This window comes from Alitiscatomonas sp. (assembly GCF_037242085.1).
Lineage (GTDB): Bacteria > Bacillota > Clostridia > Lachnospirales > Lachnospiraceae > Alitiscatomonas > Alitiscatomonas aceti.
Map to the genome: position 1 here is coordinate 1 of NZ_JAXXBR010000096.1, position 55403 is coordinate 55403.

Sequence of the window (55403 nt, forward strand, 5' to 3'; positions counted from 1 at the left end):
GTAAAAGAATACGGCGCTGTCGGTCAGGGGAAAATCATAGTCATTTCTGATATAGCCGGAAAGCTTTCCCTCGAACAGCCTCAGATCTCCTTCGATCCTTCCGGGAAACGTCCGTTCTCCCCTGGATTCCAGCTTAAAATACCGGGGATCGAAGGCCCTGGACCGGCTGGCTGAAAGGACTGCCGCATCCTCCTCCCGGGCGATCCTCACATCTGCCGCCTGTTTTCCGTCAAAGGCCTGGACCGGCTGCTCCTCATACTGGCTGGATCTGGTCAGGGGAGTGATGGAATACTCCGCAGGCACCCGCAGGGAAAAGGGACGGCTGTCCGGCGTCCGCACATCTAAAAAGGTGGTCTCCTCCACCGTGTCCCCGGAGGTATCCAGCACCGTAGCCAGGGTATAAAATTCCGACGTGAACCGGGTCCCCGTTCCCAGCAGATAGATGACCGCTGAGGCCGCCGCCGAAGCTATGACCACAGAAATTCCGTAGTACCGGCTCAGGTCCTTCTTTTTCAGATACAGGTAAAGCCCCGGCCCTGCCGCCAGGATATAGACGGCTGTCACTGCCATATAAAGCGGGATCCTGGGCAGCCGGTCCACACTGCCGGTGCTCACCAGGCTCTGGGCGCTCCAGTAGTCGTCGTTCCTTCCATAGGAGCTGTAATAGTAAAGCTGGGAGACAGCCTCCTGGCCCAGGGTCTTTGTCAGGATCTCCGCCACATAGCCGGGGGTCTTTTCTGCAAACCCGCGGATCTCCCCCAGATCATAGGAAAAAAATCCCATTTTTCCCTTCCCGCGCCGGATCACCGTTAAAAGAGGGATATCGTCTCCTTCCATGACCACTCTTCCGCCGGGCACAGAAAGCTCAGCGCACATCAGCTCCACCTGGGCATCCTCCGGGGAATCCTGGGCGTATTCCACCCCCAGGCCCACTTTCTTTTTTTCATATCCCCGGATCCGGACTCCGCCCAGATCTTCGGAAAATCCCCCCAGGACCTTCTCTGCTTCCTGGCCTGTGCCCAGCAGGAGGGTCCCGCCCCGTTCCACCCACTGAAGGATGGCTGTCCTCTGGTCCTCGGTGAGACTTTCCGTAGAAAAGCCGTTGATCAGAAGGATATCCAGAAGCTCCAGTCCCCTGGCGTCGGAGGGCAGGGCCTTCTGGTCCAGGAGGACCAGCCGGGAATCCACCATGCCGTATTCCAGGTGGACGCCGTCAAAGTATGAGAGCTCCTCTTCCTCTCCTGCCAGGCCTCCGATCAGCAGCCTACCCATGTCCCGGGACACATCAAAGGAAAGAGAACAGGAATCCACCTCTTTTCCCCCCTGGTCGCAGAGGGCCACATGGATCCCGCTGCTCTTCTGCCCCAGGGGGATATAGATCTCCTTTTTTTCCGTCTCCGCCAGCTTCACAGAAACCGGGAAGCTGTACTGATAGACCTCATCGCTGTTATCCGGCGTGCTCTCCAGGGTCTTTACGTTCACTGTACCGTTAAAGGGCGTCTCCGACTGGCCGTAAAAAGTAATAACAAGGGGGATATGGCTCCCAAACTTTCCCATATCCCCATAGACTGTGGAAACCTCCATGGATACCGGCGCTCCGTCTCCCGCCCATGCCGGGCTTCCTGGAAGCAGGAGCGCAAAAACCAGTGCAAGGAACACTCTGACGCTTCTTTTTCCCATATGATTCATCCTATCGCTCTGAAATTTTCTCTGTTCACATCAAAATCGATCTTCAGCTTTACCTGGAACACCGTACCGTTTAAGTCGCTGGTGACGGAAATGGTCCCTCCATGCATATCCACAATATTTTTTACAATGGCCAGCCCCAAGCCCGTTCCTCCCGTGGCTGTGGATCGTGACTGCTCCACCCGGTAAAATTTATTGAAGATCAGATGCAGCTCTCCCTCCGGGATCACATAGCCGAAGTTTACCACAGAAACGGATACCACTTCTTCCTCTGCCTCGATCTTTACCAGTACCTTCTTTCCCTCGGCCCCGTATTTGATGGCATTGTTGATCAGGTTGTCAAACAGCCGGGCCAGGAGATTTCCATCGGCGGTGATCTCCAGGGACGGCACATTGCTGGTCAGTTCATAGGTAAGCCCCTTATCGGCAAAGCTGGGATAAAACTCCTCCAGAAGCTGTCCCAGGAGCTTTACGATGTCCACCCGGCCCACGTGCATGGCAATCTTGCCGCAGTTCATCTTCGTAAAGCCGAATAAGTCCTCGATGAGCTTTTCCAGGCGCTTGGCCTTTGTATAGGCGATGTCGATGTATTTCTGCCGCATCTCCTCCTCCATGGGCATGCCCCTGGAAAGCAGCTCCAGGTAGCCGATGATGGAGGTCAGCGGCGTCCGGAGGTCATGGGCCACGTTGGTGATCAGCTCATTTTTCGTCCGCTCCGATTCCCGTTCCTTATCCATCAGCTCCCGGATATCGGCCTCCATCCGGTTTAAGCTGGCCGCCATCATGGCAAACTCATCGTCTCCCTCCACCTCCACCTGGATATTCAGATCTCCCTCGGAGATGTTCTGGATGGCTGCTGCGATCTTTCCTATGTACCGGATGGACTTTCTCTGCAAAAGCAGGAAGGTCAGGGAAAAGATCCCGATGCCGGCGATCACATAAAGGATCGTGGTGGCAGTCCCCATCCGGAAGATCTTAAGGGCAGGGGAAAGGCTTCCCCGGGTCTTTTCCAGATAATTGACGATCATATCCACGTTGGCGATCAGAAAGATCTCCACCAGACATGCCACCAGGGTGCTGTACAGGATATTGACCAGGACCTGTCCGTAAAACCGTCTGCTGAAATCACTTTTCAATTTTATAACCCACCCCCCAGACTGTGGTGATGATCTTATTCTGTCTGGTATCCTCCTTCATTTTTCCGCGGAGACGGCGGATATGTACCATGACCGTATTATTGGCCTCGTATACCTTCTCATTCCATACCTTTTCAAAGATCTCGTCGGTGCTGAACACCCGGCCTGGATTGGAGGCCAGGAGATAAAGGATATCGAACTCGATGGGCGTCAGCTTGATCTCCTCTCCGTATACCACCACCTTGTGGTTGTCCTTATTGATGGAGAGCCCCTTGATATTGATCTCGTTTTTGGCAGCCTGGCCGGTATTCCGGTTGGGATTTAGCTGGGTATACCGTCTCAGCTGGGATTTTACCCTGGCTGTCAGCTCCAGCGGGTTAAAGGGCTTCACCACATAGTCGTCCGCCCCGGTCCCCAGGCCCAGGATCTTATCCAGATCCGTGGACTTGGCACTCAGCATGATGATCGGGATATTGTTGGTCTCCCGGATCTTCCGGCACATCTCCAGTCCGTCCATCCCCGGCATCATGATATCCAGGAGCACCAGGTGGATCTCCTCCTTTTCCAGGATCTCCAGTCCGTCCAGGGCATTGTTGGCCTTAAATACTTTATATCCGTCGCTGACCAGGTAGATCTCCACCAGGTCCGCGATCTCTTTTTCATCATCCACAACGAGAATATTGATCTGATCCATGAAACATCCTCCTCTGTCCGTAATATATGTACCATCATACCATACTTTGCCCACTTTTGCCTTACTTTTTTATGGAAAAAAACGGGAAGGGGCCTATGGCTCCTTCCCATCTCCATGACGGATCTCCTCAATCTCCCTGGCCAGCTCCTTTACGCTGTTTATCAGGGAATCGAAGGCCCCGTATTCATAAAATTTAATAAAGATCAGTCCCACCGGAACGGCCAGGATCATACCGGCCAGTCCCCGGAGCCTGTATCCCAGGAACAGGAAAAACAGGGTGGTCAGAGGCGGAAGCCCCATACTGTCCCCCACGATCTTGGGCTGGATGATCTGCCGGACCGCCTGGGACAGGACGTAAAGCAGTCCCAGGCCGGCCGCATAGGCAAAATCCCCGGTAAACAGCTTCACCGCAGCCCAGGGGATCAGCACCGTTCCTGTGCCGAACATGGGCAGGAAATCCAGAATGGCAATGGCCACCGCCAGGACCGCCCAGTAATGGACGCCCAGGAGCATAAGACCTCCCATGAGCACCAGGGCCACCACGAACATGATCTTGAACTGGGCCATGAAGTAGCCGCCGATGACCTTCCTGACGTCCTTCTTTATAAGTCCCGCATACCGCTTCACCGCCCCCGGCATCACTTCCTTTATCCTCTGGACGATCACATCATGCTCCGCCAGGAACAGATAGGAGGACAGAAGGACCACAATGGTATGGACCAGCACATCCGGCAGGGTCCTGGCCACAGCTCCTCCGGCAGAGGCCGCCAGGTCCTGGAGAAAGCCGCCGATGTACGCTCCCAGCTGCTCGATGACCTGGCCGAAGGAGTCCTTCACCTCCGGAGGCAGGAACGTAAGGACCTGCTCCAGCTCCGCATAGGCTTCGGCCACATCCTCCTGGACCTCCGCATAAAGCCCCGGAAGGGCCCGCACGAACAGCACCATCTCCTTAAGCCCCCGGCTTCCCAGGAAATACAGGCCAAAGATCACCAGAGCCAGAACCCCCACGATCAGGACCATGGAGCTGTGCCGCCTGACGATCCGTATCTTTTTTTCCAGGAACCGCACCAGGGGATTGGCGATCATGGCCACCACCCAGCCGATCACAAACGGTATGAAGAAACCAAGAAGCCGCGGTCCCCAGACACAGATCAGGTAGATGGTCATAAGGGGAACCGCAATGTTTAAAAAGATCCTCGCATATTTTCTGATATCCATTTCCTCCTCCATGAGGACCTGCGTCTGCCCTCTACTTTAACAGACCATATTCCCTGGCGATCTCCCGGAACGCCGGAAGGGAGCGCTCGATCTGCTCATGGGATACGCAGTAAGCGATCCGCACATAGCCCGGGCAGGCAAAGGAGCTGCCGGGGACCATCAGGACGTGATGCTTCTTTGCGGTCTCACAGAATTCCTTTTCATCCGCTACCGGAGACTTGACAAACAGGTAAAACGCGCCGTCGGGCTTTGCACAGGTAAAGCCGTCCTCCTTTAACGCATGGTACAAAAGATCCCGGTTCTTCTCGTAGGCCTCCACGTTGACGGTCACCTTGTGCCGGATACAGTACTGGATCACCTTCTGGATCAGGGACGGGGCGTTGACGCAGCCCAGGACCCGGTTGGCGATGGAGGCGGCAGTGATCAGCTCCCCGCTCTCATCCACCTCATCGGGGATCACCAGGTAGCCGATGCGCTCGCCGGGGATGGAAAGGGATTTGCTGTAAGAATACCCCACCACCGTATTATGGTAATACTTTGTCACATAGGGGACCTCCACCCCGTAGGCCAGCTCCCGGTAGGGCTCGTCGGAGATCAGAAGGATGGAGATGCCAAACTCCTTTTCCTTCTTCTCCAGGATAGCCGCCAGGGCCTTTATGGTATCCTCGCCATACACAACTCCTGTGGGATTATTGGGGTTATTGATGATGACGGCCTTGGTCCTTTTTGTGATCTTCTCCTCAAACTCATCCAGCTTTGGCATAAAGGTCTCTGTATCCGGGGAGATCCGCACCACTTCTCCGTCATAATTCCTCACATAGCCGTCGTACTCCACAAAGTACGGGGCGAATACGATCACCTGGTCTCCAGGGTTTAAGATGCTCTTTAAGATCACATTGAGGCCGCTTGCAGCTCCCACGGTCATGATCAGGTTTTTCTCAGAAAAACTGGTGCCGAACCGCTCATTGATGGACTGGGCGATGGTCTGGCGCACATCCTCAAAGCCGGCGTTGCTCATATAGCCGTGAAGGGCATTGAACGCCTCCTCTTTCACGATCTCCAGGATGGCCTCATTGACCTCCGGAACCGGCACATTGGGATTTCCCAGACTGAAATCGTATACGTTTTCCGCCCCATAGACGGCGGCCATTTTCTTTCCTTCCTCAAACATGGCGCGGATCGCGGAATTGTTCGCCATGAACGGCTTCATTTTTTCTGATACCATTTTCATTTCCTCCATCGTTTTCTTATTGTCCCCCAGATAAAACAGCCTTCCCCTTTTATGTCCTTTCCCCGGCTCCTGCCAGCCGCTTTATGAGCTCCACCCAGACCATCGCCGCTCCCGTGGCTGCAAAATAAAACCAGGTGGCCGGATTGGAATACCAGGTGGTAAAAAATGACAGCATGAAATAAAGCGCCGCCTGGGAATAAAAAAGCTGCCAGAACGGATTCTCTGCCCTCTCTGCCCGGTCCATGAGCCATGCGGCAAAAAGCCCCAGGACCGCCGAGAAAAGGAACACGCCTACAACGCCAAAATCGTAATAGGCATCATAAAACAGCGTCACCGTCGTCAGCTCCTCCTTGGTGGTGTAGATGGGAAAATCCACCAGCTCGGGCTTTATGAACTTAAGCCCCGTTAAGGCCCATAAGGGAAACAGGCTCTTAAGCCCCATGGAATGGGCCGGGAGCTCTGTCACCAGACAGTTGAAATTATCATAATTATTGGCAATGTACATATACGGCTGGGTGATAAAAATAGGCGTCGCCGGGTCCTTCATCTCAAAAATACCGTTGAGATACGCCACATCGTGGCTCCTGGCAACAGTCAGGATCACATAGAGCGGCAGCAGCGCCGCAGCCGCTCCGAACAGATACCGCAGCCGCTTCTTTCCCGAGACCTGCATAAAAGTCAGCACCGCCAGGATCACCGAAAAAATCAGCTGGAACCGGGACACGCAGAGCACAGGGACCAGAAGGGATGCTGCCGCAGCCAGAAGCACCAGGACCGCCTGCCAGCGCTTCTTTACGCCTCCGCGCAGAAACCAGATCACTGCCATGGACGGTACCAGCACGCAGGAAACGGTGAAATAGTGGACGCCGGATATGTGGAAATGGGAGTAGGCATGGGGCACTCCCCGCAGGAAGAACGGCACATAGCCCAGGACCGCTGCCTCCAGAAGAAAAGCGGCCCAGGACACAGCCGTCAGAAGAAGGATGGCCGTGAGCATACCAAAGCTCCCGGCAGCCTCTGTTCCTTCAGATACGGCTTCCACGCCCTTCCTCCTGGCCTTTTCCTCTCTTTTATCCTTGCCCTCTTCCCGTTTTTTCCGGATCCGGGCCTCTGCCATTCCAAACACACTCCAGAAAGCGGCCAGGGCTATGAAAAAACTGGCCCAGGTCACCGGGTCCCAGTCGGTCTGGAGCCGGCTCAGCTTAAAGCAGGAGATCCCTTCCCCTCCTACCCAGAACAGGGAAAACAGGGCCCGGAGATGGAGCGGGTTCCCGCTCCGCCTGTAATCATAAAAATACAGATACAGGGCTGCCAGGATCAGACTCATTCCCGACATATAGTAATGGGCGCTGGATGCAAAAAGCACACCGGCGCCATAAAGGATCAGATAAACTACCATATCCAGTTATTCTCCCAGGCCGCTTTCCACCAGGGCGACCATGTCCGCCAGGGCCTTTTCCTCATCCGGCCCCTCGCAGATAAACGTAATCTCATCCCCGCTTTTCACGCAGGCCCCAAGAACACTTAAAACGCTCTTGGCATTGGCTGTGCTGGTACCAAACTGAAATTTCACCGAGGACTGGTACCGCAGGGCTTCCTTGCACAGAATCCCCGCCGGCCTGAGGTGAAGGCCGGTGGGATTTTTGATCGTAACTCTTTGCTTTACCATATTGTAACTATACTCCATTTTTCATAAGATGCCGTGTCTTTACCGGTTTTCCTGCGCAGAAGAGGATTCCTCCGCCGGATGGACCTCTGCGCGGCGGCTCTCCTCCGTCTCATGGGAGGCGGCTGTTCCGGATACCTCCGTTCCATCCTGGGCTCCGGAAGCGTCGTTTGTCTCACCGGCTCCCGTACTGGTCTCCGCCGCAGTCTCTTCCGCCGTGCCGGATGAAGGTGCGCTTTCCGTTGCCTCGGGGACCTTCATCACCTGGATGCTGCAGGAGGAGATATCCAGGACCCTGTATACCCGGTCCAGATCCAGCTTCAGCACCACCTTCGCCTCATGGATCCCCTCGCCCATGGAGGAAACATCCACCTGGATGTCCGCGGAATCCAGAGTAAGGCTGTCCAGCTCCTCAGCCAGGGCCTCGATACGGATATTCACCGTATCCGGCTCCGCCCGGTAGATATAATCATCGTTTTCCCCTGTAAAGGAGGCATCGTTGACCTCCACCGTATAAACACGTTCCTTTAACTGCTCCACAGTCAGGGTCACATTGATCTCGTGGCGGCCCGTACCGGCCAGGGAAACTCCCACCGGCAGATACTCGTTGATATCGATGGTCCGCACCATATTTGTCCTGGCTCCGTCCAGGTTCAGGCTTTCACCAGGGATCGTAATGGTATTTAAGGAAGCCAGCACCGATTTCAGGCCGATGACAGGAACGCTCTTCACATCACATTCCACGCCCGTGAACCGGTATCCGTCGGCCACCTGTCCGGAAACCTCGAAATCCAGCAGCAGGCTCTTTACCTTGAGGACCGGCATGGAGTAGGATACCGATTCACAGTCCACCTCCACCCGCTGGTCCAGAACGATCTTATTGCCATTGGCGTCGTAGAACTGGGGCGATGCCGTCCCCTCTGCGTCCATGGTCAGGCCATCCAGGGAGATCTCGATCCCCACGCTGCTGATCTGGCCGATGGTGGATTCCGGCCCCTCCACATATAAATGATCCGGAGACAGCACCACATCTCCCGCTTCGTATCCTTCCTCCAGGTCTCCCGCGTAGGAAACGTTGATATCGAACCGCTTCTTCTGTAAGGGCTCCGTCTCGATCTTGATGGTGGATACCCGGCTCACGGGGGCTGACAGCAGGTATTCGCTGTGGTTCAGCACCTCCACCTTTACAGGGATGGAGCCTGTAACAGACCAGAGATCCGTCATATCCGCATAGGCTCTGAAGTCTGCCGGACGGATCCGGTGGGCATTGGTCGTTTTTACCTCATACGACACGGTGGTCGTCTTTTTTCCTATGATCTCATACGTTAAGCCGCTGGCTTCCAGTACTTCTCCGTTGACGATCTCCACCGGAACCTCCACCGTGCTGGTCATCACCGGATCGGCCACATTGACGACGCCCAGCCACACCAGAAAGGCACATAAGACCGACAAAAGCTTCAGTCCCCAGCGCTTATTCTGCTTTTCTTTCATTTTTATGTCTTCCCTTCCATAACCGGAACCGTCCTGCCCCAGTATCCTCTCCCTTTTCCACGGAAATGGCCTGGCGCAGGGTTTCCTGATCGCTGATCCTTGTGAGCTGTCCGTCACGGGCCAGGGACACGCGGCCTGTCTCCTCAGACACCACCACCGTCAGGCTGTCCGAGGTCTCGCTGATCCCCAGGGCCGCACGGTGACGGGTTCCCAGGTCCTTGCTGATGCTCAGATTATCCGACAGCGGCAGATAACAGGTGGCCGCCGTCACCCGGTTTCCCCGGATGATCACCGCACCGTCGTGCAGCGGTGTATTATGTTCAAAGATATTGATCAGAAGCTGGCTGGTGACGATGCCGTCCACCTCGATCCCGGTCCTCTCGATCTCCGAAAGGGGAGTTTCCCTCTCAATAACGATCAGCGCTCCCGTCTTTACCTTTCCCATCTCATAAGCAGCCCGGACGATCTCGTTGACAGTCTTGTCCGTATAGCCCTCCGGTCCTCTCACATCCTCTGAAGAAAACAGCTCTGTGATGATATTTTTGCTTCCCAGCTGCTCCAGGGCCTTCCGGAGCTCCGGCTGGAAGATGATCAGAAGAGCGATCAGGGCTAACTGGCCCATATGGTTGATCATCCAGGTAATGGTATTTAACCTGAGAAGGGACGCCCCCAGGTAAAAGGCCAGGATCATCAGGCCGCCCTTCAACAGCACCCAGGCTCTGGTATTCTGGACCCAGATCAGGATCTCGTATATAAGGAAAGAGATAATCAGAATTTCAAACAGGTTTCCCAGAGTGATCTTTGGTATGAACGCCAGCCAGGAATATATGCGTCCAAGAAATTCTGTCATACTTTCACCTCCATCCCAGTTTTATTTGTTTAATTGGATTTTTCGTGTCTGGAAGATTTTCTCGAAGAGATCCGGTGTACCTTCACATCCGGCTGGGAGACGGTGATCTTCGGCACCGCCTTCACATAATAATAGTAGTCGTCGTCCTGGTACTGTAAATATTCCGTCCTGGTGTAATCCACCGCAAACACGAAAAACTGGTAGACCAGAGCCAGGACCACAGACACCAGGATCCCCAGGATCATGGGACCGATGGCGACCGGCAGGTTAAAATAAAAGTCCCCGATGAAGATCACCACCAGCTGGGTGATCACTCCGGCGATGATGGCAATGGACCAGGAATAATCCACCGACAGATTTCTGATCAGGAACACCACCAGAACACCGGCCGCAAAGGCCGCCACCATGACCCACATCAGCTGGTTCCCAAAAAGGCTCTGGACAATGACGATGAACCGCTCCGCCATTTCTGACATGGTGCTGCCTGCCAGTACGCCGGCGTTCTGCTTCAGATACATCATAATATAATAAATGCATACGCCGCAGCTCACAGGAACAATGGATACCAGGCTGCCGGAAAGGCCCACGAACAGAGGGATCACATAGGGGACCTTTAAGAAAAACATCATGGGCGTCAGAAGCAGGAGATAGCCGTCTCCCGGCCGAAAACCATAATAGAGCATCATGACCACCAGCATAAATACGGCAATGATCAGCGCCGCCTCCAGGGATACCTGGGAAACGTGGGCGATCAGAAAGCAGCCGGCAAAAAATGCTGTGACTCCGCAGGGCACCGCCGCTGCCACCAGTCCCATCACCACCGGCACCAGGGGATTTTTAAGCCTGGCCATGAAGCCCACATTGGAGCTGATCAGAAAGAAGGCCAAAGCCCCCAGCAGGAACTTCACCGCCGGGATCATATACCGGTTGTATTTTCCATATAGCTGCTTTAATTTTTCTTTAAATACCAAAAGGCCCATCATACGCGCCGTTCCTCCTCATTTTCTCCCTGTACAGAGGGAGCTTCATATTTTTTCTCCAGACGGCGCAGCTTGGCCTGATAGATCTTCATGCCTTTGCTGGCACGCTCGTACCGTCGGGAATAGATCCAGTAAGTGACAGCCAGATAGACCAGAAGCCCGCCGGCATAGAATAAGGCCACATGCTTTGCCGACGCCAGGAGCGCGGTCACATCCATGGTGCTCATAATGTCCTCCATCTGATAGAGGACCCAGAGGGCCAGGCACAGCATACTGGAAAACGTGTAAAAAATGAAGGAGCGGATCATACGGCCTCCGACATAATCGCTCTTAAAATACCGGCTGGCAGGAAGGATGTCCCTCCCGGCCTTTTTTTCAAACATGGCGATCCCTGTCATGATCCGGATCTTTTCTTCGTTCAGCATATGGTTCTCCTTATCCTTTCTGCGAAACGGCGCAGGGCTGCGCCGCCTCACAGATAATATATCACAATTTCTTCCTGTTGGCGAGCAGTTCCCATTTTCTTATGGAAATGTTAAGGATTTTGACAAAAATCAGCCGTTCACCGAATCCGTAAAGCGCAGGAACGCGGCTCTTCCCTCTCCGGTCCGCTTATAAACGCCGGCGTCCTCCAGGACCTCTGCGAAAACGCGTCCTACCTCGGTCTTTAAAATATCCATCACATTCTCTTCTGTCACCGTTTTATATTTGGGAAGGAACTCCTCTACCCAGTCGGCGTGCTTCGCAATGGTCTCGCTGCTGCGGATATCCTTTCCTTCCGTCATATAGCCAGCCAGAAGGGCCAGCTCCTCCTTTAACCGGGCCGGGAGCACTGCCAGTCCCATGACCTCGATGAGGCCGATGTTCTCTTTTTTGATGTGATGCAGCCTTTCATGGGGATGGTAAACGCCCAGGGGATGCTCTTTGGTAGTGATATTGTTCCTCAGCACCAGGTCCATCTCAAACCGGCCGTCCCGCATCCGGGCAATGGGAGTGATCGTATTGTGGGGCTCTCCATCTGTCTCTGCAAAGATAAAGGCCGCCTCATCCGTATACCCGCGCCATGCCTTTAGGATCTTATCCGCCAGGTCCACGATCCGCCCGCTGTCCGTCCCGTTTAAGCGGATCACGGACATAGGCCACTTGACGATCCCTGCCTTCACGTCCTCAAAGCCCTTAAACTCCAGTTCCTTCTCCACCGGGGCCTTGGCCATGGCAAACTCATAGCAGCCTCCCTGGAAATGGTCATGGGTCAGGATGGAGCCTCCCACGATGGGAAGGTCGGCATTGGAGCCCAGGAAATAGTGGGGGAACTGCTTTACAAAATCAAACAGCTTCACAAAGGTGCTCCTGTCGATCTTCATGGGCACATGCTTCTGATTGAACACGATGCAGTGCTCATTATAATACACATAGGGAGAATACTGGAAGCCGAACTCCTCTCTGCCCATGGTCAAGGAGATGATCCGGTGGTTGTCCCGGGCCGGATGGTCTGCCCGCCCGGCATAGCCCACGTTCTCCACGCATAAAAGGCATTTGGGATATCCGCTCTGCTTTGCCAGCTTGGCGGCGGCAATGGCCCTGGGATCCTTTTCCGGCTTGGAAAGGTTTACAGTCACGTCCAGGGCTCCATATTCCGTATCTGCCACCCACTTCATATCCTTACATACCCGGTATCTCCGGATATAGTCGGAATCCTGGCTCAGCTTATAAAAATACCTGGTGGCTGCCTCCGGATCTGCCTCATAAAGCCCTCTGAACCGTTTTGATACCTCGCTGGGCCTGGGCATCAGGCAGTTCATCAGCTTCGTATCAAAAAGATCCCGGTAGGTCACACTGTCATGCTCCAGAAGGCCGTTCTCTGCCGCATAGTCCAGAAGCGTCTCCAGGATATCCTCCAGGCTGCGTTTTTTTTCCGGCTCTTCCGGCTCCTCATATTCTGTAAGGCCCAGAAGTCTTAAGATCTGGTTCCTGGCGTAATATCTGTCCTCTTCATCTAAAAGTCCTGTATCCAGGCCGTACTGCACCAGATCCCGGACTGCTTCACTGATCATTTTCATAACTTCCACTCCCCGTAAAAATTCATTTCTTTAATTATAGCTGTTCCCGGCAGACAATACAATCGTTAATTCCGGTTTTTCAAAAATTGTGAGATCCGTTCTGCCAGGATCCCGCCCACTATGCCGATGACGGCTCCGGCCGCGCAGCCGGCGGCCAGGAGCGCCGGCAGATAATAAAAGACGCCTGCTGTACGGACGATAAAAGCCGCAAAGGAGACCTGTCCCACATTATGGGCAATGCCTCCCAGGATGCTGATGCCTACCGTCGAGAACCACTGCCGCTTTTTCGCTGCCGCCATGACCAGCAGGCTTAAAAAGCTTCCCGAAAGGCCATAGGCCATACTGTACGGATTTCCAAAGGAAAGGCCCGTGAGAACGATGCGGAGCACCGTCACCGCCGCCGTTCCCCGGATCCCCACCAGGTAAAGCCCGGCCACCGTCACCAGGTTGGCAAGTCCCAGGCGGATCCCCGGCACCGGGAACGGAATGGGGATCAGGCTCTCCACGAATCCCAGGACCATGGCCAGGGCAGTGAGAAGCCCGTAAAGGGCCGCCCGCTCCGTTCTTTCTGACGTATTTTTCTTCAATCTCCCCTGCTCCTCCCGTCTTGACTTTGCATGACCCATTTGCTAGAATGAGACCTGTCCAAATCTATAATAGAAAGAATGGTATCTTTTATGAAAAGGTTCCCCCATCTGGTGCCTGTGCTGGGGGCTGCCATCCTTCTGGCGGCCCTCTGCTTTATAAAGCCGCCGGACGGCTCTCCGGCAGACGTTCCCATCCACCGCTCCGATTTTCTCCTGAATACCTTTGTGGATATCGCCATCTACGATTCCAGGGACGAGTCCATCCTGGACGGAGCCATGGCCCTCTGCCGGGAATACGAAAACCGTTTCAGCCGCACTCTGTCCGGAAGCGAGGTGTACCGGCTGAACCACCGGGAGGACGCCACGGGAACGTATCCCCTGTCTGACGACATGACGGATCTCCTGGCCACAGCCCTCTATTACTGTGAACGTTCCGGCGGGGCCTTTGATATCACCACCGAGCCCTTAAGCTCCCTCTGGAATTTCAGCGGGACGTCCCCGTCGGTCCCTCCGGCGGAGGCCATTGAGGAGGCCCGGAAAAAGGTGGACTATAAAAAGCTCCGGCTGGACGAGACCCGGAGCACCCTGACCTTCCTGGATCCCGGCACCTCCATCGATCTGGGCGCCATCGCCAAGGGCTACATTGCCGATCAGCTGAAAGCGTATCTCCTGGACTCCGGCGTGGAAAGCGCCATGATCAACCTGGGAGGGAACGTCCTCTGCGTGGGGAGCCGGCCCGACGGCACGCCGTTTACCGTGGGGCTCCAGAAGCCCTTTGCGGACCGGAACGAGACCTTTGCCCAGGTGGAGGTCTCTGACCTTTCCGTAGTGGCCTCCGGCGTTTACGAGCGCCATTTCGTGGAGGACGGAAAAAATTACCACCATATCCTGGATCCCTCCACCGGCTATCCCTATGACAACGGCCTGATCTCAGTGACGATCCTGTCAGAGCGGTCCGTAGACGGAGACGCCCTCTCCACCACCTGCTTTTCCCTGGGACTCTCCAGAGGCATGGAGCTGGTGGAATCCATGGACGGCGTGTATGCCTGCTTCATTGATGAGGATTATCAGATCCACTATTCCGACGGAATGGAAAAATTTTTACGAAAGGATTAGATCCTATGGACCAGAAAAACAGACAAGCAGGGAAACGGGAGCTTTTCCTGGCCGGAGCCGTACTCCTTACAGCGCTCCTTTTCTTTCTCGTGAACCGGGCCCTCCACTCCGGGCCGGCAGCGTTCCTGGAAATTTCTGTGGACGGGGCCGTGGTGGAGACCCTGGAGCTTCATAAGGACCAGGAATACACGGTAAAAAATGACCAGGGCGGCGTCAATGTCTTTGTGATCCGGGACGGAAAAGCCTGGGTCACCGAAGCCTCCTGCCCCGATAAGATCTGTATGGACCAGGGACAGGTCAGCCAGGAGGGAGAGATGATCGTATGTCTTCCCAACCGGATGACCGCCCGGGTCATGGGAGCCCCTTAGGATCTTATCCCAGGCTGCTCCTCTCTTTTACGCTTCCAGGCCCATGGCTTCCATTTCTGCCTGCACAGACTCCTCACAGGAGCGCATGGCCAGGATCGTCCGCTCCATCAGCTCTGCCAGATCCCAGCCCAGCTGCTCTGCACCCTGGGCGATGATGTCCCGGGAGCAGCCCGCCGCAAACCGCTTATCCTTGAATTTCTTCTTCAGGCTGGAGACCTCCATATCCTGGCAGCTTCTGGACGGACGCATCTTTGCCGCCGCCCCGATGAGGCCCGTCAGCTCGTCGGCCGCATAAAGGACCTTTTCCATTTCATGATCCGGGCTGGCAGTGATCTCCGGATGGTGGCCGTAGCAGTGGCTGCAGACCGCATGGATCACTTCCTCCTCTGCTCCGCCTTCCCTTAAAAGCCTGGGAGCTGCCAGGCAGTGCTCCTCCGGATACTGCTCAAAATCGATGTCGTGGAGGATCCCGCAGATCTCCCAGAAGTCCGCCTCATCCCCATAGCCCAGCTCTCTGGCGTACCATTTTAAAACGCCTCCCACGGTCAGCCCGTGAAGCACATGGAACGGCTCCTTATTGTATTCTCTTAAAAGTCCGATGGCCTTTTCTCTTGTAAGCGCAGTCTTCATGTATTCTGCCTCCTTCATCTGATAAAACTTCATCCATTATAACAGAATAAAAATCCATTTAAAAGGGTTTTCACACAAAATTCCAGATCCCATTTTCCCACCGTTTCTGAGGCTGTCACAGGAAAGCTGGCCACCAGATCTTCCCCCACGTAGTAATCCACCTGGCCCACCGCCATTCCGGCTGCCACCGGGGCCGTAAGCTCCTTTGCCACCTTCTTTTTTATGGTCACCGGCTCGTTCTGGTTCATCAGTATTTTCAGGGAGGCCGGCTCCGGATATCCCACCGTAAGCCCAGTCTGGCTTCCGATCCCGTTTTTTACAGGTATGGGAGGAATCTCCGGCGTTTCCTTTAATAGTTCATAAAAATCATAATTTTCATCCCCAAAGGCCAGAAGCCTTCCCATGTCCTCCCATTTGTATGTTCTGTGAGGCGGCCATCCGCAGCCCAGAAGCGCTGCGATGAACGTTTTCTCTCCCTTTTTTACGGCTCCCACGTAGCAGTAGCCGGCCCCGGCTGTGAAGCCGGTCTTCCCGGAAATGGCCCCCTTCGTGGTGGTCAGCAGGGCATTATGGTTGACGCAGGAAAAGGTCCTGGTCCCGGAGACGTCTGAAAAGGCGTGGGACGGCGCCCGGGTCACCCGTAAAAACTCCTCCCGCTCCGGGGACTGGAACAGACAGTACCGGAGGATCCCCGCCAGCTCCGCTGCCGTGGTGCTGTGGATACGGCCGGTATCCGGATCCTCTGCATCCAGACCGTTGGGCGTGATGAAAAAGGTATCCCGGCAGCCGATGTCCCTGGCCTTCTGGTTCATCATGTCCGCAAAGGCCTCCCTGGTCCCGGCCACATGCTCTGCAATGGCCGCCGCTGTGTCGTTGTGGGATTCCAGCATCAGGGAATACAAAAGATCCTCCAGCCGGTACTGTTCCCCCTCCCGGATATTTAACTGCACATCCGGCATGGATGCTGCATAGGAGGACACCTCCACCACATCGTCCAGGGAAGCGTTTTCCAGAGCCAGGATGCACGTCATGATCTTGGTGGTGCTGGCCATGGGGAGGGTCTGGTCCTGGTTTTTTCCATACAGGATCCTTCCCGTATCCCCATCCATGAGCACTGCCGCCCGGGCCCTCAGCTCCAAAGGCGCAGGAGCCTCCTCCCCCGGAGCCTGGACCGCCTCTGTCTGGATGGGCCACAGCCAGAGCGCCAGGGCCAGGAGCGCCGTCAACGTCCGTATGTATGCTTTTCTGATCCTCATATATCCTTCTGCGGCCTCCCTTTCCGGCCGCATTCTCCGCTGCTCTTTCTGCAACTATATGCCGCCCCCCGGCCTTTCTTTACAGAAACAGCGGTCTGTGGTAAAATCCCTCCTATGGAAAATACATTTACTTACGGGATCACCGGGAATGAAGCCGGCATGACTGTGGCGGAATACCTGAAGTCCAGGGGCTATTCCTCCCGCCTGGTGGTCCGATTAAGAAACACTCCCGGCAGCTTTTTTGTGGACGGGACCGCCGTTTTTTCAACCTGCGTGCTGAAGGACGGAAACCAGCTCCAGGTACGTGTTGCGGAAAAAAGGAGCTCCGCAGCTGTGGAGCCTGTTCCCATGGATCTGGACATCCTATATGAGGATACACATCTCCTGGTGGTAAACAAGCCAGCTGGAATGGCCGTCCACCCCTCCCAGGGAAACCACGGCAATACCCTGGCCAACGGTCTGGCGGACTATTTCAGAAAGAAACAGGAAGCCTTCGTGTTCCGGGCGGTCAATCGTCTGGATAAAGACACGTCCGGCCTTCTCCTGGTGGCAAAAAACGGGCTCAGCTCCTCCCTTCTCTCCGGCCAGGTGGAGCGCCGGGAGATCTGCCGGGAATATCTGGCCGCTGTCTGTGGGAAAACAGATGCCTGCGGAACGGTCTCCGTCCCCATCGGGCGGAAGGAGGGCTCGGCCATCCAGCGGATCCCGGACCCGGACCACGGAGAGGCCGCGGCCACCCGGTATGAACGGCTTCTGTATAATAAAAACACGGATCTGTCGCTCCTGCGTCTCCGTCTTGAGACAGGGCGCACCCACCAGATCCGTGTCCATATGAAATATATCGGCCATCCCCTTCCCGGGGACTTTCTCTACAATCCCGACTTCCGGTACATCCGCCGCCAGGCCCTGCATTCGGTCAGACTTTCCTTTCCCCATCCGTTCACGGGAGAGGTCCTGATCTTTTCTGCCCCGCTGCCGGAGGATATGGCCTGCCTGTTTCCGGGACAGGAGCTTCCTTCTTTTTCCCGTCCTGGGGCAGACCCAGATCTCCCTACGGCCTCCTTAAGCCCTTGGGATAATGATTTTTAAGGACTCCCCGGTCCGCCTTGGCAAATCCCAGGGAAAAGCCGTCCACAGTCATCAGGACCCAGCCCTTTAAATCCCCTCCGGAAACGGCCTCCAGCTCCCCGGCTCCTATGGCCTCGCCCCGGAGATACTTTGCCGCGGTCTCTCCCGTCCCAAGCTCTGCCCACTGGAAGACGTCTTCCTTTTTAAGAAACAGGGCCAGGGCATGGGCCGGTTCCATACGGCCTTTTTTTAAGGTCCCCGCCTGGAGTCCCGGCCGGAGCACCCGGATCTTTGTAAGCTCCGGCGTTTCCTCCGGGACCAGGTATACGTTGTCCCCAAAGGTGAGGAACCGCCTTCCAGCCAGGAGACGGTCCGGCTCCCGCACGTTCTCCTTAAGGAAGCGGGCTGCCTCCATAAGCTCTCCCTGATCCTTTCCGGCTCTCTTGTCCTTCTTTTCTCCTCCCCTTTTCTTCCTTCCGTCCTTCTGTCTGCGGTCCGGCTCCATTCCGCCGGAATCTCCTGCCCCGTCTCCGTTTTTTACAAAAAGCGCCATAAAATGGCCCTCCCCACCGGTCTCATGGGGCCAGATACGGACCGTTTTTCTAAGCTCGTCCCTCTGCCCTTTCAAGCCCACAGACTCCGCCCACTCCGGCCTGCCCTCAGAAAAAAATCCGGCAGCACGGGGCCTCTCCAGGCAGAATTCCGGGTGACGCTCCAGAAACCGGGCCGCTGTCTGTTCGTTTTCCTCCGGGGAAAAGGTACAGGTGGAATAAAGGATCCGTCCGCCGGGCCGCACCATGGCAGCCGCACAGTCCAGGATCTGGTCCTGACGGGCCGCGCACACGGCTACCTGGGCCGGGCTCCATTCCAGCCTTGCATTCTCATCCTTACGGAACATCCCTTCCCCGGAGCAGGGAGCGTCCACGGCGATGCCGTCGAAAAACTCCCGGAACCCAGGGACCAGGCCCGCAGGCTCCATATTGGTGACCACTGCGTTTCCGATCCCCATGCGCTCGATGTTCTGGGACAGGATCTTTGCCCGGGCCGGATGGATCTCATTGGACACCAGAAGCCCCTTCTGTTCCATCTTTCCTGCCAGATGGGTACTCTTTCCGCCTGGAGCCGCACAGAGGTCCAGGATCCGTTCTCCCGGCCTGGGATCCAGGGCCTCGGCGCACGCCTGGGCGCTGGGCTCCTGGATATAATAGGCCCCCGCCTCATGGAGCGGGTGCTTTCCCGGCCGTAGCTCCTCCGGATAATAAAACCCCTCCCGGCTCCAGGGGATCCGCTCCAGGCCCGAAAGGAACTCTGGCAGCCGCTCTCCGGCCTTTAAAGGATTTACCCGCAGGCCAAAGCTCCGCTCCCTTTCGTAGCTCTCAAAAAAATTTCCGGCCCCGTCTCCCAGGAGCCTGCTCATCTTTTCCACAAATGCCTCCGGGAGGCTTATGTTTTCCATTTTTTTCATCGTATCCTTTCCCGCCTTCCGCGCATCCTAACAGGAGGAGGAAGTTTATGGCAGCAATATTTTCCTGGTTTCTCATTCCTGCCGCAGCCGCTCTGGCCGCAGGCAATTCCAACTGGCTCACATCAAACTTTTCCGTCGCAGGAAGCGAGAGCCCCGGTTCATTTTTCCTGATCCTGTGGGCCCTCCTCACCGGAGGCTTTTTCCGCTTTCTCATCCAACGGGCCGTTTCCATGGCTGGAGCCGGCCTGGCTTCGAAGCGGGAAGCAGCTCTGACAGACCTGGCGCTCCTTCTCCTGCTGGTTTCCGTTTTCATTCCTTACAGACCTGGAAAAATGAAGCTCCTGGCCTCTGTCCATGTGGCCCTGGCCTTTTTGGCCACAGTGCTTTTTTATCTGGCCATCACCAGCCTGGATCTGAAGCTGTATTTCCAGTATCCCGGCCATTTTTCCCTGTGTACGGGCCTTCTGGGCTTTGCCATCGCCGCCACCGCCGCCCTCCTGGTCCTTTCCGGCTTCATGATCTCCAGCGCCCTGGAATTTTTTCTTACTGTATTTGCCGGACTGTGGCTCTGGCTTTTCTGCCGGAGGATCCGGATCTTAAAAAGGCACTGGCTTTAAAACCAGTGCCTTCCCATCCGCCGTTTTTACAGCTCGATCTTAAATTCATCGGAGCCCTGGCCGTTTACTGTATAGTAAGCGACACTCTCCTCCGGCTTTACATAAATATCAATGGTCCGGATATCCTCCGCCCTGTTTCCAAGAGCCGTATACGCTTCCTTCACAGCCTCTGTCAGGCTGCTCTCAGAAAATTCCTTTCCTGCAAACTGTACGTAAACGCTGCTCTTTACCTCCACAGGCTTTGCAGCCGGAGCTTTTCTGGCAGCCGTCTTTCTGGCGGGAGCCTTCTTAGCTTCCTTAGCCGGCTCTGCGGACTTGCCTTCGGAAGCCGTCGCCGGAACCTCTTTTACCGTTGTTTCTTTCACAGCCGCAGCCTTTGCGGCCGTTGTTTTTGCAGTTGCCTCTTTCACAGCAGCATTCGTTTTTCTTGCCATGATCCATCCTCCTATAATCATACGCCATCTGACTTATACCAAGCTGTCGTCTTTCTAATTAAATGCTGTCAGCGATCGGCTTATTTCAAGCTCCGATTATAGGCTACTGCCGGAAATTTGTCAATAAACCGGCCGAATTTCCACGTTTTCTACAATTTCCCAAAAATATTTTTCCGTTTATTGGTATTGTTTATTGATACTTTTCCGGATCAAATCCAGGGATCACCTCGCTCCAGTCGGAAATTCCCACAATGGACTTTGCAAACTCTGAATACCGCAGGGATTTCCTTGTATCGATATGTTTAAATACCTGGTAGATATTCTTCGGCATTACGGCGATCACCTTATCCGGCCTGGACATATCCACGGTCCAGAGCCCGAAGGCACAGGAGGTCTCCACCTCCGTGATGGCGTCCACCTGACGGTTTAATATAAAGGCGTCGATATAGGGGTTATTGTCCACCAGATAGTAGGCATAGGCAAAGGCCGCCGCCTGGATATCGTATACCTTTCCCCTGGAAATGCTGTCAGAGGTGAAGCCCTCCTCGGAAAGGATGATATGGCGCACCTGCCCTCCGGCCGTCCGCATATGGGCCTGCTGGAAATAATCCGTCAGAACATGGAGGTTCTTGAAATTGATCACCGGGGACTCGAAGGTCTCGTTTACCATTCCTGTCTGGTCGTCGTCCCAGAATTCCGGCTCCGTCATAGGGTACGGATACGGGTGGTAGGCCAGACCCCATTCGATATTTCCCTCAGCACTGATCCCGGCGTTGAAAAGGTCGATGAAATCCTTGGCTGCATACTGGAGGTTCGTATTCTGCTTTTTCCACTCATAGTCCGTGGAGAAGAACACGCGGGCATTCTTACTGCGGCTCTTGATGGCCGTATATGCCACACGGAAGTTCTTTTCATAAAGCTTCGTGTAGGACGCCAGATCCATGGGCCCCACGTAGTTCCAGTTTTTATTGTTGTTTACCTCATTTCCCACGATCCAGTTGGACACCCGGCCATGCTTATAATCCGCACCGGAATACCGCTCTGCCATAAAGGAGAATAAGGCCCTGGTGGTCTCATAGCCCTCCGGCGTGGACACGTTGAAGCCGTAGTAAAAGGCGCTGCTGCTCTTTGCCAGGCCGGCCTCGTGGAGCTCTGGGTGGGCGTCGTTCCAGCCGTTTAAGAGGATGGCCGTGACGATGATCCCTTTATTGGAGAAGGAGCTGATCATCTTATCGTAGCTGGCGATCAGTTCCTCGTTGAAATAATAGTCCTTTCCGTTATAGTGGTATTTCAGGTTCCCTCCGATGATGTGGTGGTAGGGGATATTGATGGTGGTGTGCTTTACGCCTAACTCCATGGCGTCTCCCAGCATATCCAGCTCGATCAGAAGCCCCTTTTTGCTCATGGCCTCCGGATACTCCTCGGTAAAGGAAGCCACGTCGCCGGGATTGGTCACATAAATGGGAGCGCTGATGGCCTGGTAGGTATCCCCGATCTTAAGGGCCACCACAAACCGGGAATACAGCCTGGGATCTGAATCTCCCCCGGAAAAAGGAAGGCTGAATTTCAGCTTTTCCGTTTTATCGCACCAGGCCGCATAGTCCGTCCGGGATCCGATCCCTGTCTCATAGGGCTGCAGCTCAAACAGATAATAATAGCCGTCGTCGGGAACCTCCGTCTCCGGAGGCACCACGGTCCCGTCCTCTAAGGTCTCTGGGACCGTCTCCTGGGGCACGTCTTTTTCAGCCGTTCCAGTGATCACCACCGTATTCCGGTTCTCCACTGTACACGTCTTTAAGGACGCGCTGTCATATGCAAAGCTGGCAAAGCAGCCCATAGCCGCCGTCAAAAGGAGCGTGAGGAGCCCTGCTGCGCCGCCTTTGATCAGATTTTTCTTTTTCATGTCGCATTTCCTTCCTGTCTTTATGCTGCTGATTATCCCCTCCGGGGGAATGAAGCGCCTGGATCTCTGCGATAAACGCAGAAACCAGATGCGCAATGGTATAATGTCTATGATATTATACCATTGCCTCATTACGTTATGATTATGATATATTTACGTTTCTCTTACGACTTTATGGCAGATTTACGGCTGCCGCCAGAAGTCCCGCCAGATTGGCTGCCATGTGGATCACCACCGGCGCTTTCACCGTCTGGGTCCTTTCCATGCCCCAGGCCAGCGCCAGTCCCATGAAAAATCCATAGATCCCCTGGGTGAGAGTCCCATGGTACAGGCCGAATACCAGGGCAGAAACCACTGCCGCCGCCTTCACAGACATCAGCTCCTTCAGCCGCTGGAATAAGATCCCCCGGAAAAAGATCTCCTCCAGAAACGGAGAAGCCGCCAGGAGCACCGTAAGTTCCAGCCACAGCGGACCCGACAGCAGGTTTTCCTCCACCATGGACATATCCGCCTGGAGACCGGCCCGTGAAAGGACCTGGACTGCCAGGGTCGCCAGAAGAGAAAGGCCGAAGCCCGCTGCCGCCCAAAGGGCAGCCTCCTTCCATCCCCAGCGTTCCTTTCCTCTGAACACCGCGTCCTCCCTGTAAAAATGGATCAGCACCGGAGAAGCCGCCACGGCCCTGAAAAGTGTGTCCCAGAGGATCACATCCTCTCCAAAAATCGTGGTCTGCCCCAGGGGAAGCTCGATCAGGCAGGCCACAGCCAGCAGCCAGAACACCGGCACAAGAAGTCTCCGAATCCGTATCTTCATATATTCTCATCCTTTCTGCCCGCTTATCTTACCACATTTTTCCTTCCGTTTCCACTGGTTTCCCGGCATTTCCCAGCGCTCCCTTTCATATGCTCCTAGAAAGATCTGTATAGGATGGAGATACTTTCATGAATTTCAAAAAAATGATCTCTGTTCTCCTTTTATTCTGCTTCTCCTTTGGAGCCGGATCCCTGGCCGCTTCTGTAAAAGAGCAAAGGAGCGGACCGGCCGCCCCTGCGGCTGCCAGCGCCGACGGGAACTGGGGCCTGAGCTTCCAGACTGAAGGCAAGCCGCCGACAGCCAACGCCACCGCCGACGAGCTTATGCAGTACAACGCCTCCTATGCCCAGATGACCGATGAAAAGGTCCTCTATCTCACCTTTGACGCCGGTTATGAAAACGGCAATACTCCGGCGATCCTGGACGCCCTGAAAAAGCACCAGGTCCCGGCAGCCTTTTTTGTGGTGGGAAACTACCTGGAGACCAGCCCGGACCTGGTGAAGCGCATGATCTCCGAAGGCCACATCGTAGCCAACCACACCTATCACCACCCGGACATGTCAAAGATCGCTTCAAAGGAAGACTTTCAGAAGGAGCTCACCAGCCTGGAGGAAAAATTCCAGGAGATCAGCGGCCAGGCCATGCCAAAATACTACCGGCCGCCCCAGGGAAAATACAGCGTGGAAAACCTTCAGATGGCAAAGGACCTGGGCTACCACACCTTCTTTTGGAGCCTGGCCTACGTGGACTGGTACCAGGATAGGCAGCCTTCAAAAGAAGAGGCATTTAAAAAGCTCCTGGGCCGTATCCACCCAGGAGCCATTGTCCTTCTCCACAGTACCTCCTCCACCAACGCCGCCATCCTTGACGAGCTTCTGACCAGCTGGGAGGAAATGGGCTATACCTTCCGTTCCATCGATGCCCTGGCCGCCCCTTAATCCGGCTCCACGATCCGGTAGCCCACGCCCACCTCCGTGAAAATATACTGGGGCTCCGCAGGATTTTTTTCGATCTTCCGGCGGATATTGGCCATGTTGACCCGAAGGATCCGGTTGTCGTTTTTCATGTTGGGCCCCCAGATCTCCTTGATGATGGAATCATAGGTCATCACCTTCCCGGCATATTTCCCCAGAAGGCTGACGATCTTATACTCGTTCTGGGTCAGTCCCGCATCGGTCCCGTCCACAAATACCCGGTGCTTATCATAGTCGATGGTGAGTCCGCCGGATACAAAGGTGCCCGTGGGCGCGCCGCCCTGGTTTAAAAAGGCCGCCCGGGAATGGCGGATGGCCGTGCGGATGCGGGCCAGAAGCTCCGACGTTCCGAAGGGCTTGGTGATATAATCGTCAGCTCCCAGATCCAGGGCCTCCACCTTGTCCTTCTCATGGGTCCTGGCGGAAACCACGATCACCGGCATGGAGGACCACTCCCGGACGCTCCGCAGGATGTTCATACCGTCCATATCCGGCAGTCCCAGGTCCAGGATCACCAGATCCGGGCACTGGGATGTGATCAGGCTGTACGCCTCCGAGCCGGTGGACGCCATGATCACGTCATAACGGTTGGATTCCAGAACAGTCTTAAAAAAGCTGCTGATCCTCTTGTCGTCTTCTACCACTAAAATCCTGTCTTTTATCTCCACTGATCTGTACCTCTTTCCATGGGAAGCCAGAAGCTCAGCCTGGCTCCTCCCTCTTTCCTGTTTTCTGCCTTCATATCTCCCTGGTGGGCCCGGATGATGCTCATGCACACCGAAAGACCGATGCCCATATTCCGTCTGGAATCGCAGCTCTCCTCATCTCCCTGGCGGAAGGTGCCCTCAAACAGCTTCGGAAGGGCCGATGGACGGATCCCTGCCCCGTCGTCATCCACATAAAAGACCACCCGGTCCTTCTCTTCTTCTGCGGAGACCTCCACTTTTGAGGTATGTTTTCCATGGAGGACAGAATTCTCCATCAGGTTCACCAGCACCTGCTCGATGAGGATGCCATCCATGGGCACCAGCAGGGGATCCTCCGGGAGCCGGACGGCCACCTCCACATCCGGATAACGCTTCCGGAATTTCAGCACCGCGCTGCCCACGATCTCCTCCACCATCTCCTCCTGCTTATCGATGCTGGCGCTGCCGCCGTTATCGCCGATCCGGGTGATGGAAAGGAGGTTTTCCACGATCTGGATGAGCCACTGGGACTCCTCCCGGATGTCCTTTAAAAAGTCCATCCGCTTTTCGTCAGACAGCTCCCCGTAATTTTCCAGGACCACAGACGCGGCCCCCATAATGGAGGTCAGGGGCGTCCGTATGTCGTGGGATACGGCCCTTAAAAGGTTCCCCCGCATCTTTTCCTTTTCTGCCTCCAGGCGGATCTGCTCCTGCTTTTTGATCTGGGTCGTCAGAGCACTGACGCTGCACGCCACAGCCAGCATGGCAATGAATGTCACCGGGTATCCGGTTATGGTAAAATCAATGGCAAAATACGGATAGGTGAACACATAATTGACGCCCACCACCGCGATCATGGACGCCACGATCCCATAAATATATCCGTCTGTGAACCTGGAAATAAAAAGCACCGCCAGGACGAACAGAAGGGGCACATGGGTGTCGGATTCCGCCGCCTCCTGGATCAGAAAGCAGAAGCCGGTGGCCGCCCCCAGGATCCCCGCCGTGATCAGGCTGTTTTTTATAACTGTATGCTGTTTCATGAAACGCTCCATTTCTATTTTTACAAGTATACCATATGCCCTCGTATTTTTATGTTAAGATTCCGTTAAGTTTTTCGGAAAAGAAAAAAGTCCGGCCTTTCGCAGGCCAGACTCTTTTCACAAGGAGTTTTCACATTTATTTTAACGATAGATGGAATAGCCGATTTTTACCTTCCGGTAGATCTTCCACACGATCATCACCGGAATGCAGGCCGTGATCGCCAGGGTCGGGACTCCTCCCACCAGCCCGATTAAGATCATCATAATCACACTGATCGCACTTGCCATATCTCATACCTCTTTTCCTTAAGCTGACAGCATCATAACACAGCTTTTTCCCGGAATCCATAGAGAAGGACGCATCTTAACCGGCACTTAATTTTGAATTTTATTTTTTTAACAAATTTTTTGCACAATTCCTCTTGTATAAAAAAACATACTTTTTCCGTTTTCCTTGAACGCCCTCTGCCCCGATGCTATAATTATAAGCAATACAGCCGGTCTTCGCCGTCCGGCATCTGCCCTGCATAAAGATACAAAGGAGAAGATCCCCATGAACCATCGTCCCTCTGTCCCCGCCTCCAACAGCCGCATCATCAACGGCACTGCCCTGGGCTTTTCCATCCTCTTTCTTCTGGCTTCCCTGGCCGCCGCCTGCTTCGTGGGCGAATGGGGCCACGTCTTCCTGGACTGGCGCAGGATCATGATCTCTCCCTGCCCCCTGGTCACTGACTATCTGGCCATCGGAGGGCTGTCCAGCGCCTTTCTCAATGCCGGAGCCTGCGGCCTGGCCTGTTTTTTCTTTATGGTGCTGTTAAAGGGCGATTCCCACGCCAATACCCTGGCAGGCTACTTTCTTGTGGTGGCCCACTGTTTTTACGGTCTGAACTTTTTAAACATGTGGCCGTGCTTTCTGGCTCCCTTTCTTTATATGAAGCGGAAGGGGCTGGATTTCAAGGAGAACCTCCACATCTGTATGTTCGCCACCTCCTTTGCCCCCTTTATCAGTGAATTCCTGTTCCGCTACACCCTGGGAGACGATTTTGTATACGGACAGGTCCGGCTGACGGTCTCCGGAGTGGTCCTGGCCATCCTGTTTTCCATTCTGCTGGCCTTCGTGCTCCCGGCCATCCTTCCCGGAGCCAGGGCGTGGCACAAGGGCTATAACCTTTACAACGGCGGCCTTGCCTTTGGGATCTTCGGCTTTTTTGTATTTAATTTCATGTACCGGACCATGGGAATCGAGCCTCCCCAGGCTCTGACGGCGGACAACGTCATTTACGACTACTTTAACCGGTCTTACCGGAGCTTTGCCACCCTTTTTTTCCTGGCGGCATTTTCCCTCTGCACCATAGCCGGATATATCCTCAACGGAAGGAGCTTTAAGGGCTTCCGCCATCTGGTGACGGACACGGGCTACTCCAGCAACTTTGCTGAAAAATACGGCATGCCCCTTTGTCTCATCAACATCGGCTGCTATGGCTTCCTGTTCCTTCTTTACATCCACCTGATCACCCACTTTACCGAGGGGGCCGGCTTCACTGGCCCCACCATCGGCGTCACCGTGGCAGCCCTGACCTTTTCTGCCATGGGACAGCATCCCAGGAACGTCTGGCCCATTCTGGCAGGATATCTGCTCCTGTATCTGGTGACCCTGGTGCTCTGCCGCATGGACGGCCGGGAGATCGCCTGGACCATCTCTACCCAGGGCTACATAAACGGCGTGGCCTTTGCCACCGGCCTCTGCCCCATCGTAGGACGCTATGGGATCCGTGCCGGACTGGCCGCCGGCTTCATGTGCGCCTCCATGTGTACGGCCACCAGTGCTCTCCACGGCGGTCTGGTGCTTTATAACGGCGGCTTCACCGCCGGGACCACGGCTCTGATCCTCCTGCCGATCCTGGAACACTACATCCCCTCCGCCAGAGAACGTCTCAAAGACCAGACCATCCGCATGAATGATCTGATCATCGTGGAGCTGCCGGGAAAAGAAAAGAGGAGAAGAAAAAAATAAAAAAAACCGGCCCTCTGACGAAGACCGGCATCTCCCGGGATCCCTCCTAAGACTCAGCGGAGCTCAATATCCGTGACCCGGAGGATCCCATTTTCTACCATGAATTTAATTTCATATCCTGCAAATTCCATGCCGTATACCCGCTCCGGGTCGTCCTGGTAGGACGGCCTGGGATCGTGGGCCAGCACGGCCTTTAGGCTTTCTCTCTTTTTCTCCTGGATCCTTTCAAGCAGCATTTCCGGGATCTCCACAGAAAGACCGTATTTCCGGGTCTGGTCCGTAAAGCCCCCCAGGGCATCCGGGTGGCTGTCTGCAAAGGCCAGATACGGCTTGATATCGTAAATGGGCGTCCCGTCCATAAGGTCTGCGCCGGAAACATGGAGCACCGGCCCCCGGTCCGTGTGAAGCTCCACGGAATCCAGCTGCACGGAGGAAAGCCCCACCGGATTGGGCCGGAAGGGGGACCGGGTGGCAAAAACGCCCATCCGCGTATTTCCTCCCAGCCTGGGGGGCCGCACCGTCGGGGACCATTCCTTCCGGACAGCCCCGGAAAATTCCCAGATGAGCCACAGGTGGGAAAACTCCTCAATGCCCCTCAGGGCATCCGGATTCCTGTACTCCGGCTCAAAAACGATCTCCGCCTTCAGATCCGGGATCAGGCCGCTCTGGCGCGGGATCCCGAACTTGGTGGGAAAATCCGTATGGATCCGCGCGATCACCTGGAAATACCGGCCATCCATCAGCCCTTTCCTCCCTCTGCCAGCTTCCGGGCAATGGCATCGCCCACCTGGGACGTGGAAGCCGTACCGCCCAGATCCGGCGTCAGGATCCTTCCGTCCTCTAAAACTGCCTCCAGCGCCTCCAGGACCCGTGTTCCCCAGTCCTCATGGCCAAAGAAATCCAGCATCTGGGAGGCGGCCCACACAGAGGCCATGGGGTTGGCGATCCCACGGCCCGCAATATCCGGGGCCGAGCCATGGATGGGCTCAAACATAGACGGATACTTCCGTTCCGGATTCAGGTTGGCTCCCGCTGCCAGTCCCATCCCCCCGGCGATGGCTGCCCCCAGGTCTGTCAGGATGTCTCCAAACAAATTGCTGGTGACCACCACCTGGAATCTGGACGGATCCTTTACCATAAACATACTGGCTGCATCCACCAGATAGGAGTGGGTCTCCACATCCGGATACTCCGCGGACAGTTCCTGAAAGATCTGGTCCCAGAATACCATGGAATAGTTTAAGGCATTGGCCTTGCTGATGCTGGTCAGGCTCCGTTTTTCCTTCCTGGCCGTCTCAAAGGCGTAGCGGATGATCCGCTCGCAGCCGGTCCGGGAAAACACGCCGTCCTGGATCACCACCTCATTGGGCTTTCCCTTAAACAGCCAGCTTCCGCTGCCCGCATACTCTCCCTCGCTGTTTTCCCGGATAAAGGTCATATGGATATCCTCCCGGGCCGCATCCTTTAAGGGGCAGGGAGCTCCTCTAAGGAGCTTTACCGGCCGCAGGTTCACATACTGGTCAAAGCTTTTCCGGATCTTCAAAAGAAGATCCCACAGGGAAATATGGTCCGGCACCCGGGGATCGCCCACCGCGCCCAGATAAATGGCGTCAAAGCCCTCCAGGATCCGGATCCCATCCCCGGGCATCATCTGCCCATGCTCCAGATAGTACCCGCAGCCCCAGGGAAACCAGGTATCCTCAAAGGAAAAGGCTCCGGAACACTCCGCTGCCTGCTTCAGCACCTTCATTCCCTCTTTTAAAACCTCCGGCCCTACGCCGTCACCGGGGATCACAGCGATCTTATAGGTCTTCATCTTACCTGTCCTCCTTTATATGCTCCAGGGACCAGACGCGGCTGTTGATGACCTCCACCGCCGATCCACAGTATTCACAAAATTTCGCTCCCAGATTTTTAATGGGCGCGCCGCAGTTGGGGCAGCTTACTCCCACAGCTCCTCCCGCAGCCTGTCCGTACCGCTCCGGATCCTGAATATAGATCCATTCCATATCATACCGGGTCTGGATCCGGTCCGGCATCACTTCCTTTTCTCCGTTCCTGGTCCTTCCATAAACGTACTCCACTGCGGACTGGAAGGTCACCGCACAGCAGCCGGGACGCTTTTCATACCGGGAAATGGCTGTCTGGTGGATCTTCACGTTCCGGAACTGCTCCCGGATCCCCTGGCGGTCCTGGTCATCGATCCGCAGACGCGCCTGGTTCCTCAGGCTTTCAGAGATCCCGGCCAGAGAAGAAAGCTCCTGTGTCTCCAGAGCAGACAGGAACGCGTTCAGGCTGTTTTCTGATTTTTTCCGAAATTCCTCCAGGGAAAATTCCGGAAAATCCTTTGCGATCTGGGGCAGGTATATGCTTGTCATGGAGGATACGGACCTGGGCGTTTCTGCGATCCGCTCCTCCTGCTGTTCCAGTCCCTCCAAAAGGGAATCGGTCCCGAACATGGACCTGGAGACCTGTCTCAGCTTTCTCTGGATGATCCAGACGCTTATGGCTCCCGCTGCTGCTAACGTTCCTAAAAAGATCAGAAGAAAGATCCATGCCTTATCCATTGCTTTTCTCCCCCAGCCATAGCTTTAAAGCTCCCAGAGCCTTTTTCGCGTCCCTCCGGCCCAGCTTATACGCTTCCACGATCTCCTCCCGGTCATGGGACATACGGCCGATCTTTAATGCCTCTGACGGCCGGATCACAAAGACCTCCCCGGCCCGCTCCATTTCCCCGATCTCCCGCACAGTACGGTTATACGTTTCCGGCCTGGACTCCAGGGCCTTCACAAAGGCCGGATATCTCCGGTAGAAGACCCGGGCCAGCCCCCGCCGCTCCGGCTTTTTCACATAGCCCTCCGGCCGGGTCAGGACCACCACATTCCTCCCGTATCCCAGTCTCTGGAAGGCCCGTACCGGGATGCTGTCGGAGCAGCCGCCGTCCAGCAGCTTTTTTCCTCCGGCCTCCACGATCCTGGAGGCGTAGGGCAGCGAAGCCGACGCCCGCATCAGGTCGATCTGCTTTTTCATATCTGTGATCCGCAGGTATTCCGGCTTTCCGGTCTCCACATTGGTGCAGGTCACATAAAAAGCCGTATCTGAAGCGTTGAAGGCCTCATAATCGTAGGGATCCAGCCGCTCCGGCAGGTCATGGTAGCAGAACTTTTCATCTACCACATCCCCGGTGCGGAAAAAATTCTGCCAGCTCATGAACCGCTTGTCCCGGCAGTATTTTTTATAATAGCGGATACTGCGGCCCATCTGGCCGGATACCAGGGAGCAGCCGTGGATCGCTCCTGCGGAAACTCCCATGACCCCGTCAAAGCCGATGCCGTTTTCCATGAACACGTCCAGCACCCCGGCGGTGTAGATCCCCCGCATGCCGCCCCCCTCCAGCACCAGTCCGGTCCGGCCTTCCTGGGCTCTGGGCGCTTTATAAACTGTTTCTTCCATTAAACGGACTCCTTTTTATTCCTGTCTTTCCACCGGGATAAACACCCGGGACGGCGTTTCGCTTCCATTTTTCTTCCTGGCCTCCTCCGCTGCCTTCACAGCCAGGGCGCAGAGAGCCGCCTGGGAGCCCACCGGCGCTTTTCCCCTGCGGTCGGGCTTTTCAAAGGTCCCGTCGGGCTGCAGCACATGGGCCTTTAAATTATCCTCCAGCTCCAACTCCATGTAATTCCGGATCCGGTCCTTCAGGGCTTCGCAGACCACAGGGAACAGGATCTCCACCCGCCGGTCCAGGTTTCTGGGCATCCAGTCGGCGCTTCCCATATAGATCTCTTCCGCACCGTCGTTTTCAAAAATAAAGATCCTGGCGTGCTCCAGGAATTCTCCCACAATGGACCGCACCTCAATGTTCTCTGAAAGTCCCCGGATCCCGGCCTTTAAGCAGCAGATGCCCCGCACCACAAGACGGATCTTTACTCCGGCGCAGGACGCCTCGTAAAGGGCGGCAATGATATCCTTATCGCAGAGGGAGTTCATCTTGGCCGTAATAGAAGCCGGACGGCCCTCTCTGGCATGTCTCGTCTCCCGTCCGATGAGCCGCAGGAACTTATTTCTGAGCCACAGGGGAGCCACCGCCAGCATATTCCAGGTCAGGGGCTCTGAGTAACCGGACAGCATATTGAACACGGCCGTGGCGTCCTCGCCGATCTCCGGGTGGCACGTCATGATCCCGCAGTCCGTATACAGCCTGGCCGTGGAGTCGTTATAGTTTCCTGTACCCAGATGCACGTACCGGCGGATGCCGTCCTCTTCCCGGCGGACCACCAGCGTGATCTTGGAATGGGTCTTTAAGCCCACAAGGCCATAGATCACATGGCAGCCGGCCTTTTCCAGCTTCTTGGCCCAGAGGATGTTATTTTCCTCGTCAAAGCTGGCCTTCAGCTCCACCAGCACGGAAACCTGTTTCCCGTTTTCCGCCGCCGCAGCCAGAGCCGCGATGATGGGGGAATTTCCGCTGACCCGGTAAAGGGTCTGCTTGATGGCCAGCACATCTGGATCCTTTGCCGCCGTCCGGACGAAATCCACCACCGGATCGAAGCTTTCATAGGGATGCATCAGCAGGATATCTCCCTTCCGGATATTGGTGAAGATATCGTCGTCATTCATCAGCGCCGGTACTGGCTGGGGCGTGTATCCCGGCGTCTTTAAATGGTCAAAGCCCTCCATCCCGTACATTTTCATAAGGAAAGTCAGGTCCAGGGCGCCGGGGATCTGGAAAATATCCTCCTCGTTGACCATCAGCTCCTTTTTTAATACCTTAAGGAGCCGTTTATCCGGCTTTTCCTGGATCTCCAGGCGGATCACCTCGCCCCACTGCCTCTTTTTTAACTGCTTTTCGATCTCCTCCAGAAGATCCACCGCTTCCTCCTCGTCCAGGGAGAAGTCGGCGTTCCGCATGATCCGGAAGGGATGGGAGGTGATGATATCATAATTTAAAAAGAGCTGCTTCATGTTCCGCTCGATGACCTCCTCCAGGAGGATCACATGGCGGAGGCGGCTTCCGTCCGGTCTCTCTGTTTCCGGAAGGACGACGATCCTGGGAAGCACCGACGGCACCTGGACCATGGCGAATTCCAGCTCCCTGTCTCCTTCCTTTTTCCGTAAAAGGGCCGCGATATTTAAAGATTTATTGCGGACCAGGGGAAAGGGACGGGAGGAATCCACAGCCATGGGCGTTAAGACCGGATATACCTCTTCCTTAAAATACCGGTCCACAAATTCTCCCTGCTCCTTCGTCAGATCCTCGTGCTGTCCGATCACCTCCAGCCCCGCCTGCTTTAAAGCCGGGAGCAGGGCCCGGTTGTAGGTGCTGTACTGCTGCCCCACCAGCTCATGGGTCCTGGCGCTGATCTTTTCCAGCTGCTCCACCGGCGTCATGCCCGCGATGTCCGGCTTTGTGTAGCCTGCATGGACCATGTCCTTTAAGGACGCCACCCGGACCATGAAAAACTCATCCAGGTTGGAGGCGGTGATGCTTAAAAATTTCAGCCGGTCAAACAGGGGCGTCGTCTTATCCCTGGCCTCTCCCAGGACACGGTGGTCGAACTCCAGCCAGCTCAGTTCTCTATTTACGTAATTGGACGGATCTGTAAAACAGGTCTCTTTTGCTGCCATTTTATACTCTCCTTTTCTGCTTCAGCACCGGGCGGATCCCAAAGATCTCTTCAAAGAAAGCCGCCTTCTGTTCAAAGGAAACCGCCTCCAGGGTAATATCCCCGGAATATTCCGCAGACACCGTAAGTGTCTTATCCTTCACTGTGATCCTGCAGTCCTTAAGCTTCTGCCCGTGGCTCCTGTCCATGGAATTGGCCAGCCGGAGCATGGCCGTGAGCTTCGCGGTCAGGATCGTGGCGTCGCTCTGGTCGGGAAGAGAGCCGGAGGACAGCTCCGGACCAGCCTCCATGCGGACCATGTTATAGTCGAAATCCCGGATGTTGTAGCGGACCACATTGGCAACGATCTCCCGTTCCAGGTGGGAGAGGCCGATGATCTCCGTGGACATGATGATATTATATGCACATTCATTGGCATTCCTGACACTGATGAATTTTCCGCAGGAGTGGATGATCACGGCGATCTGCAGGAGCAGCCGCTCTCTGCTTCCCATTTTATGATAGCGCTTCATGGCGTCGAAGATCTGGAGCACATAGGACTCCACCAGGTCTGAATGGCTGCCCTGGCACCGGTAGCGCCTGGCCATGTCCCGGGATGCGCTTATGATGTCGTTGTCGAAATTATGCTTCAGCTGGATCAGCTTCTTATCCAGGGCATATTCGGCTGCGATCCCGTCGCAGAGCCTGGTCCCCGGGATCCAGATGGCCTCGGCCCCGGTCATTTCCAGGAACTTTTTATAAATGACAGCGCTGGGAAGAAGCAGGGGCGCATACTCTGCGCTGACGCCGAACTGCTCCTCCACCGCTTCTGGATCCATCCCGGACAATCTTTCATAAAGGCGGTCGAACTGCTCCCTGGTGACCCACTGGAGCGGTTTTCCCCCGTCCTCGTACCGGAACAGGTACATGATATTCTCTCCAGTTCCGATGACATGCTTGATCCGGCGCTCCTCCAGGTACATCTTCTGGTAGTTGGAGAGCTCGCTTTCCACCATTTCCCCGATGATCCGCCGGGTCCCCTCTGCAGTGGAGCTTACGTTCTTTAAAAGCTCTCCGATCCTTAGGACACCCAGGGGAAGGTTTTCTGTGGATACCAGGAGCTTTTCGTCAAACAGGGAGATCTGCATGCTTCCAAACCCCACGTCCAGGATGGCCGTTCCCTTGCGGATGTTCCGGTCAAACTCATCGTCTGCCACAGCCAGGGCCTTATAGGTCAGAAGTCTCTGTTCTGAGTTGCTGATGATCTGGACCGTAAGCCCGGTGCGGACCCGGATCTGCTCCAGAACGATCCGGCTGTTCTTCGCCTCCCGCATGGCGCTGGTGGCATAGGCCCGGTATTCAGTGATCCGGTAGCCCTTCATGATCCTGGAAAAGTCCTCCAGAACCCGGCACAGCTCCTCCACCATTTCGTAGCTGATCTTCCTGTCATTATATGTATCGCTTCCCAGGGAGATCACATGACGGACGTGATCCACCTGCCGGATCCTGTTTTTCCCGGAGATCTCATAGATCCCCATCTCCAGCTCAAAGGACCCCACCTCAATGGCTGCAAACATACGGACTGCCATTTTACGCACCCCTCCTAATAATTGCCCAGAATCTTCATGGACGAGGCCTCGGCCTGGATCCCTGCCAGGGCGTTATGCACCGGAGCATGGCTCAGATTCCCTTCGATATCCACAAAAAACCGGTATTCAAAGGGCTTGTCGGGGATGGGCCTGGACTCGATCATACGCATGTTGACTCCGTTGAAGATAAAATTTCCAAGGATCTTATACAGGGAACCGCTGACATGGGGGACTTCAAAGGTGACGGTCACCTTAGACGCCTTTTTCTCATAGACCGGCTCTCTGGAGAGCACCAGGAACCGGGTGGTATTTCCCCTCTCATTGCTGATGGAGGTCTTAAGCTCCGCAAGGCCGTAAAGCTCTCCGGCGGTACGGCTGGCCACGGCTGCCTGGGTCTTATCCCCTTCCTCCATGACCTTTTTTGCGGCAGCCGCCGTATTTAACACGCTTACCTGGTTCCAGTCCCCGTGGCTGTCCAGATACTCTGAGCACTGCATCAGCGCCTGGTTATGGGAATACACCGTCTTCACATCTGAGACTGACGCTCCGGGGACCCCTAAGAGCACATGGTCCACAGGCACATAGATCTCTCCCACGATATAATTGTCATATCTGGATAACAGGTCATAGTTGGTGATAACGAAGCCGGCGGTGGAGTTTTCAATGGGAAGCACTGCATAATCCGCCTGCCCCCTCTCCAGCTCCCTGATCGTGTCCTCGAATTTTTCCACATGGTAGGCGTCTGCATCCTCCCCGAAATACATGCGGACGGCCGCGTGGCTGTACGCGCCCTCCACGCCCTGGAACACCACCCGGACGTCCCTTTTCCGGATCTCCTCCACCTCTGTAAAGCCCAGGGGCGGTGTTTTTTTCCTGGCGCACAGAAGGCTGTACTGGTATCTGCGGCTCATGGTCATGAGCTGTGTGAACAGCTCCTCCACCGCCTCCTTATTCTGGTCTCCCGCTGCCATCTCCCGGACTGCGGCAAGCTTCTGCTTTTCCCGCTCTCCGTCGTAAACGGCCTTTCCTGTCTCGATCTTATACTCTGCCACCTGGCCGCAGACGGCCATGCGTTCCTCAAACAGCCGGACGATCTCCCGGTCGATCCCGTCCAGCTTTTCCCTGCATTCCTTCAGATCAGGCGTTTTCATTCTGTATCTCCCCCAGCATTTTTACGATTTTCTCTCTTGTGTAGGCTCCAGCGTGCTTTCTCTGGTCCGGCTCCAGCTCCTTTATATAAAACGGCTCTCCATAATAAACCGTCACATGGGACGGACGGATAAACGGAAAATGGCTTTCAAAGGCCTCTGCCGTTCCCACCATTGCCACAGGAACCACCGGACAGCCGGATTTTTCCGCGATCTTAAGACTCCCCTCTTTAAATACCAGAAGCTCCTTCAGATCCTTATTCCGGTTTCTGGTACCCTCGGGAAAGATCCAGACGGAGATCCCGTTTTTTACCTTTTCGATCCCCTCCAGGATCGTTTTTAGACCGGCCTTGATATCCTTTCTGTCCAGGAACAGGCAGTTGACGTTCTTCATCCAGCTCCTTAAAAGGGGGATCTTCTCCATCTCCTTTTTCGCCACAAAACCCACGAAGCCCGGTACTGTGGTGTAGCCCACCAGGATGTCAAAATAGCTCCTGTGGTTTCCCACAAAAAGCACCGCCCTGTCTCTGGGTATATTCTCCGCCCCTTTGACGGTGACAGTGATCCCCGCCAGCTTCAGGATCAGGGAAAACATATACTGGACGATCTTAAGGCTCTCCACGTCCCTGGCATGGGGATCCTTTTTTCCAAGAGAATTCTGGGCCGCCAGAAGCGGATATCCCAGGGTCAGAAAACCGATCAGCGTCACAGCCACTAAAATAAGTCGAATCATAATCCTCACCTTTTTCGTATTTTTGACGGTTTCCAGGCGGCCGCTTTTGTCCTGTCCCGGCGGCCCCGGCGTCATCTTCCTATTATATAAAACTATCCTGCCGATTGCAAGAAAATCCCCGGGATTTCCCGCCGTTTTACATCTTCTTTACGCAGGATTTACCGGATCTTTTCCCTGGGTGATCCTCTCAAACAAAAGTCCGGCCCCGAACCAGAGCGGGGCAAAATCCAGCCGTATGAGGCCGTCCACACTGAACCGGCAGCCGGTGTAATCCCAGGGGCAGGCCCTAAGGGACCGGAGGAGCCGCCCTGTCACATATTCCGCAGTAAAAATAAGCGCCATGTCCCTCAGTCCATGACGCAGGAGCCGGTCCGCCGGATCCGTTTTTCCCGGCCGGAGAAGATACCGGTCCAGACTCCGGCAGAAAGGGCCCAGAAAGGCCCCCATGCCGTAAATGGGGAACATAAAAAGAGAGGTCTTCCCCACAAGCCTCCGGTCGCCGGAGGCCAGGGAGACCAGGGACGTAAATATGATCTCCATGCACCACCCGGCGGCGCCGCATTTTAAAAAATCCTTCATTCTGTTTTCCATAGGAACAGTGTGGCAGAAAATGCCGCCGGATATGCAGAAAGACGTGCTTTACAGATACTGGTTCTTATCCCTGTCGTAAAAATAATCAATGGACGAAAGGGTCTCATCCAGGGTTTCCCGATCCAGGGAAAGGGCGCTGCAAAGCTCTTCGAGGCTGGGATAAAAGTCTCTCAGCTGGGTATTGATGTAGCTTAAAAGCATCACAGGATCTCTGGGGATTCCAGTCATGGCGGTCACCTCCTTTTTCTTATTTTCTTCTCCATACAGTTGAACCTCCCGTCGATTTTTGGTATGATTGGTAAAAAGCGATCACCAGTATCTATGATATCTACGAAAGGGGATACATCTATGAAACATATTCTTCTTTTAGGGACCGGGGGCACCATCGCCTGCAAGCACGGAGATTCCGGACTGACGCCGCTCCTTACGGGAGACGAGCTTCTGTCCTACGTTCCGGCGGCCCGTTCCTTTTGTGAAGTGGAGGCCATCCAGGTCTTAAATATCGACAGCACCAATATCCATCCGAAGCACTGGCAGCTTTTATGCCATGTGCTGGAGGAAAATTACGATAACTACGACGGCTTTGTGATCTGCCACGGCACCGATACCATGGCCTATACTGCTGCCGCCATGTCCTATCTGGTCCAGCACTCCAAAAAGCCCATCGTCATCACCGGCGCACAGAAGCCCATCGACCTGGATGTGACCGACGCCCGCACCAACCTGCTGGACAGCCTGCGGTTCGCCTCCTGTGAACGGGCCCACGGCGTAAATATCGTCTTTGACGGAAAGGTCATCGCCGGCACCCGCGGAAAGAAGGAGCGCACCAAGAGCTACAATGCCTTTTCCAGCATCAACTTCCCCTATCTGGCAGTGATCCAGGACGAGCACATCCTGTTCTACATCGACGACAAATGGCAGGACCGGGAAAATGTCCGATTCTACCATGATCTGGACGACCGGGTGGCTCTCTTAAAGCTGATCCCGTCCATGGAGTCCTCCATCCTGGACTATATGGGAGAGCATTACGACGCTGTGGTCATCGAGTCCTTTGGAGTCGGCGGTCTTCCCTCCTATGAGTCCGGTGATTTCTACCACTCCATCGAAAAAATGACCCAGGCCGGAAAGATCGTGGTGATGACCACCCAGGTGACCCAGGAGGGCAGCAACATGTCCGTTTATGAAGTGGGCCAGAAGATCAAAAACGCCTTCGGCCTCATCGAATCCTACGATATGACCCTGGAAGCCACGGTTACCAAGCTCATGTGGATCCTGGGCCAGACAAAGGAGCCGGAGCAGGTAAAGGAAATGTTCTACCAGACCGTGGGCCACGATATTTTATGGAAGGCCGTGACGAAATAGCCCCATACCAGAGGATCATCCGCAGACCCCGGTCAGAAATGACCGGGTCTCTTCTTTTTCCGGAGCTGTGAACAGAGTCTCTGCCTTTCCGTATTCCACAAGACGCCCCTCGGAGAAAAAAGCCGCGTCGTCGGCGATCCGCCTGGCCTGGGCAATGTTGTGGGTGACGATGACGATGGTATAGCGTTCCTTAAGGCCGAGAAGGGTCTCCTCGATCACCGCTGATGCCTTCACATCCAGGGCAGAGCAGGGCTCGTCCAGGAGCAGCACCTCCGGCTCCGCCGTCAGCGCTCTGGCGATACAAAGCCGCTGCTTCTGCCCGCCGGAAAGCTTCAGTGCGCTTTTGGAAAGTTCACCCTTTACTTCCTCATACAGGCCCGCCATCATAAGCTTCTCCCTTACGATCTCCTCCAGCTGCTCCTTCTTCCGGATCCCATAGTATCTGGGAGCATAGGTCATATTTTTATAAATGGAAAACGGAAACGGCTGGGGCGTCTGGAATACCAGCCCCACCCTCCGGCGCAGCTCCTCCCGGTCCATGGTGCGGGTGTCCCGTCCCAGAAGACAGATCTCCCCCTTCATCTCTGCCTCCGGCTCTTCCCACAAAAGACCGTTCAGCGCCCGCAGGAGCGTGGTCTTTCCGCTTCCGGACGGTCCCATGACCGCCAGGATCCGGCCCGGCCGGATCCCCATGTTCACATCCTTTAATACGGGATGCTCCCCGTAAAAAACACTGACATTTTTAAGCATCAGGATCTCTTCCATCGGTTCTGACTCCTCCTTGCGTAAGCTGTGGCCAGCAGACTGCTCAAAAGTATCATGGCCATCATCACAAAGGCCGTGCCGTAGGCTGTATCCATGGATGTGGATCCCTGGGCCACCAGAAGATACAGGTGCAGCGGCAGGGCCATGGCCGGAGAAAAGATACTGTCCGGCACCGCCGCATAGGCTACGGCTCCCGTAAAGATCATGGGCGCCGTGGCTCCCATGGCGTAGCAGCCGCCCAGGATGATCCCGGATACCAGTTCCCCCCGGCACGCCGGCAGCACGATCCGCGTGATCGTATAGAGCTTCGAGCAGCCCAGGCTGTATGAGGACCGGATTAACTCCGCCGGTACCTCCCGGAACGCCTTTTCAGCCCGTACCTCAATAAAGGGCAGGATCATCACCGCCAGGGCCACTCCGGCGGAAAAGATGCATCGGCCCAGATTCAGATCCCGTACCAGAAAGCTGTATGCAAAAAGCCCCAGCACAATGGACGGGATCCCGGAAATACACTGGATCACCAGGCGTATGGCCTGGTAGAGCCTCTGGCTCCTGCAATAAAACACCAGATAGAGGGCTGAGGCTGCCGCCGGAACAGAAGCGAGAACCATGGCCGTTCCGGTAAAGCACAGGCTTCCGGCAATGGCAGGCCAGATCCCCCCTTCTTCTCCCAGCACCAGTCCTTTGGGGGCCTCCGTCAAAAATTCCACGCTGATGATCCCGGCCCCCTGGAAAAAAACGTATCCAAAAAGAAACAGGACCGCTGCACAGACAGCGCTGATGCCTGCATACGCCCATATTTTCGTAAAGGTTCCGATCCATCTCATAGCGTCTCCCCCTCCATCCGGCTGCGGATCAGGCCAATGAGCCCGTTGATGAGGAACAACAGGAGCATGAGCACCATCCCCGCCGCATAAAGCGCATGGTAGTGGGTGCTCCCATAAACGGCCGTCCCCATTTCCAGGGCGATCACCGAGGCAATGCTCTCGCTCTTTCCCAGGAGCCTCGGGAACAGATTGGCGTTTCCCATGACCATCATCACCGCCATGGTCTCCCCCATGGCCCGGCCGATGGCCAGGATCATGGAAAGAAGGATGTTCCTCCCCGATGCAGGAAGGATCACGGTTGCAGCCGCATACCATCGTGAAACGCCCAGGGCACAGGCCGCCAGCTCATATTTTTCCTTTTCCTTCAGCATGGTCTCGCAGCAGGAGGACACCAGGAAGGGAAGGAGCATCACCGCCAGCAGGATCCCTGCCGCCAGAACGCAGGAGCCGGTGGGCACTCCGGCCTTTAAAAACAGCTTCACTAACACCTGCAGGCCAACAAACCCATAGATCACCGAAGGGATACCAGCCAGAAGGTCCACAAAGGGATACAAAAAGCTCCGCAGCCGTTCCGTTGCAACAAACGCCAGGAATACCGCCGCTCCCAGCCCTGCTCCCAGAGCCAGGGCCAAGGCGGTAAAGGAGACTGCTATCGTAGCGGCAATGAAGTTGAAGATCCCAAACGAGACCGTCCCGGTATAGTCCACAGGCATCCACCTGCTTCCAAACAGAAAGTCCAGGACGCTTACCTCAGAAAACAGGGGCAGGGCTTCCCGGACGATAAAATAAATGACAAATCCCAGTACCAGAATGGAAAAGACCGTCATCCCGCAGATAAAAAACGCAAAAATCTTATCCAGCTTCTTTCTCATCGCACCTCTCCATCAACAGGACAGCCCTGCAAAGGGCTTTCTTTCTGTCTCTTACATACAGATACTGGGGGCGGCAGAATTCCCGGCATCCCCGGTCCTCTGCCATTCCCCCAGCTTTGATCCTATTGGACTTTTTTCGATTGTCAGAGTTTATTCTCCCACAGTAAAGGCCGGGATATATCCGTTGGCCTCTGTCACATCGTAGCCAGTCTGGGAGAAGATGTAATCAATGAACGCCTGCTCAGAGGGGCTGACCGCATCACCGGTCACGAACATAACGGGACGCTGGATCTTATAGGTATCCCCAACGATATTCTCCACTGTGGGCTCAACGCCGTCTACCTTCATAGCCTGAAGGACCTGCTTCTCAGCATTGGCCTTATTGTACGCACCGAAGCCTGCGTAGCCGATCCCCCACGGATCATTGGCAATGTTTGTAGCCAGTTCCGTCATGGATGCGGACTGGGTCGCAGATGCGGTCACCTCGCTGTCGCCCATGACAGATTTCTGGAATACCTCATAGGCTCCGCCGGACAGATCGCGGATATATACGTTGATCGTCTCCGCCGGAAGGGAAGCATCCACCTGATCCCAGGTGGTGATCTCTCCTGCGAAGATCTGGCGGATCTGATCGGTGGTCAGATCGTCCGTTACTCCGCAGATGGGATTCTCTGCATTGACGGAAACCGTCAGGGCATCCCTGGCAACGATAAAGGACTGGTAATCGGCTCCCAGTTCCTCCACCTCTTTATCCTTCATGGCTCTCGCCACCATACCAAAGTCCGCAGTCTTATCGACAGCTGCGCTGACTCCCACGCCGGAGCCGCCCGGAGCCACATAAATGGAAATATTCTCAGCCGGGAAGGACGGATCCACCTTATCCCAGGTCACGAATTCCTCTGTAAAAGAAGAGGCCAGTGAGGACATGATCGGATAAAGGGAGGTGGAGCCGCAGAACAGCACGGAGGCCTGGAATTTCTCTTCTTCCTTTTCCGCTGCTGTGGTCTCAGTTTCCTTTGTCTCCTCCGCTTTTGTCTCTGCCGCCGTAGTCTCAGCTGCCTTTGTCTCTGCCGCCGTGGTCTCTGTCTTCCCGCCGTTTCCTCCGCATGCCGTCAGCATTCCCATGGATACGGACACAGCCAGAAGCTTCGCAAGATTCTTTTTCATTCTCTTTTCCTCCTTAGATAATATTGGGATAAAATCTCAAACATATCAAGTATAGTCTCGGAAGCTGTAAAAAGCTAATTGAATTTTTCTATATGGCATCTGAGGCTTTTACAGAAAATCTATCCTGGGTCTCCTGGCATCCCTGGAAGCTCCGTGCTATAATAGAAACGCTTCATAAAAATATACATAGGGAGAGCAATCATGAACATCCAGATCCCAGGCTATAAAACCTTAGACCTGTCCTTTCTCGTTTTAGATTATAACGGAACCATCGCCGTGGACGGCCAGATCCCTCTTGAGGTAAAGGAGGCCCTGGTCCGCCTTTCAAAGGATCTCCAGATCCATGTCCTCACCGCGGATACCCACGGGACCGCCAGGGCCATGTGCCAGGGACTTCCTCTGACCATCCAGACCTTTCCGGCCGGCTCTGCCATGGATTCCAAGCTGGCCATCGTCCGCTCCCTGGGGCCGGAGCGCTGCGTTTCCATCGGCAATGGCCGCAACGACTGCCTTATGTGCAAAGAAAGCGCCCTTTCCATCTCCGTCATCGGAACAGAAGGCGCTTATTCAAAGCTCTTAAGCTGTACGGACCTGTGTACCACATCCATTCTGGATGCCCTGGCCCTTCTGGAAAAACCAAAGCGGCTGGCGGCAGACCTGCGGGGCTAGGCCCGCGCCTGGCTCCCGCCCGGAAGCCGCCAAAGGCATTTTCTGCAACAAAAAAATGCATCTGATAGGAATCGAACCTACGCACACGGCTCCGGAGGCCATTGCTCTATCCACTGAGCTACAGATGCATCTTTTATATAATACAACACTTTTTCAAAACTTGCAAGGGGTTCCTGCAAATTTTTTATATATTTTTTTGCGGCCCCCTATTTCCCTCCCCGGCTCCCGGACATTGGTATCTGGGTTTTCCCAGACTGGCCTTTCCGTATTCGATGGCCTGTTCCGGACACCGGCAGATGCAGGCCATACAGTGGGTACAGTCTGATCCCCACACAGGGCTCCCGTCCTCCAGACGGATATTGGACAGGGGACAGAGCCTTACACAGGCCCCGCAGCCTGTACACCTTTCCGTGGTCCTGAATTTTCCCGCATGGACGAACAGCTTGTAAAACACAGGATTCACCACGGTGCTGAGGAACCGGTCCAGAAGCGAGATCTCCGCCTTCGGAAGCGGATTCTCTTTTCTGATGTGTTCTGCGATCTGGTCCGCCTGGGGGATAGCCTTCCCGATGATCCGTTCTGCCTCCGTCCTGTCCGGCACCGGGAACATGGCCACATAATTTTCCGGCATCACTACTTTTCCACAGCCCATATATTCCATTCCCTTTTTTTCACAGAACCGTTTTGCATACCCTCCGGCATTTCCGATCCCGTCGCCGCAGGTCATTACAAAGTACAGCTTCCGGCTTCCTGAAAGCCTCGTTTTCTTCAGCCAGTTTCCCAGCACATGGGGGATCTGCCAGCCATAGGTAGGGCAGACCACCACAAACGGCCGGCTGGAGCTGAGCCTCCCATAATCGTTCTCCCTTATCATGGGAAACACATCCACAGCCGTATCTCCCGTTTTTTCTGCGATCCGCTTTGCAATAAAAGCGCTGTTTCCCGTTCCTGTAAAATATAAGATCATATTCCTTCCTCCATTGGTTTTATTATACTTCCAATTTTGAAAAATTACCAGTTTTTCCTCTATGTGTTGCTAAATTTTTGCTTCCTATTTATTTTTCGCGAAAAATGTATTAAAATACAGTGAAAATGGGAACTATAATGAATTTAAATAAAATGAGCTATATTGTACAATGGATTTGAGGTGACTAGCTATGCAGGAATTTTCCCAGCCCCTGGGCGATGCGGTAAAAAAGGCACGCGGTGAACTGGGGCTCACACAAAACCAGGTTGCAGACCAGATCGACGTCGATGTGCGTACAGTAATGAATATTGAAAATTATAAAGGGAATCCCAAAATGGAGATCTTATTCCCTCTGATCCGTGCGCTCAAAATAGATTCCAGAGAGATCTTCCATCCGGAGATCCGCCTGGATAACCCGGCTGTCAGTAAGCTGCACCTTCTGATCGAGCAGTGCAGCGAGGATGAAGCTGCTGCCCTGATCCCTATTATTGAATCCATTCTGTCCGCCCTCCGGACCGGCCGCCCATCCAGACCCGGCCGTTTATAATATTCCGGAGACTATTTCTGTCCAGTACCGGACCTTGTGAATAAAAGCGTATCTTTTTGCTCTCTTCATATGTATTACAATTCACCCTTGATTTGAAAACCAGCCTGTACTATAATGAAGGTGCCTGATGCACGCCAAAGTACCGCAGACCGATGCTTCTGCGGGAGTGCAGCAGGTCCTACATTCAGAAAGCCCGCTCTCCTGCACCGGAGAACGGGCCTGATCCCACTCTGTATCCCAGATCCTGTCCGGAAGCTGTGACCAGAGGTTTCCGGACCTTCAGAATCCGCACAGTATGATTCCTTCTGAATCCCAATAAGGCCGGGACCCGGAGTGGGATCTTTTTTCTTTTCTATCCTATTTGATCGTGATCCTTCCCTGTCCCCTGGGATCTTTGTATTCTTCTCCCACGGTTCCTCCCAGATATTCACTGATATAGGAAGTGATGGTATCCACATCCACCATGGTCTCATCCTTTAAAATAGGACAGCCCATGAGCATGGACATGCCGTCTCCACCGGATTTTAACCAGTAGTTGTGGGAGGCCAGCGTATAGGTCCGGTTCACATCCAGGGGCTCTTCTCCCACATAGATATCCCGCACCCGGTACTCGCCGCCCACAGACACGAAATTTCTCTTTTCATCCAGCACCACGCTGGAGGGCACAGAGGAGTCCACCGTATACGTAAGCCCGGAAACGTGGATAAAGCCGCCGCTTTCCTCGGGATAATTCTTCACGCCCATCTCCAGGGCGTCCTTGATCTTCTGCCCGGAGACCTCTGCCATACAGATCATATTCCCATAAGGGAATACGCTTAAAGCGTCCTCATAGGTGATATCTCCGGCTTCGATCCCGGCACGGATGCCGCCGCCGTTCATAAAGCCGATATCCGCACCCATCATATAGCGGCTGGCGTCGGCGCAGAGGTCGCCCAGGTTGGTCTCTGCCTTCCGCACTGCCCGCAGCCCGGTCTCCGGATCCTTATCCATCAGATCCACATCTGTGCGGCCCAGGACCACCTTCAGAGACTCCTCATACTGGGACTTGATCCCGTTGATGAAGCTCTCCATCTCCGCGTCCTTTGCCGGATTTCCCTCTGCGTCCGTCACGGCGCTCACATGGGAGGCCTGGATCTGTCCGTCGGTGGTGATGGTCAGCTTTCCGATGTTGGCAAACTTGGTGCCGGTCTGGGTCAGTACCACCATCTCCCCGCTCTCGTTGGGAACATTTTCCACACAGACCTCATGAGAGTGGCCGTCAATGGCGGCGTCGATGCCGGTGGTGTTGGCGATCACGCTTCTGGAGCTCCACTTCTCTGTGATCCCGTTATCGCCCAGATGGCCCACCATGATCACATAGTCGGCGCCTTCGCCCCTGGCCTGGTCCACGGCACTCTGTACCTGGCTGTATAAGGCCTCTCCCGTCTCATCCTCACAGAAGCCGAAGCGGTATCTTCCAAACTGGTCCTGGAAGTAGGCCGGCGTGGATTTGGTGATGCTCTCCGGTGTGGCAACGCCTACAAAGGCTACCTGGATATCGTCGTACTCCATGATCCTGTAAGGCGCAAACACCTGGGTCTTTGACGGCAGGTTTACAAAGTTGCAGGCAGAATAGCCGCAGTCCAGTCTGGCGGAAAGTCCCAGGAGCTTTTCCATCCCGTAGTCGAATTCATGATTTCCGGGAACGGCAAAATCGTATCCGGCCTTATTCATGATCTGCACCAGGTACTCGCCCTCGGACAGGGTCCCCACCGGCGCGCCCTGGATGGCGTCCCCGGCATCCACCAGGGTCACATACGGAGTCTCCTCCTTCATCTGGTTTTCATACCAGACAAGTCCGGCGTAGCCCATGTTTTCCTCGATGCCGCAATGGGTATCGTTGGTGTGGAGGATCACCACATCGTGATCCAGGGCAAAGGCCGTCTGGCACGTGAGGGCCGCCATAAAAGCGGCTGCTGAGAGGGTCAGGATCTGCTTTTTCATTTCACAACCTCCTTAAAATATAGTTTTCCCCATAAAAAACAAAGAAGTCCCATGAACCAGTCACGGGACTCCTGTTTTCAATGTTCTCTTTTCTGTTCCGGATCTTATGCTCTGGACAGATACTCGCCTGTACGGGTATCGATCTTAACGCGGTCTCCGGTGCTTACGAATAACGGAACGTTGATCTGTGCGCCAGTCTCAACGGTTGCCGGCTTTGTAGCGCCTGTTGCTGTATCGCCCTTGAAGCCCGGCTCTGTATCTGTGATCTCCAACTCAACGAATAAGGGAGCCTCTACGGAGAATACGCTTCCGTTATAGGAGCATACCTTAACAACTTCGTTTTCCTTCACGAACTTTAAGGCATCGCCAACGATATCCTTGTTTAAGGCAACCTGCTCGTAGGTGTTGTTGTCCATGAAGTTGTAAAGATCGCCGTCTGCATATAAATACTGCATGTCCACGCGGTCGATCCTTGCTGCCGGGAATTTCTCAGTGGGGCGGAAGGTTCTCTCAACTACACCGCCGTTGATAACGTTCTTTAATTTAGTTCTAACGAAAGCGGCGCCCTTGCCCGGCTTTACGTGCTGGAATTCCATGATCTGTACTACCTGACCGTCAATCTCAAGTGTCACGCCATTTCTAAAATCGCCTGCTGATACCATAAATGATATTCCTCCTTAAAATCTGATTCTCTCATTTCACGCTTATGGCTGATTCTATCCTATTTTATACTATAATGCCTATGTTTTCAACCATTTTTTACAAAAATCAGGCAGCAGTTCAACTGCGCAAAGATCCCGGCAGGAAAAAGCGCTGAAAACCTGATTTCATAAGCATTTTCTGTCTGGATCCCCATAGGGCTGAACTGTTTTAAAATCAAACATCCGGCTTCTGCCTTTGTTTCTTATAGGCCCGGAGCACCACCGCCTCCAGATACCGCTTGAAAACGATCTGGATCTCCTCATGGGGATCCATGGGCTTTGTGAGGATGCTGTAAAGGCCTGTGCGCCTGGCCCCCCACACGTCGGTAAAAAGCTGGTCCCCAATAAAGAGGGTGTTCTCCCGGCCTGTCCCCATGACCTCCATGGCCCGCTCATAGCCCTTCACCGACGGCTTTCCCCCTTTAAATATATAGGGGCTCTTTACCTGGCCGGCAAAGGGAGCCACCCGCGGCTCCTTATTATTGGAAAGGATGCAGGTGGAAAAGCCCATGGCCCTCAAGCTCTCAAACAGGCCGATGGAACGGGCGTCCGCCGGAGCGCCGTGGGGAACCAGGGTGTTGTCCACGTCAAAGATGATCCCCCGGTAGCCCTTCCGGTACAGCTCCTCAAAGGGGATCCCATAGGCGCTGTCCACATATTCGTCTGGAAAAAATCGTTCTAACATACGCGCCTCTGCTTATTACTTATTATTAAGGAACTTGGCCAGCTCCTCCATGAACGCGTTCACGTCCTTGAACTCCCTGTAAACGGAGGCAAACCGCACGTAGGCCACCTCGTCCACATCCTTCAGCTTCTTCATCACCAGCTCTCCGATCAGAGACGCCGGGATCTCCCGCTCCCCCATATTAAAGATCTGGTTTTCGATCTCATCGATCACAGCGCTGATCTCCTGGGAAGAGACCGGCCGCTTGTGGCAGGAAAGGAGGATCCCCTTCTCCAGCTTGGAACGGTCATATGTCTCCCTGGAATCATCCTTTTTTATGATCATAAGAGGCATGGTCTCCAGCTTTTCGTATGTGGTGAACCGGCGGCCGCACTGTTCACACTGTCTTCTCCGCCTGATGGAGCTGTTATCATCCGCCGGCCTGGAGTCGATGACCTTGGTGTCCGACGCATTGCAGAATGGGCATTTCATTCTCTTTTCCTCACTTCCTTTATTTCTGCGGTCTGGGCGGTTCTTCCCGAAGCCGTACCAGGACAATGTCGTCCCCCATCTGGCACACGTCCTCAAAGGGGATCACAAATTCCTTTTCCCGGCCCAGAAAGCCGCAGACACAGCCAGGCCCCGGAACGATCAGGGCCTTTATCTGGCCCGTACATGGATCAAACTCCATGTCCCCGACAAATCCCAGCCGTCTGCAGTCGCAGACGTTGATGACCTCCTTGCGCTTTAACTCGCTCATCCGCATAAAATCCCTCCGCCCATATGCTTCCGCTTATGAAAGCATATGCGCGGCGGTCTGTCCTGTTTCCTTGATCCTGACAGCTATTCTTCAACCTTCAGACGGTTCTTAAAATATCCGTCCGCACAGTAGATGGCTCCCACCGGATTGTGGGCCAGGACGCGGTCCTTGACCACCAGAGTCGTGACCCTGGCCTCCGAATACTGGTAAAACAGGGAGTCATGGCCCACGCAGAGGCCCAGGGCGATATTGAAATCCGTCTTCTGCTCGTTTAAGAGCTTCGCCTGGAGGATGGGGTTGCACATGGCCTCATACTGGCCCGGCTTCAGCTTCTTTTCATCGGGGATCCCGGCCTCTGTCTTGTCCACTCCCCCAGACTTACAGACGGCAGATACCACCGTAAAGCCCTCGTTCCTGAAAAGATCCGCCACGATCCTGGCTTCCTTTGCAAAACCGATGCAGAAGCCCAGTCCGATCTTTTTATATCCCATCCGTTTACAGAATACCATGGTCTCCTTCAGCCTCGGCCACTGGCAGTAGCCGTCATGCTCGATCTCTGAGGAGGTCACGAAAAACTTCTGCACCTCCGGCTTCTGATACTCTGCCTTTGCTTCCTCCACCAGGGCTTCCTGGCGCATGGGACAGTTTTTGGGCATATCCTTATGCTCCGGATCCTTGCACGCATGGATCGTGCAGCTTGCGCATGTATACATTTTATCCTCTCCTTTTTTTCACAGCTGATTCTATTTTAACGCTTCCGTATACTGTCTTTTAAGATCTTCCTGGCGTTTTCTCCCAGGATCGCCGCCTTTTCCCATGGGGAAAATCCGGTTTCTTCTATAAGGCGGATCGCCGCTCTCTGGCTCCCATAGGGAAAATCGCTTCCAAATATCACCCGGTCCGGCCCAAAGGAGCCTGCGATCCGCTCAAACTCGTCCTTATCCTGGAATTCTGCGCTCATGGCCGTATCGATATATACGTTTTCCGGCATACGGTACAGCCTGTCCTCCCCGGTCTGGTCCATGGACAGGCCGCCCATATGGGCCAGGATCACCGGTACGTCCGGAAGGAGGCGGATGATCTCTTCTGCCGATGCCGGGTGCAGATCATAGGGGCTGGGGACCTTGGCACAGCCGCAGTGGATCAGCACCGGAAGGCCCAGATGATTGATCCTCTCCCATATTTCCCTGTATTTTCCGTCCTCCAGATGTACCTTCTGGAACGGCGGATGGAACTTCACCCCGGCCATATGGAGATCCTTTAATTTCTCGATCTCCTCCAGCACGTGGGGACAGTCCGGATGGAGGCCTCCAAAGGAGATCAGATTGGTCCTTACGATCTCTCTGGCAAACCGGTTCACATCTGTCTGGGTCTCCGGCCTGGATACCACCGGCTGGACCACGGATAAGGAGATGTCTGCTTCCTCCATACGCCGGAGGAGGTTTTCCCGGATGGGAAGGCTGTCATAGGGATCCCCCTCCCGTCTGACCACCTCCATGGCCCGTCTGGCCAGGGCCACCGGATAAATATGGGTATGGAAGTCTATGATCTGTGTTTCCATGGGAAACCGTCACCTGCTTTCAGAATTGTTCTCCCTTCATCTTACCATTATTCCCCAGGAAATTCAATTTGTTTTGCAAAAACCAGGGAAAGCGCCGTTTTTGTGGGACGACAGCCCGGAGAGCCGGTGTGATATCCCGGTTATCTGAACATCAGATACAGGGCCAGGAGGAACAGGAGAAGCCCGCCCCATTGCCTGGTGATAAGAAGCGTCAGGAACACCACGAGCAGCAGAATGATGACCAGAAGAATGATCCCATTCATCGATCCATCGCTCTCCTTCCTTGTCATTTTTCTGTTCTTATCTGTCGTCAGCATCCTTCCCCATGGCCTGGGCGATCTGCTTCATAGCCATATCTATATAAAGATACACTCCGTCCCGGTCGCAGTGGTACAGGTTGGAATAGCTCGTACTTTCATTGGGAGAGATCGGATCAGGCTCCACCACCTCCGTGGCTTCCAGCAGTCCGGTCCCCAACTCCACAGCAGCGGTGAGAGCCTTTTTCAGCACCGCAAGCTGCCCGTTACACCAGAGTCCTTCCAGATCTTCCTGAACCTTTTTGTCCTGCTCCAGATCCCGGAGAAGCTGTGCCGCCTGATCCGGAGACAGGTACACACCAGAGCAGTAATTTTCAATGATCCGGTTTTCTGCCGGATTGGGAAAGACAGCCGGCACGATCTGCTCCCACGGAGTAAAATACCGGGCATATTCTGGCTTTTGCTCCACCAGAAAAGAAAAGGCGCTCCCTCTGGTGTAAAAGTAATCCCGGAAAAAGCCCTGGATCACTGCAATATAAAAGCCATGGCTCTTATCAAACAGCTCATCTGGTCCTGTCCCAGCTCCGACCCGCAGGGTATCCAGATACTTTTCCGCATAGAAATCCTCCATCCCATACTGTGCCGCAAGGGCCAGCACCTTTTCCTCCCGGCCCTGCTGTACCCATGTAAGAGGCCCAAAATACCATTCCTGCATTTCCTCCGGTGAGATCGGGTGGAAACTCACATCATATCCCATAAAATTCCTCCTTAATAATCCAGTAAAACCGGCACCTGCTGTCGGGGGGGCCACCAACAGGTGCTTCACCCGCCCGCAGGAGCTATGCGGATTTGAACGTAACCTGCGCATCCTCATCCTTCCGCACGCTTTGCACCGCCTCAGTGGACAGCCCCCAGTCTGGAGCAATTTCGGCGGCCAGCTCTGGGAGATCCCGCTCCCGCAAAGCTGCCAGCCGTTCAGACGCCAGTTCTCCCTCCAGAAGAGCGCAGTCCAAGGTGTCCTCCGTCTGGGAAGCAGGAAAGCGGTGCTTTCCCAGCCTGCAGTCCAGAAGGGCAAAGATGCCCTGTTCCAGCGAGTGAGCGTGCGAAGGGCCCATTGCCTTTTTTGCAGAATCGCAGTCTTTCAGCGCTGCGTACCCCAGCTGATGGAATCACAGCTGCGCGGTCATAAATAAACTCCTTAATCAAAATCCATCCAGACCATGTGCTTTCCACAGTGGAGACACTGGAACAGATAGCATTGCAGATGGCCGCCGTTGACCGATTCCCGGATCATTTCCTTCTGCTCCCCGTCCCACATGGGATCGTCCAGCACCTCATCCAATACCCCCAGCGCCCGCAGTTCCCTGGCTCCCACATAGCCCAGAAAGGCGCAGTAGTCGCCGCAGTGGGCCCTCCAGTATTCCTGCTGCCAGCCGCAGTAGCCGGGGGTGCGGTGGATAAGCTCGTCCAGCCGCTCCGGATCATCTACGCCATCGTCCACAGAGTAATCGTCATGAAAGCTTCCGTCATATTTCTGGACTGCTTTGCCGTCTGCGATACATTCCGGGCACAGATAGTCAATATCCTCCACCGAAAAGAAGGGGGCCGTATAGAAGAGGCGGGTGATTTTTCCGCAGCAGTCACAGACAACGCCCTCCTCAGACTCCTTAAAAGCCCCGGTATCCAAAGGATCCGGGTGATAGCGGAAGACGGGCAGTCCCATCCAGGCCCATCGCTCCTTCTCTTTCTGCTTTTCCTTTGGCGTTTTTGGCATGGGAACAGCGTAGTGGTTTCCCCAGCTTTCCGCATATTCCTTCAGTGTGCCCAGACGTTTGAGGACCTTCCGGTCTGAACGGTTCCCGATCCGTGAAAGCAGGTCGTAAGCGTCCTTCTTGAAGTCCAGAAGGTCGTACACATCCACCAGAACCTCTTTTGCCTGCCTGTCTCCGGACTGTTCCAGTTCCTTTTTGAAACCATAGAGAGCGCGGACGCTGTCCGGGCCGCCGTCAGCTGCGGAAAACCGTTTTTTTAGTTCAATATATTTTTTCAAATATTCGTTCATTTGCACGTTCTCCCATCAATCCCACCGGAAATTATAGTCAGTGCCGCTTCGATCCGCTCCAGGAGCTTCACTCCTCTAAGCGCTTCAGGTATGGAGCAGGAACCGTTTTTGTCAGCCATACTCCATTGGCGGACAGGTAAAAGAGCGATCCGTCCCTATGCATCTGCCCGGCATCCACCAGGTAGATCACAGGCTCCCCATGCCGGCGGCCCACCTTCTCCGCTGTTTCCACATCAGGTGAAAGGTGGACATACAGGCGGCTTTGGGGGAGCAGTCCCTGGGCCTCGATGGAGGCGGAAAACCGCCGGGCAGTTCCATGGTACAGCGTCTCCGGCGGCTCGGCCACAGGAAGTTCCACATCCACCTGGACGGAGTGGCCCTGGCTGGCCCGGATCCGCGTCCGGTCTTCATTGAAAACATACCGCTGCTTGCTGTCGCTCCTCACGATCTCCTCCAGAATATCCTGGTCAATAAAATACTTCTTACTGATGCCTGCCAGCAGCGCATTTACATCCGCCCAGCCGTGGGCATCCAGCTGGATCCCGATGACCTCCGGCTTGTGCCGAAGGATCAAACTTATATATTTACTGATCCTTGTGAGATCAGGCGTCGTCTCTCTCATTCCGTGTCCTCCAGATCATTGGTCAGGCTGACTCCACCCGGATGACCGGCCTGTAAAAGTCATAGTCTCCATTCAGTTCATTGTCCTCCTGCACTTCCGGCTTACAGTGGGGCGAACAGGGAAGGAAGCCCAGGAACGGCCCCAGACCGCCGCAGATACTGCACCCGCCGTCGCCGCCGCAGGTGGTGAATCCATCGGCCTGCACCACCTCCCGCATATAGGGGTCATAGGCAATGGACAAGCCGAAAAAGTTGGGTTCCTCCATATCGTAAGGCCTGTCCCCGTCCTCCTCCATATCTTCAAACCAGTGCAGACGCATGGAGTAGTCCAGCCCATCCCCCCAGGGAAACAGGGTCCGGCACCCGCCGCCGCACAGATAGGCCCACTCGTCTGCTGTGGGCAGGGAAAGGCCCTGTTTCTTCAGCTGGTCAAGAAGGGCTTCATACTCTGTGCGGTGATAGATCCAGGTCTGAAAGCCATCCTCCGTCCGTTCCATACGGGCCGACTGGTGCAGGGTAAGGCTGCTGCTGTCACTCCTGGCGAAGTCCCGGAATTCCTTCAGCCAGCCAGGATGGGCGGTCAGCCTGGGATCATCCAGCTGTACCGGCTCCCAGCAGAGCTCCTCCAGCTCCCGGCCTGCCAGCATGGGGCCGATGGATGCCTGCCGCACGGGAGCCATGCTCTCTTTGATCAGCTCTTCCGGCTCCTGATCCGCCTCCCATTCCTGGAACAGGTACTCCAGTTCCTCCCGGCTTTCCTCATTCAGCCCCACAGCAAACCGTTCCCAGCCCAGTGTGACCGTATCGCCGGGGACAAAGACGAACTCGCGGCCATCCTTTTTGAATACGCCGGTGGTGCAGCTCTGGCCCCAGCGTTCAAAGGTATGCAGGCCGAGAAAGGCCATATCATAACGAACAGCCAGGTTTTCCATCAGCGCCTGCTTCTCAGTGGGATCCATTTTATTAAATTGGGGGCGGTATAAATTTACGTTCATGATCACTCCTCTTTCTGTCCGTTCAGTCTGCTCCGCACGATTTTTCCAGTTCCTATACCTGCTCCTCAAGATCCAGGAGCAGGCTGGAAAAATTTTCTGCGGTCTCCCAACAGAGCCTGTATTCCCGGCCATGTTAGGCGCATCTGCACCGTCTTTTCATCGCCGCTGGCCTACCGGCCCATCCTGGACAGCAGCTCCTCCAGCTTCCTGGCCAGTGCCTCCACAATGGCGTGGCAGGGGTTTTCATAGCCCACGATCTCCAGATCCTGCAGCTCAACACAGTGGAGTGTTCCATAAAAGCCCAGTACGAATTCCGTCAATTCGGTGATCATCTGGCATCCTTCCATGTTGTCCACATCGGTCTGTCCTTCTTTCGCCGTCATCAGACCGATGATCCCCACCGCCACGGTGAAGGCGCCGCAGCAGGATTGTTCGGTCTGCATCCCAAGACCCATGACTGAAAACATCTTCCGGGTCTCCTCAGACAAATTCAGATGGTAATACTCATTGCAGGCCATGAACATCGCCTCGGCGCAGGACAGATCCGTTCCAATATGATAATAGTTTACCAGTTCATGCAGTTTCATTTTTCCCATACTGTACTCCCATCGCAAAGCATTTCATTCTGTGTCACCCGGCGCAGCTCGTCCCGCACTTCCATCCGCGCAAAGCCCCGCAGGTTCTGCCCTCAGCGCCTGGGTCTGGGCATCCCCGCCCGGCTGGTTGGCGGCCAGCTTCATCAGCCGGGCACGGGGCTTGCGGTATTGACTGGCTGCTTTGTTCTGTCACATTTTTACTCCTGCTCTCTATAACTGGCTTCAATGTCGATGAACCGCACATATACGGCGCAGACCTCGTCCTTTGCGTCGTAGCCGAAGTAAACGGGATAGTACCCATCCCCCCAGCCGGAGGCGAAGATGGGCAGGCTGCAGTCCGTGTCCGGCACCGTCCAGCTGAGCCAGTCGCCGCAGCTGC

Annotated in this window: 60 protein-coding genes, 1 tRNA gene and 1 pseudogene (1 of these 62 running past the window's edge); 9 read left to right on the forward strand and 53 right to left on the reverse strand. The window is 54.9% G+C overall.

Features of this window, described 5'->3' with window-relative positions; all coding sequences use genetic code 11:
• The 13 genes and pseudogenes from WIH05_RS09980 to WIH05_RS10040 form a co-directional block, all read right to left on the reverse strand.
• Nucleotides 1–1680, reverse strand: a pseudogene (locus tag WIH05_RS09980) (hypothetical protein); the annotation flags it as partial.
• Nucleotides 1681–1685: 5 nt separating this feature from the next.
• The gene (locus WIH05_RS09985) at nucleotides 1686–2822 is read right to left on the reverse strand and encodes a HAMP domain-containing sensor histidine kinase (RefSeq protein WP_215652813.1); all 1137 of its coding nucleotides are present in this window, start codon (nucleotides 2820–2822) and stop codon (nucleotides 1686–1688) included.
• The gene (locus WIH05_RS09990) at nucleotides 2812–3516 is read right to left on the reverse strand and encodes a response regulator transcription factor (protein WP_022273029.1); all 705 of its coding nucleotides are present in this window, start codon (nucleotides 3514–3516) and stop codon (nucleotides 2812–2814) included. The genes WIH05_RS09985 and WIH05_RS09990 overlap by 11 nt, the downstream gene beginning before the upstream one ends.
• Before the next feature lie 93 nt (nucleotides 3517–3609).
• Nucleotides 3610–4734 carry a sporulation integral membrane protein YtvI gene (gene ytvI, locus WIH05_RS09995; protein ID WP_022273030.1) on the reverse strand — a complete coding sequence of 375 codons (1125 nt, stop codon included), beginning with the start codon at nucleotides 4732–4734 and terminating at the stop codon, nucleotides 3610–3612.
• Between the two features lie 31 nt (nucleotides 4735–4765).
• Nucleotides 4766–5959: a pyridoxal phosphate-dependent aminotransferase gene (locus tag WIH05_RS10000; protein ID WP_022273031.1), complete on the reverse strand. Its 1194-nt coding sequence runs from the start codon at nucleotides 5957–5959 to the stop codon at nucleotides 4766–4768.
• Nucleotides 5960–6014: 55 nt separating this feature from the next.
• Nucleotides 6015–7364 carry an O-antigen polymerase gene (locus tag WIH05_RS10005; RefSeq protein ID WP_337425322.1) on the reverse strand — a complete coding sequence of 450 codons (1350 nt, stop codon included), beginning with the start codon at nucleotides 7362–7364 and terminating at the stop codon, nucleotides 6015–6017.
• Between the two features lie 6 nt (nucleotides 7365–7370).
• Entirely contained in the window at nucleotides 7371–7634 is a 264-nt protein-coding gene (locus tag WIH05_RS10010) for an HPr family phosphocarrier protein (protein WP_158358785.1), read from the reverse strand.
• Between the two features lie 39 nt (nucleotides 7635–7673).
• On the reverse strand, nucleotides 7674–9122 hold the full coding sequence (locus tag WIH05_RS10015; RefSeq protein WP_022273034.1) for a CdaR family protein: 1449 nt from the start codon (nucleotides 9120–9122) through the stop codon (nucleotides 7674–7676).
• The gene (gene cdaA / locus WIH05_RS10020) at nucleotides 9103–9972 is read right to left on the reverse strand and encodes a diadenylate cyclase CdaA (RefSeq protein WP_022273035.1); all 870 of its coding nucleotides are present in this window, start codon (nucleotides 9970–9972) and stop codon (nucleotides 9103–9105) included. Before cdaA ends, WIH05_RS10015 begins: the two co-directional genes overlap by 20 nt.
• A 29-nt stretch (nucleotides 9973–10001) precedes the next feature.
• Nucleotides 10002–10955, reverse strand: a complete 954-nt coding sequence (locus WIH05_RS10025) for a hypothetical protein (protein WP_022273036.1) — start codon at nucleotides 10953–10955, stop codon at nucleotides 10002–10004.
• Nucleotides 10952–11377: a hypothetical protein gene (locus WIH05_RS10030; RefSeq protein WP_337425323.1), complete on the reverse strand. Its 426-nt coding sequence runs from the start codon at nucleotides 11375–11377 to the stop codon at nucleotides 10952–10954. The genes WIH05_RS10025 and WIH05_RS10030 overlap by 4 nt, the downstream gene beginning before the upstream one ends.
• Nucleotides 11378–11506: 129 nt before the next feature.
• Entirely contained in the window at nucleotides 11507–13006 is a 1500-nt protein-coding gene (gene galT / locus WIH05_RS10035) for a UDP-glucose--hexose-1-phosphate uridylyltransferase (RefSeq protein WP_337425336.1), read from the reverse strand.
• A gap of 71 nt (nucleotides 13007–13077) precedes the next feature.
• Nucleotides 13078–13599: a Gx transporter family protein gene (locus WIH05_RS10040; RefSeq protein WP_337425324.1), complete on the reverse strand. Its 522-nt coding sequence runs from the start codon at nucleotides 13597–13599 to the stop codon at nucleotides 13078–13080.
• Nucleotides 13600–13689: 90 nt separating this feature from the next.
• Between WIH05_RS10040 and WIH05_RS10045 the strand changes: the two genes are divergently transcribed.
• A complete protein-coding gene (locus WIH05_RS10045; protein WP_337425325.1) occupies nucleotides 13690–14715 on the forward strand; it encodes an FAD:protein FMN transferase in 1026 nt (341 codons plus the stop codon).
• Nucleotides 14716–14720: 5 nt separating this feature from the next.
• Entirely contained in the window at nucleotides 14721–15083 is a 363-nt protein-coding gene (locus WIH05_RS10050; protein ID WP_337425326.1) for a NusG domain II-containing protein, read from the forward strand.
• A 27-nt stretch (nucleotides 15084–15110) separates the two neighbouring features.
• Here WIH05_RS10050 and WIH05_RS10055 read toward each other — a convergent pair whose 3' ends face one another.
• Both WIH05_RS10055 and WIH05_RS10060 read right to left on the reverse strand, forming a co-directional pair.
• The gene (locus tag WIH05_RS10055) at nucleotides 15111–15713 is read right to left on the reverse strand and encodes a hypothetical protein (protein WP_022273042.1); all 603 of its coding nucleotides are present in this window, start codon (nucleotides 15711–15713) and stop codon (nucleotides 15111–15113) included.
• Nucleotides 15714–15742: 29 nt separating this feature from the next.
• Nucleotides 15743–16969 carry a D-alanyl-D-alanine carboxypeptidase family protein gene (locus WIH05_RS10060; protein WP_337425327.1) on the reverse strand — a complete coding sequence of 409 codons (1227 nt, stop codon included), beginning with the start codon at nucleotides 16967–16969 and terminating at the stop codon, nucleotides 15743–15745.
• A 114-nt stretch (nucleotides 16970–17083) separates the two neighbouring features.
• Between WIH05_RS10060 and WIH05_RS10065 the strand changes: the two genes are divergently transcribed.
• Complete coding sequence (locus WIH05_RS10065; protein WP_022273045.1) at nucleotides 17084–18058, forward strand: RluA family pseudouridine synthase; 975 nt, start codon at nucleotides 17084–17086, stop codon at nucleotides 18056–18058.
• On the opposite strand, the gene WIH05_RS10070 is transcribed toward WIH05_RS10065, so the two are convergent.
• On the reverse strand, nucleotides 18021–19502 hold the full coding sequence (locus WIH05_RS10070) for an RsmB/NOP family class I SAM-dependent RNA methyltransferase (protein ID WP_337425329.1): 1482 nt from the start codon (nucleotides 19500–19502) through the stop codon (nucleotides 18021–18023). The two genes, WIH05_RS10065 and WIH05_RS10070, sit on opposite strands and share 38 nt — an antisense overlap.
• A gap of 47 nt (nucleotides 19503–19549) precedes the next feature.
• On the opposite strand from WIH05_RS10070, the gene WIH05_RS10075 reads away from it, so the two are divergent.
• Nucleotides 19550–20119, forward strand: a complete 570-nt coding sequence (locus tag WIH05_RS10075) for a hypothetical protein (RefSeq protein ID WP_262427913.1) — start codon at nucleotides 19550–19552, stop codon at nucleotides 20117–20119.
• Between the two features lie 26 nt (nucleotides 20120–20145).
• Here WIH05_RS10075 and WIH05_RS10080 read toward each other — a convergent pair whose 3' ends face one another.
• The 3 genes from WIH05_RS10080 to WIH05_RS10090 form a co-directional block, all read right to left on the reverse strand.
• Nucleotides 20146–20553 carry a DUF6465 family protein gene (locus WIH05_RS10080; protein ID WP_022273048.1) on the reverse strand — a complete coding sequence of 136 codons (408 nt, stop codon included), beginning with the start codon at nucleotides 20551–20553 and terminating at the stop codon, nucleotides 20146–20148.
• Between the two features lie 190 nt (nucleotides 20554–20743).
• The gene (locus WIH05_RS10085; protein ID WP_022273049.1) at nucleotides 20744–22456 is read right to left on the reverse strand and encodes a DUF5722 domain-containing protein; all 1713 of its coding nucleotides are present in this window, start codon (nucleotides 22454–22456) and stop codon (nucleotides 20744–20746) included.
• Nucleotides 22457–22628: 172 nt separating this feature from the next.
• Complete coding sequence (locus WIH05_RS10090) at nucleotides 22629–23267, reverse strand: type II CAAX endopeptidase family protein (RefSeq protein ID WP_022273050.1); 639 nt, start codon at nucleotides 23265–23267, stop codon at nucleotides 22629–22631.
• 128 nt (nucleotides 23268–23395) lie between these two features.
• On the opposite strand from WIH05_RS10090, the gene pdaA reads away from it, so the two are divergent.
• Entirely contained in the window at nucleotides 23396–24205 is an 810-nt protein-coding gene (gene pdaA, locus WIH05_RS10095) for a delta-lactam-biosynthetic de-N-acetylase (protein ID WP_022273051.1), read from the forward strand.
• Here the strand turns inward: pdaA and WIH05_RS10100 are convergent.
• From WIH05_RS10100 to WIH05_RS10110, 3 genes are all read right to left on the reverse strand, one after another.
• Nucleotides 24202–24909, reverse strand: a complete 708-nt coding sequence (locus WIH05_RS10100; RefSeq protein WP_158358798.1) for a response regulator transcription factor — start codon at nucleotides 24907–24909, stop codon at nucleotides 24202–24204. The genes pdaA and WIH05_RS10100 overlap by 4 nt on opposite strands.
• On the reverse strand, nucleotides 24900–25970 hold the full coding sequence (locus tag WIH05_RS10105) for a DUF4118 domain-containing protein (protein ID WP_022273053.1): 1071 nt from the start codon (nucleotides 25968–25970) through the stop codon (nucleotides 24900–24902). The genes WIH05_RS10100 and WIH05_RS10105 overlap by 10 nt, the downstream gene beginning before the upstream one ends.
• Before the next feature lie 141 nt (nucleotides 25971–26111).
• The gene (locus tag WIH05_RS10110; RefSeq protein ID WP_337425330.1) at nucleotides 26112–26258 is read right to left on the reverse strand and encodes a hypothetical protein; all 147 of its coding nucleotides are present in this window, start codon (nucleotides 26256–26258) and stop codon (nucleotides 26112–26114) included.
• Between the two features lie 265 nt (nucleotides 26259–26523).
• Between WIH05_RS10110 and WIH05_RS10115 the strand changes: the two genes are divergently transcribed.
• Nucleotides 26524–27984 carry a DUF1576 domain-containing protein gene (locus WIH05_RS10115; protein ID WP_022273055.1) on the forward strand — a complete coding sequence of 487 codons (1461 nt, stop codon included), beginning with the start codon at nucleotides 26524–26526 and terminating at the stop codon, nucleotides 27982–27984.
• A 53-nt stretch (nucleotides 27985–28037) separates the two neighbouring features.
• Here WIH05_RS10115 and tsaA read toward each other — a convergent pair whose 3' ends face one another.
• The 10 genes from tsaA to WIH05_RS10165 all read right to left on the reverse strand — a co-directional run bounded on the left by tsaA (nucleotide 28038) and on the right by WIH05_RS10165 (nucleotide 37876).
• Nucleotides 28038–28724 carry a tRNA (N6-threonylcarbamoyladenosine(37)-N6)-methyltransferase TrmO gene (gene tsaA, locus WIH05_RS10120; protein WP_022273056.1) on the reverse strand — a complete coding sequence of 229 codons (687 nt, stop codon included), beginning with the start codon at nucleotides 28722–28724 and terminating at the stop codon, nucleotides 28038–28040.
• Nucleotides 28724–29800: a tartrate dehydrogenase gene (locus WIH05_RS10125; RefSeq protein ID WP_022273057.1), complete on the reverse strand. Its 1077-nt coding sequence runs from the start codon at nucleotides 29798–29800 to the stop codon at nucleotides 28724–28726. The genes tsaA and WIH05_RS10125 overlap by 1 nt, the downstream gene beginning before the upstream one ends.
• Before the next feature lies 1 nt (nucleotide 29801).
• On the reverse strand, nucleotides 29802–30551 hold the full coding sequence (locus tag WIH05_RS10130) for a zinc ribbon domain-containing protein (protein ID WP_022273058.1): 750 nt from the start codon (nucleotides 30549–30551) through the stop codon (nucleotides 29802–29804).
• On the reverse strand, nucleotides 30544–31437 hold the full coding sequence (locus WIH05_RS10135; protein WP_022273059.1) for a patatin family protein: 894 nt from the start codon (nucleotides 31435–31437) through the stop codon (nucleotides 30544–30546). The genes WIH05_RS10130 and WIH05_RS10135 overlap by 8 nt, the downstream gene beginning before the upstream one ends.
• A gap of 15 nt (nucleotides 31438–31452) precedes the next feature.
• On the reverse strand, nucleotides 31453–33609 hold the full coding sequence (locus WIH05_RS10140) for an RNA degradosome polyphosphate kinase (RefSeq protein WP_337425331.1): 2157 nt from the start codon (nucleotides 33607–33609) through the stop codon (nucleotides 31453–31455).
• Between the two features lies 1 nt (nucleotide 33610).
• Nucleotides 33611–35176: an exopolyphosphatase gene (locus WIH05_RS10145; RefSeq protein ID WP_022273061.1), complete on the reverse strand. Its 1566-nt coding sequence runs from the start codon at nucleotides 35174–35176 to the stop codon at nucleotides 33611–33613.
• A gap of 14 nt (nucleotides 35177–35190) precedes the next feature.
• Nucleotides 35191–36327 carry a bifunctional chorismate mutase/prephenate dehydratase gene (locus WIH05_RS10150; protein WP_158358805.1) on the reverse strand — a complete coding sequence of 379 codons (1137 nt, stop codon included), beginning with the start codon at nucleotides 36325–36327 and terminating at the stop codon, nucleotides 35191–35193.
• The gene (locus tag WIH05_RS10155) at nucleotides 36314–37057 is read right to left on the reverse strand and encodes a lysophospholipid acyltransferase family protein (RefSeq protein ID WP_022273063.1); all 744 of its coding nucleotides are present in this window, start codon (nucleotides 37055–37057) and stop codon (nucleotides 36314–36316) included. The genes WIH05_RS10150 and WIH05_RS10155 overlap by 14 nt, the downstream gene beginning before the upstream one ends.
• Nucleotides 37058–37204: 147 nt before the next feature.
• On the reverse strand, nucleotides 37205–37636 hold the full coding sequence (locus WIH05_RS10160; RefSeq protein WP_022273064.1) for a hypothetical protein: 432 nt from the start codon (nucleotides 37634–37636) through the stop codon (nucleotides 37205–37207).
• Nucleotides 37637–37696: 60 nt separating this feature from the next.
• Nucleotides 37697–37876 (reverse strand): DUF4250 domain-containing protein, encoded by a 180-nt coding sequence (locus WIH05_RS10165; protein WP_022273065.1) that lies wholly within the window; start codon nucleotides 37874–37876, stop codon nucleotides 37697–37699.
• Nucleotides 37877–37996: 120 nt separating this feature from the next.
• Between WIH05_RS10165 and WIH05_RS10170 the strand changes: the two genes are divergently transcribed.
• Nucleotides 37997–39010, forward strand: a complete 1014-nt coding sequence (locus tag WIH05_RS10170) for an asparaginase (protein WP_022273066.1) — start codon at nucleotides 37997–37999, stop codon at nucleotides 39008–39010.
• Between the two features lie 15 nt (nucleotides 39011–39025).
• Here the strand turns inward: WIH05_RS10170 and WIH05_RS10175 are convergent, their stop codons facing one another.
• From WIH05_RS10175 to WIH05_RS10190, 4 genes are all read right to left on the reverse strand, one after another.
• Nucleotides 39026–39775, reverse strand: a complete 750-nt coding sequence (locus WIH05_RS10175) for a phosphate ABC transporter ATP-binding protein (protein WP_158359814.1) — start codon at nucleotides 39773–39775, stop codon at nucleotides 39026–39028.
• On the reverse strand, nucleotides 39760–40602 hold the full coding sequence (locus tag WIH05_RS10180) for an ABC transporter permease subunit (protein ID WP_022273068.1): 843 nt from the start codon (nucleotides 40600–40602) through the stop codon (nucleotides 39760–39762). The genes WIH05_RS10175 and WIH05_RS10180 overlap by 16 nt, the downstream gene beginning before the upstream one ends.
• Nucleotides 40599–41474, reverse strand: a complete 876-nt coding sequence (pstC, locus tag WIH05_RS10185) for a phosphate ABC transporter permease subunit PstC (RefSeq protein ID WP_022273069.1) — start codon at nucleotides 41472–41474, stop codon at nucleotides 40599–40601. The genes WIH05_RS10180 and pstC overlap by 4 nt, the downstream gene beginning before the upstream one ends.
• A 150-nt stretch (nucleotides 41475–41624) precedes the next feature.
• Entirely contained in the window at nucleotides 41625–42641 is a 1017-nt protein-coding gene (locus WIH05_RS10190) for a phosphate ABC transporter substrate-binding protein (protein WP_022273070.1), read from the reverse strand.
• Nucleotides 42642–42842: 201 nt separating this feature from the next.
• Between WIH05_RS10190 and WIH05_RS10195 the strand changes: the two genes are divergently transcribed.
• Nucleotides 42843–43310, forward strand: coding sequence for an ATPase P (locus WIH05_RS10195; RefSeq protein ID WP_337425332.1), 468 nt, complete (start codon nucleotides 42843–42845; stop codon nucleotides 43308–43310).
• Between the two features lie 56 nt (nucleotides 43311–43366).
• Here the strand turns inward: WIH05_RS10195 and WIH05_RS10200 are convergent.
• Nucleotides 43367–43438, reverse strand: a tRNA-Arg gene (locus WIH05_RS10200).
• Between the two features lie 56 nt (nucleotides 43439–43494).
• On the reverse strand, nucleotides 43495–44277 hold the full coding sequence (locus WIH05_RS10205; protein WP_022273072.1) for an EFR1 family ferrodoxin: 783 nt from the start codon (nucleotides 44275–44277) through the stop codon (nucleotides 43495–43497).
• A 190-nt stretch (nucleotides 44278–44467) separates the two neighbouring features.
• On the opposite strand from WIH05_RS10205, the gene WIH05_RS10210 reads away from it, so the two are divergent.
• Nucleotides 44468–44824 carry a helix-turn-helix transcriptional regulator gene (locus tag WIH05_RS10210; RefSeq protein ID WP_022273073.1) on the forward strand — a complete coding sequence of 119 codons (357 nt, stop codon included), beginning with the start codon at nucleotides 44468–44470 and terminating at the stop codon, nucleotides 44822–44824.
• A gap of 357 nt (nucleotides 44825–45181) precedes the next feature.
• Here WIH05_RS10210 and WIH05_RS10215 read toward each other — a convergent pair whose 3' ends face one another.
• The 15 genes from WIH05_RS10215 to WIH05_RS10285 all read right to left on the reverse strand — a co-directional run.
• Entirely contained in the window at nucleotides 45182–46807 is a 1626-nt protein-coding gene (locus WIH05_RS10215; RefSeq protein ID WP_022273074.1) for a bifunctional UDP-sugar hydrolase/5'-nucleotidase, read from the reverse strand.
• Between the two features lie 104 nt (nucleotides 46808–46911).
• Nucleotides 46912–47469, reverse strand: coding sequence for an elongation factor P (efp, locus tag WIH05_RS10220; RefSeq protein WP_022273075.1), 558 nt, complete (start codon nucleotides 47467–47469; stop codon nucleotides 46912–46914).
• Nucleotides 47470–47683: 214 nt separating this feature from the next.
• Entirely contained in the window at nucleotides 47684–48193 is a 510-nt protein-coding gene (locus WIH05_RS10225) for a YqeG family HAD IIIA-type phosphatase (RefSeq protein ID WP_022273076.1), read from the reverse strand.
• 15 nt (nucleotides 48194–48208) lie between these two features.
• Entirely contained in the window at nucleotides 48209–48664 is a 456-nt protein-coding gene (nrdR, locus tag WIH05_RS10230; protein WP_022273077.1) for a transcriptional regulator NrdR, read from the reverse strand.
• Between the two features lie 19 nt (nucleotides 48665–48683).
• Complete coding sequence (locus tag WIH05_RS10235) at nucleotides 48684–48938, reverse strand: YlmC/YmxH family sporulation protein (protein ID WP_022273078.1); 255 nt, start codon at nucleotides 48936–48938, stop codon at nucleotides 48684–48686.
• 77 nt (nucleotides 48939–49015) lie between these two features.
• Complete coding sequence (locus tag WIH05_RS10240; protein ID WP_022273079.1) at nucleotides 49016–49645, reverse strand: DUF1847 domain-containing protein; 630 nt, start codon at nucleotides 49643–49645, stop codon at nucleotides 49016–49018.
• Between the two features lie 35 nt (nucleotides 49646–49680).
• Nucleotides 49681–50493, reverse strand: coding sequence for an amidohydrolase family protein (locus WIH05_RS10245; RefSeq protein WP_022273080.1), 813 nt, complete (start codon nucleotides 50491–50493; stop codon nucleotides 49681–49683).
• A 140-nt stretch (nucleotides 50494–50633) separates the two neighbouring features.
• The gene (locus tag WIH05_RS10250) at nucleotides 50634–50756 is read right to left on the reverse strand and encodes a hypothetical protein (protein WP_022273081.1); all 123 of its coding nucleotides are present in this window, start codon (nucleotides 50754–50756) and stop codon (nucleotides 50634–50636) included.
• A 37-nt stretch (nucleotides 50757–50793) separates the two neighbouring features.
• Entirely contained in the window at nucleotides 50794–51507 is a 714-nt protein-coding gene (locus tag WIH05_RS10255; RefSeq protein WP_022273082.1) for a hypothetical protein, read from the reverse strand.
• A gap of 82 nt (nucleotides 51508–51589) precedes the next feature.
• Entirely contained in the window at nucleotides 51590–51763 is a 174-nt protein-coding gene (locus WIH05_RS10260) for a hypothetical protein (RefSeq protein WP_252207380.1), read from the reverse strand.
• A gap of 185 nt (nucleotides 51764–51948) precedes the next feature.
• Nucleotides 51949–52812 (reverse strand): CbrC family protein, encoded by an 864-nt coding sequence (locus WIH05_RS10265; protein WP_022273083.1) that lies wholly within the window; start codon nucleotides 52810–52812, stop codon nucleotides 51949–51951.
• A gap of 67 nt (nucleotides 52813–52879) precedes the next feature.
• Nucleotides 52880–53434 carry an RNA 2'-phosphotransferase gene (locus tag WIH05_RS10270; protein ID WP_022273084.1) on the reverse strand — a complete coding sequence of 185 codons (555 nt, stop codon included), beginning with the start codon at nucleotides 53432–53434 and terminating at the stop codon, nucleotides 52880–52882.
• Nucleotides 53435–53456: 22 nt separating this feature from the next.
• A complete protein-coding gene (locus WIH05_RS10275) occupies nucleotides 53457–54428 on the reverse strand; it encodes a hypothetical protein (RefSeq protein WP_022273085.1) in 972 nt (323 codons plus the stop codon).
• Between the two features lie 170 nt (nucleotides 54429–54598).
• A complete protein-coding gene (locus tag WIH05_RS10280) occupies nucleotides 54599–55024 on the reverse strand; it encodes a C-GCAxxG-C-C family protein (protein WP_022273086.1) in 426 nt (141 codons plus the stop codon).
• Between the two features lie 197 nt (nucleotides 55025–55221).
• On the reverse strand, nucleotides 55222–55403 hold the final stretch of the coding sequence (locus tag WIH05_RS10285) for a DUF4241 domain-containing protein (protein WP_022273087.1). It continues 550 nt past the right edge of the window; only the last 182 of its 732 coding nucleotides appear in the window; its start codon lies beyond the right edge, outside the window; the stop codon is at nucleotides 55222–55224.

Bases quoted from the DNA above. Each gene is read 5' to 3' on its own strand.
- WIH05_RS09990 (WP_022273029.1), bottom strand. From the start codon at position 3,516: ATGGATCAGATCAATATTCTCGTTGTGGATGATGAAAAAGAGATCGCG.
- ytvI (WP_022273030.1), bottom strand. From the start codon at position 4,734: ATGGATATCAGAAAATATGCGAGGATCTTTTTAAACATTGCGGTTCCC.
- WIH05_RS10000 (WP_022273031.1), bottom strand. From the start codon at position 5,959: ATGGTATCAGAAAAAATGAAGCCGTTCATGGCGAACAATTCCGCGATC.
- WIH05_RS10005 (WP_337425322.1), bottom strand. From the start codon at position 7,364: ATGGTAGTTTATCTGATCCTTTATGGCGCCGGTGTGCTTTTTGCATCC.
- WIH05_RS10010 (WP_158358785.1), bottom strand. From the start codon at position 7,634: ATGGTAAAGCAAAGAGTTACGATCAAAAATCCCACCGGCCTTCACCTC.
- WIH05_RS10015 (WP_022273034.1), bottom strand. From the start codon at position 9,122: ATGAAAGAAAAGCAGAATAAGCGCTGGGGACTGAAGCTTTTGTCGGTC.
- cdaA (WP_022273035.1), bottom strand. From the start codon at position 9,972: ATGACAGAATTTCTTGGACGCATATATTCCTGGCTGGCGTTCATACCA.
- WIH05_RS10025 (WP_022273036.1), bottom strand. From the start codon at position 10,955: ATGATGGGCCTTTTGGTATTTAAAGAAAAATTAAAGCAGCTATATGGA.
- WIH05_RS10030 (WP_337425323.1), bottom strand. From the start codon at position 11,377: ATGCTGAACGAAGAAAAGATCCGGATCATGACAGGGATCGCCATGTTT.
- galT (WP_337425336.1), bottom strand. From the start codon at position 13,006: ATGATCAGTGAAGCAGTCCGGGATCTGGTGCAGTACGGCCTGGATACA.
- WIH05_RS10045 (WP_337425325.1), top strand. From the start codon at position 13,690: ATGAAAAGGTTCCCCCATCTGGTGCCTGTGCTGGGGGCTGCCATCCTT.
- WIH05_RS10050 (WP_337425326.1), top strand. From the start codon at position 14,721: ATGGACCAGAAAAACAGACAAGCAGGGAAACGGGAGCTTTTCCTGGCC.
- WIH05_RS10055 (WP_022273042.1), bottom strand. From the start codon at position 15,713: ATGAAGACTGCGCTTACAAGAGAAAAGGCCATCGGACTTTTAAGAGAA.
- WIH05_RS10060 (WP_337425327.1), bottom strand. From the start codon at position 16,969: ATGAGGATCAGAAAAGCATACATACGGACGTTGACGGCGCTCCTGGCC.
- WIH05_RS10065 (WP_022273045.1), top strand. From the start codon at position 17,084: ATGGAAAATACATTTACTTACGGGATCACCGGGAATGAAGCCGGCATG.
- WIH05_RS10070 (WP_337425329.1), bottom strand. From the start codon at position 19,502: ATGAAAAAAATGGAAAACATAAGCCTCCCGGAGGCATTTGTGGAAAAG.
- WIH05_RS10075 (WP_262427913.1), top strand. From the start codon at position 19,550: ATGGCAGCAATATTTTCCTGGTTTCTCATTCCTGCCGCAGCCGCTCTG.
- WIH05_RS10080 (WP_022273048.1), bottom strand. From the start codon at position 20,553: ATGGCAAGAAAAACGAATGCTGCTGTGAAAGAGGCAACTGCAAAAACA.
- WIH05_RS10085 (WP_022273049.1), bottom strand. From the start codon at position 22,456: ATGAAAAAGAAAAATCTGATCAAAGGCGGCGCAGCAGGGCTCCTCACG.
- WIH05_RS10090 (WP_022273050.1), bottom strand. From the start codon at position 23,267: ATGAAGATACGGATTCGGAGACTTCTTGTGCCGGTGTTCTGGCTGCTG.
- pdaA (WP_022273051.1), top strand. From the start codon at position 23,396: ATGAATTTCAAAAAAATGATCTCTGTTCTCCTTTTATTCTGCTTCTCC.
- WIH05_RS10105 (WP_022273053.1), bottom strand. From the start codon at position 25,970: ATGAAACAGCATACAGTTATAAAAAACAGCCTGATCACGGCGGGGATC.
- WIH05_RS10110 (WP_337425330.1), bottom strand. From the start codon at position 26,258: ATGGCAAGTGCGATCAGTGTGATTATGATGATCTTAATCGGGCTGGTG.
- WIH05_RS10115 (WP_022273055.1), top strand. From the start codon at position 26,524: ATGAACCATCGTCCCTCTGTCCCCGCCTCCAACAGCCGCATCATCAAC.
- tsaA (WP_022273056.1), bottom strand. From the start codon at position 28,724: ATGGATGGCCGGTATTTCCAGGTGATCGCGCGGATCCATACGGATTTT.
- WIH05_RS10125 (WP_022273057.1), bottom strand. From the start codon at position 29,800: ATGAAGACCTATAAGATCGCTGTGATCCCCGGTGACGGCGTAGGGCCG.
- WIH05_RS10130 (WP_022273058.1), bottom strand. From the start codon at position 30,551: ATGGATAAGGCATGGATCTTTCTTCTGATCTTTTTAGGAACGTTAGCA.
- WIH05_RS10135 (WP_022273059.1), bottom strand. From the start codon at position 31,437: ATGGAAGAAACAGTTTATAAAGCGCCCAGAGCCCAGGAAGGCCGGACC.
- WIH05_RS10140 (WP_337425331.1), bottom strand. From the start codon at position 33,609: ATGGCAGCAAAAGAGACCTGTTTTACAGATCCGTCCAATTACGTAAAT.
- WIH05_RS10145 (WP_022273061.1), bottom strand. From the start codon at position 35,176: ATGGCAGTCCGTATGTTTGCAGCCATTGAGGTGGGGTCCTTTGAGCTG.
- WIH05_RS10150 (WP_158358805.1), bottom strand. From the start codon at position 36,327: ATGAAAACGCCTGATCTGAAGGAATGCAGGGAAAAGCTGGACGGGATC.
- WIH05_RS10155 (WP_022273063.1), bottom strand. From the start codon at position 37,057: ATGATTCGACTTATTTTAGTGGCTGTGACGCTGATCGGTTTTCTGACC.
- WIH05_RS10160 (WP_022273064.1), bottom strand. From the start codon at position 37,636: ATGAAGGATTTTTTAAAATGCGGCGCCGCCGGGTGGTGCATGGAGATC.
- WIH05_RS10165 (WP_022273065.1), bottom strand. From the start codon at position 37,876: ATGACTGGAATCCCCAGAGATCCTGTGATGCTTTTAAGCTACATCAAT.
- WIH05_RS10170 (WP_022273066.1), top strand. From the start codon at position 37,997: ATGAAACATATTCTTCTTTTAGGGACCGGGGGCACCATCGCCTGCAAG.
- WIH05_RS10175 (WP_158359814.1), bottom strand. From the start codon at position 39,775: ATGGAAGAGATCCTGATGCTTAAAAATGTCAGTGTTTTTTACGGGGAG.
- WIH05_RS10180 (WP_022273068.1), bottom strand. From the start codon at position 40,602: ATGAGATGGATCGGAACCTTTACGAAAATATGGGCGTATGCAGGCATC.
- pstC (WP_022273069.1), bottom strand. From the start codon at position 41,474: ATGAGAAAGAAGCTGGATAAGATTTTTGCGTTTTTTATCTGCGGGATG.
- WIH05_RS10190 (WP_022273070.1), bottom strand. From the start codon at position 42,641: ATGAAAAAGAATCTTGCGAAGCTTCTGGCTGTGTCCGTATCCATGGGA.
- WIH05_RS10195 (WP_337425332.1), top strand. From the start codon at position 42,843: ATGAACATCCAGATCCCAGGCTATAAAACCTTAGACCTGTCCTTTCTC.
- WIH05_RS10205 (WP_022273072.1), bottom strand. From the start codon at position 44,277: ATGATCTTATATTTTACAGGAACGGGAAACAGCGCTTTTATTGCAAAG.
- WIH05_RS10210 (WP_022273073.1), top strand. From the start codon at position 44,468: ATGCAGGAATTTTCCCAGCCCCTGGGCGATGCGGTAAAAAAGGCACGC.
- WIH05_RS10215 (WP_022273074.1), bottom strand. From the start codon at position 46,807: ATGAAAAAGCAGATCCTGACCCTCTCAGCAGCCGCTTTTATGGCGGCC.
- efp (WP_022273075.1), bottom strand. From the start codon at position 47,469: ATGGTATCAGCAGGCGATTTTAGAAATGGCGTGACACTTGAGATTGAC.
- WIH05_RS10225 (WP_022273076.1), bottom strand. From the start codon at position 48,193: ATGTTAGAACGATTTTTTCCAGACGAATATGTGGACAGCGCCTATGGG.
- nrdR (WP_022273077.1), bottom strand. From the start codon at position 48,664: ATGAAATGCCCATTCTGCAATGCGTCGGACACCAAGGTCATCGACTCC.
- WIH05_RS10235 (WP_022273078.1), bottom strand. From the start codon at position 48,938: ATGCGGATGAGCGAGTTAAAGCGCAAGGAGGTCATCAACGTCTGCGAC.
- WIH05_RS10240 (WP_022273079.1), bottom strand. From the start codon at position 49,645: ATGTATACATGCGCAAGCTGCACGATCCATGCGTGCAAGGATCCGGAG.
- WIH05_RS10245 (WP_022273080.1), bottom strand. From the start codon at position 50,493: ATGGAAACACAGATCATAGACTTCCATACCCATATTTATCCGGTGGCC.
- WIH05_RS10250 (WP_022273081.1), bottom strand. From the start codon at position 50,756: ATGAATGGGATCATTCTTCTGGTCATCATTCTGCTGCTCGTGGTGTTC.
- WIH05_RS10255 (WP_022273082.1), bottom strand. From the start codon at position 51,507: ATGGGATATGATGTGAGTTTCCACCCGATCTCACCGGAGGAAATGCAG.
- WIH05_RS10265 (WP_022273083.1), bottom strand. From the start codon at position 52,812: ATGAACGAATATTTGAAAAAATATATTGAACTAAAAAAACGGTTTTCC.
- WIH05_RS10270 (WP_022273084.1), bottom strand. From the start codon at position 53,434: ATGAGAGAGACGACGCCTGATCTCACAAGGATCAGTAAATATATAAGT.
- WIH05_RS10275 (WP_022273085.1), bottom strand. From the start codon at position 54,428: ATGAACGTAAATTTATACCGCCCCCAATTTAATAAAATGGATCCCACT.
- WIH05_RS10280 (WP_022273086.1), bottom strand. From the start codon at position 55,024: ATGGGAAAAATGAAACTGCATGAACTGGTAAACTATTATCATATTGGA.